Consider the following 55181-nt stretch of genomic DNA (forward strand, 5'->3'; position numbering starts at 1 on the left):
ACGGTGATCCCAATCACCAGAATAGGCGGGAGGACCGCAGTTCCCGCTCGCATAGCCAATATGGCCGGATCAAATTCCCGCGTCCGGTCAATCTCGAACTGGAAACTGGCAAGCGCCACGCCTTTGACCCCTTCGAACAGCCATGGACCGACGATCGCGAGCATAGCGGTCCCGACAGTCATGGCGACGGCAGTCGCGACCTCCCTGGAGCGCAGCACATCGCCCTTTTGCGCGGCATCGGCCTTACGCTTGGGTGTGGGATCGAACCTCTTTTCACCCGAGGTCTCCTCAGCCATCGGTTAGCCAGACCTTCCTAAGCCATCCAAACCGGGTGTGAAGATTGCTGCAGACTGCTCTAGGGCCGCTTGGAGTAGGTCAGTGAATTGCTCGACAAAGATCGGCATCACAACAATCATCGCTGTGATCCCCGCAAGCGTTCCCGCCGGCAAGCCAAGCGCAAACAGGTTCAACGCAGGAGCCGCGCGCGAGATGGTTCCGGTTATCAGTTGTACGCAGAGCAAAACCAGAATGACCGGCAGAGAAATCGCTGCGGCGGTCGCGATGCAATAGCCCGCAAAGGTCACAATACTCTGTGCCTCGACCCCACCAAATGCTGTAATGCCCGCAGGCATAAAGCGATAGCTTTCCATGATCAGGCGGAACCATAAGAGATGTCCGCCAATGATGTAGAATAGAAGCGTAAGGATCAGCCCGAAGAAGCTTCCCAAGGCGCCCGACTGCGCGCCGCTAGCGGGGTCGATTGAGGTCGCAATGGCAAGGCCCATTGTACCGGCTATTTGCTCGGCAGCAATAAGCGGCACGGCAAACGCGATTTGCAATACGAATCCAAGCGCCGCTCCGATGATAACCTCTTGCAACACCGCCAAAATCGCAGCGAAACTGAGCATGTCAGGAAGCTCGGGAACCGGGATCCAAACTCCGACAAAGATCGCGATTACGAAGGCCGCCATTAACCGCGCCATGGCGGGCATCACCATGCCCCCGACCATGGGTGCAGCGATCATTGCCGCACCGCATCGGATCGAGAGGAAGAGCAGCTGCCACAATTGCTCAAGCAGCGTATCGAAACCAAGGTCGAGGAAGGTCATAGGACCAGCGCCCCTATCCCGCCATACCAGCGACCTGAGCGAAAATCTCGCGGGTGAAATCGCCAAGGAGCGCCATCATCGTGCTGCCGAGGATAACGAACACAACCGCAGTGATCGCGAGCTTGGGCACGAAGGTCAGCGTTTGCTCGTTCACTGAGGTTGCAGCCTGGATAATGCCGACAACGAGGCCTGTAGCGAGCGCAGATATCAGCACAGGGCCGACGATCAGCGCGGTCACCCATAAGGTCCGGTCGGCAAGCGCCAAAAGTTGTGCGTCTTCTTGCATGGGGTCGCCCCCTCCTATCCGAAACTCATCGCGAGGCTGCCCATCAAAAGCGACCAGCCGTCGACGAGGACGAAGAGCAAGAGCTTGAAAGGCAGAGAAATAATGGTGGGTGAGAGCATCATCATGCCCAGGCTCATCAGCACGCTCGCCACCACCAGATCAATCACGAGGAAGGGCAGGAAGATCATAAAACCGATTTGAAACGCGGTTTCCAGCTCACTCGTCACAAACGAGGGAAGCAGGATCGAGAAGGGAATGTCTTCCCGATCTTCGAATGTGCTTAAGCCCGCAATATCGGCGAACATCAGAAGATTGGCCTCCCGTGTCTGGCGCAGCATGAACTCATGGAAAGCCTCTCCTGCTGCCGCGATGGCTGCATCGGCTTCCAAAGCACCGCTCGCGTAAGGCGCGATCGCCACCGTGTTCACCGTGTCGATGGTGGGTGCCATGATAAAGAGCGAGAGGAAGAGCGAGAGACCGACGAGCACTTGCGTCGGCGGCGATCCTTGGAGGCCCAGAGCCTGACGCAGGATTGAGAGCACAATCAAAATGCGCAGGAATGAAGTCATCATCAGCACGATCGACGGCAAGATGGTGAGCATGCTCATCAAGAGCAGCAGCTGGATCGAGAAGCTTAGGGGCGTATCTTCACCCGCACCATCAGCGCTCAAGGCACGCTCGAACGCGCTGCCGATTCCGGCGGCATCTGGCTCCGCGACTGGAACGGCCGCGAGTGCAGGATCGACGAGCGCAATCATGGTTAACGCGCATAGGCCCAAGGGCTTTGCAAGGCGCAAAAACACGCTCACAGCTACACCTCAGACTTGGGCGGCAGCGTCAGGGTCTCAGCCCGCTCATCTCCCTGCGCCTCACCCAGCCGCACGATGCCGGCTCGCGAACAGCCCAGCAGGATCTCGCGATTGTGAAAGCGCACCACAGCGAGTTTGAGGCCTGGCGCAAGCAGACTCGTCTCAACCAGCTCAAGCGTCCCAGATCCCCCCTGCAATCCGACAAGCCGGGTCTGCAAATAGCGCGTGAGCTTAAGGCTTCCCCAGATCATCACTCCTAGAAGAGGCAGGAGAAGCGCGAGACGCAAGAGGTAGTCGGCCATCATTCGGAGGCGTCTTTCTCTGGCGCTATAGGCGCTGGCTCTTCGGGTTTCTGCCCTTGGGGGGCATGCTCGGATGGCCCGATCTCCGCTTGGTTGGGGATATCCGGCTTTGGGCCGCCACTGGGGCCAGCAGGAAGCGAATCTTCACCGCCTGCAAGATTGACGATACGAAGCGCGAACCTGCCGTCCTGTGCGATGACCTCACCATGCGCGATCACTTGCCCATTGGCGGTGATGTCGAGCAGTTCGTCGGTCAGCCGGTCGAGCGAAACAACGCTTCCCTCTGCAAGGGTTAGCACGTCTCTCAGCGCCATATTGGTGCGGCCAAGCTCAACCGAAAGCCGAACGGAAACCGCGCCGAGCCTTTGAAGCGCCGGATTCAGTGTCTTTCCAAGCGCACTCATCATGCTGCCCCCCTGAATCGAGCGCGCGCCGCGCCCTGATCGCTGCGTACGGCCGAATGGGAAACGCTGGTAAGGCGCAACGCCATATGGTTATCAAAAGTGCCGAAGACACCGTGCGCAAACACGTCATCACCAATCCGCAATGGCAGTTCGCGCGGGATATTGAGGGCGATCTCGTCACCCGGAGCGAGCCGTTCTAGCTTGCCGATCGGCATCTCAATCTCACTCAGCACGGCTTCCAGTACTAGTGGGAGACCTGCATAGGCATCGCCGCGCTTGCTGCCCGAGATCTCTGGGCACGAGAGCGAACGGTTGGAATTGGTCTTGGGCAGAAGTTCATCGAGCCGTTCATGCGGAAGAGCGAGCAGCATCTCCCATTCCGCAGACCCCCCTTGAGCCAACGACACTTCCATGACCGAAATCTCGGCCTCTGTGCTAAAGGGTTTCAGACGCACTACGCTCTCGCTGCGCACCAGAACATCGCCACGCGCGGGCTCTCCCGTGCCTTGCGCCATAGCAATCACCTGAGCCATGGTGGCCGCGAATTGTTCGACCAGCAATCCAGCCGAACGCGGTAACTCCGAAGGTCCTTTCTCGGGCTTTGCCCCCTCACCTCCGAAGGAACAATCGGTAAGCGCGACTGCGGTCGCATAGTCGAGGCTAAGCAATACCGTTTGGTCGCCGGATCCAATACGCAGCAGAGTGTTGATCGCAATCGGGCCGATCTTCTCAAACACTTCTGCGCCGGTCATGATTTTAGGCTCGCTGATAGTCACATCGAGCTTATCACCTTGCAATATCTGCCCCAGCTCTTGCGCCATATCGCTTGACAAATCACGGAGCCACGCGGTGACCGCCCCCTTGCGCTCATCCGGACGCGGACCGCGCCATGTCAGCTCGGTGCAATGCTGTGCGACAGGGCGCGATCTAGCAAAATCATCTGCAAAGGTGCCTGTCATGTTCATTGGACGAGCAATCCTTTGAAATGGACGTTTTCAACGCCACCAAAGCCCTCATTCTCTTCAAGCACTTCATTGATCGCACCCGTCAACCGTTTGGCGAGCGCTGCCTTACCTTCGACGGAGTAGAGGTCTTGTTCAGGTGTCGCTGAGAGCTGGACCAAAATCGCCGAACGGATCGCTAGCTGATGATTGTGCACCCATTGCAGCACGCGTCCATCACGCTGGGTTGAGGCGGCCAATTCAACCTGAATCAGCCCGGCGGAATCGGCAAGGTTTGAGGTGAAGCTGTCTTCGAAGGTGTAGTAAGCGGTTCGAAACTCGTTCCCGCCTTCGCCGTACACAACGGCGCCATCCTCCGCGTCCCCACCTGGCATCGGATAGGGGTCGGATTCGCCCTTGCGCACCAATTCAGGATGGTTGGGACCGCTCTCACCGCTGTCTCCGATCAGACCAGCAGCAAAAGCGCCATAGGCACCGCCCGCGCCCACACCGAGCGCGACGACGATGCCAATGACCATTTTCATTCCGCCGCCACCTTTCTTAGCGTCGTCTCCTTCTTCGGCTTTTGCGTCAGACATGTGAGTTTGCTTCCCTGCTGTATTGTGGGTGAGAGTCAGGCGAAAAGCTCGCCCTCTCCCCCGGGTCCGTCATCACGACCGATCCTGCCGCCGCGATCCGAACCGAAGTCGTCATCTTGAGCAGTGGTTTGCCCTGCGTATGGTTGAGACGTTCCTTGACCTGCCCCTGTGGAAGACCCGTAGGACCCACCAAAATTCCACCCCTGACCCTGCGACGCAGTGAATGGACCCGATTGAGACCCGCTGTGCGCATTGCCTTGAGCGCTCTGTTGATCGTGGCCTTTCTGCGCGGTGCTGGCCGTGTCACTGCTCGCGACCACGCTACGTTCAGTCAGCGCAGTCTGGATCGCGGGTACAAAGCCCGGATCGCGGGCTGACAGCGTGGCACGCAGGTCGCCACCTGTTGCGTCGAGCCGCATGGTGATCGCGCCGAATTCGTGGTGTCGCATTGTCAATTCAGGACGCTTCGCCTGAGCCGCACTCCGAGTTTCGGTGAGCTGTTCTATTGTACTTTCGAGTTGGGCTGAAAGACGAATGGCTGTGATCGGATCTGTGATCGGCGTTGGAGTGCCGGCTTGGGGTGAAACAGGCATTGCTGGGAATGGGAGCTGGCTCGCGGAAGACTGCACCGTAGCGGCTTCAATTGGTGTTTGCGAAGTGGGCAGTGATGCCGGTGCGACCCCGTTGGCAATGGCAGCGTTGTGTTGGCGCGGGGCGTGGTTTGATTCGACTCCTGGCTGCAACTGACCCAACTGTGTGGATGGTGAGGTGGCTCCGCCCGACGCATGGTTTGCCAAGGCAAACAAGGCCGTTGCAGTCTTTCTCACCGCCTGCTCAACGGCCAAGCGCTTTTCTGAGCGTAATATCGGCTTGGCAGGCGAGGCGTCGCCCTTAGCAAGCAAACCCACCTGAACGGCCGCAGCCCCAGGCTGAGACGCTGCTAACTCGATATGCAAAGGTCGCCCAGTCTGGTCGCGCTCTTTCGTGAGTGCAATCGGATCGGGTGACTTGCGCTGCGAGGCATGGCCAACGCTGTTCAGCTGTGTCTTTGAAGCCTCCGCCTGTTTGGCATCCGCCTGATCTTTCGGCGAGTAATGCATTGGATCGGCTTGACTCTGCTCTTTAACGATCTCGAGTCCGTTAAGCTTTGCGCCTACAGTGAGATTTGGAGCACTTTTGCGGGGCTGCTCCAATGACGGGCTCTCAATCGGTTTTGATCTCACGCGAACCTCCGAACCCGGAGCGCTTTCTGAAGAAGCATTCTTGGCACTTACGGTGACGTCCATTGCCGAAGGTTCAGGAATTGGATTTGGCGCGGGCGAGAGACTGGTCTTGTTCACACCAGATTGAGCCTGTTTTGATGTGGCAACGTACCCCATCTCCGCAGAAGCTGCCGGTTTTGCCGGAGGACGAATAAAACCATCTTGCACACGCTCAGCTCGTTCTTGGCTAAAATCGGACCCGCTTGCACCAAATCGAAGAGTGCTTGCCGGCGAATTCTGCATGGGATCGTCAACGAGGGTCACCTCATCGCCTCGCACGCTACTCGGCAAGCGCGTGCCGGATTGCGGAAACGCGTTGCCGGTAGCGGTCTCCTCCGTTTCAAGCCGAGCCTTATGACCAGATCGAGTCATTCGATGGCCTGCTCCATCTTCCCTGTTGGGTAGCGTCAAAGCTTCGGCTGGCTGCGCACTTACTGCGTGGATATCATTCAGGAACAACGAAAAGTTAGTGCTCCCAACCAGTTCTTTAGGCGCGATGCTCGATGTGGGCGCGATCGGAGCGACGGTGAAGTCGGCAAGGGACTGGATCATGGCTTCGGTCCATGGCTGGGCGCACTGCTAAAGCCGCCACGTTCATTCAAGGTTATGGCTCAGCGATTGCCCCTACGGGGCACTGCTTCACCGGCGTTCCTTTGGTTTTGCAACTTGCGTGCCATGCCTGAAGCGCCAGTCAGTTCAGGAGGCGCCTCGCGACGCTCACGCAGATCATTTAGAGCGCGCTTTTCCTGGCCCAAGCGGGTTTCATGGGCACTCATCCTTGTCTCTGCCGCAGCGAGTGCGCGCACCTGCCATTCCGCCTGATCGCTGGCATCCTTAAGGGCATCTTGCGCATTGTCGCTCATGTCTTGAAGCGAGCGCACAAATGCAAGACTGATCTGCAATGTGTCACTTTGCGCGGCGGGCCCCACTTCGCTTACGCGCTTGGCATATTCGTGTAGCAGGTCGCAGCTTCGCGCATGGATTTGCGCGCTGCGCTCTTCATCGGAGATCGCATTGGCGAGCGACAATCGCGCCTCGCGCCGAGCAATCCGCGCCAACATCAATTGCCGCTTGGCAATTTTGAGACGGCGTTCTTCATTCATGTTTGGCTTCACCCATTGATAGCTGTGCCAACACTCTGTGTTTGCTCGGTAAGCGCCATCAGGCCGGCCAGACTTTCGTCCAAGCCAACCGCCGCTTCGCGCGTTTGGGTGAGAAACGTATCGATGACGTTGCTGTGATGGAGAGCGCGGTCGAGCATTGGATCAGAGCCAGCACGATAGGCGCCCATCATCACCAGATCGCGGTTCTCTTCGCGCGCCGCTATCAATGAACGAAGTTGCCGCGCGGCATCGACGATTTCTGGGCCGACAACCCCGTCCATAACGCGGCTGAGCGATGCGGGAATATCAATGGCAGGGTAGTGTCCACGCTGTGCCAGATCGCGCGACAGCAGGATATGTCCATCGAGGATCGCGCGCGCGCCATCGACCACCGGATCGCTCATATCGTCCCCATCGGCCAGCACCGTATAGACCCCAGTGATCGACCCTCCTGATTGAGCCGAATTACCCGCTCGCTCGACCAGTCTCGTAATTGCCGCAAGAGAAGACGGAGGATAGCCACGAGCGGCGCCCGGCTCTCCCAAGAGCAGCGCCAACTCCCGCGCGGCGTGTGCGACGCGGGTAAGGCTGTCGAGCACCAACAGCACGCTTTTGCCCTTACCCCTGAAATACTCGGCGATGGCGCTCGCATATTGGGCGGCGCGCAGTCGAAGATTGGGCGCGTGATCGGCGGGCACTGCGACCACCACCATGCGACCGCGCCTTACATCAGTCATATGGCGAGCAACGAAATCCGACACTTCGCGCGCCCGCTCACCGATCATGGCCACCACGATAATATCGGCTTGCGCCTGTCCGGCGATGGTATCGAGCAAGACCGACTTGCCCACGCCAGAGCCCGCAATGACCCCCACACGTTGGCCGCGCCCCATAGTCGCTAGCGCATTGATCGCACGCACTCCGCAATCGAAGGGTATCGTGACCGGCGCGCGTTCGAGCGCACCCTCCCGCCTCCCGCCAAGGGGCCAACTAAGCGCAAGGTCGAGCCGTGGGCCCCCGTCGATAGGTGCGCCAAGGCCATCGACCGCCCGGCCCAATAAGGCCTCTCCGACCTGCACTGTCCCCGGCTGGCCCACTGCGCGCACTGGAGATTGGGGGCGTAACAATTGGGTATCACCCAAAAGCATCATCAGCGAATGCCCGCCACGAAAGCCGATCACTTCGGCGAGAACCTCATCCTCGGCTTGGTCGATTGCATCATTGGCAATCGCACCGAGCGAGCCAATCGGAAGCGCAAGGCCCGAGACCTCAATCAACCCACCATCGCAGGCAACAACCTTGCCCGATTGGATCGGACCGCTTTCTACATGAGCAGCGCGATGGCGTGCGAGTTCAATCTGGAGTTCGGCGAGCATCAATTTGTCTAACCACGGATCGCTGCTGCAATCGCGCGACGCCAATCAGACGGGCAATCGCTGACTGAGCCGTCCTCGGTTTCAAACCGTAGCCCCCCGCGCTCGACACTTGGGTCACCAAGCACTCTCCAATCGCCCAATGCCGTTTTATCGAGCAAAGCGAGATCGTCAGGATGAAGGCCAAGCGTTGCGACATTGGCCCCCGTCCCAAGCCGCTCCGCGGCCGCCTCACAGCGCTCTGCGAGTGCTTCACCATCAGGCGTGTAGTCAGCAAGAGTCTGTGAGCAAAGGGAGATTACCGTGTCGGCCAGCTCGCCCGCCAATGTATCCATCGCCGCTTGATCAAGCGCCCGAAAAGTTTGCCTCAGAGCCAGCTCTTGTTGATGCTTGGCCCCTGCTTCCACCAAAGCAGCTTGTCTCCCCGCTTGTTCTCCACGCTGGAACGCTTCGGTGATTGGATCAGGACCATATTCGATTTCAGATTCGGAGGCTGGATCACCTTCGTTTGCCGCTTGTTCACCGTCGTCCAAGGCTTCGCGCAAGATATCGACCAACTCATCGGTCGTTCCTTTGGCCTGGGGCGGAGGCGACTCTGGGTATCCTTCCGAAGATCGCTCGATTGGTAGCCCAGCCTTAAAGCCGCCTTCCAGCTCCACACAGTCAGTCAGCCAGCTGGGACGTGTCGAGCTCCCGCTTCGATCGCCCCCGGACCTTTCAACCAACGCGGTGAGCCAATCAGATGAATTCGCCATCGCCGCCTCCAAGGTCGATCTCACCCTGGTCGGCCAATTGGCGCGCCAGATTCACGATCTTACGCTGCGCGTCTTCGACATCCTTCTTGCTCAGGCGTTGGCGCATTTCGATCTCGTCCTTGATGCCATCGGCGGCGCGCGAGGACATGCACCGGAAGAACACGTCGCGGCTATCTTCCTGAAGGCCCTTAAGAGCATCGATGAGAGCATCGTTGTCGACATCCCGCAGGATGCGGCCCATTGTCTTGGCATCGAGTTCGAGCAGCATGTCGAAAGTGAAGAGCTCTTCTTCGATGCGTTCGGCCAGAGGTGCATTGCGCTGAGCAATGGCAGGGAGAACTGTGCCTTTAAGATCGCCCGCGCCGGCATTGATAAGTGCCGCCGCATCTTTCGCGCCGCCAATGACGAGCGCCGCAGGGCCAAAGCTTGCACCAATTCTCTGTGAGAGGAGTGTATCGATCATATCGATCGCGCGCTGAGACACGGGCCCCATTGTGGCGATCTTCTCGACCACCACCGACTGAATATTGCTTGGTAAGTTGGACAACACCTCGGCTGCCGGCTCAGCATCAAGCATCAACAAAAGAGCGGCGATCACCTGTGGGTGCTCGTCCTCGACCAGTTTAAGCAACACCGAAGGCGCGAGCCAGCGCGCCATTTCCAAACTCCGCGGGCCAGGTTCAGGATCAAGCTTGAGCATCATACTCTCCGCCTTGGTGGGGCCAAGAGAACGCTCCATCATTGCGCGCACCTGCATATTGCGGTCGGGCACCGCCATGCGGTCGCTCTCGCTTTCGGTGACAAAGTCTTCGAGCGCCTCGGTCATCATCTCGCGCTTGATCTCGCCAACCTCGAGCATTGTCGCACCGATCAACTCCAGCTCGCCAGGTTCCATGCGTGACATCAATGCCGCAGCTTCCTCGTCATCAAGCAGCATTAGAAAGATCGCGACCCGCTGGACCCGAGTCAGGATCGGTTTGGGGGGTGAGGCTTCGGCGGTATCTTCCTCGCCATGAACATCGGATTCTTGCTCTGCCATCACGATTCCACGCCCGCTTCTTCAGATAATCCCTCCGGCTCATCGATCATGCGTTGGAGCACTTCCACCGCGCGTTCTGGCTCTGTTAAAGCCAGCTGGCGCGCGGAAGTGATGCGCTTGTTTAAGGTATCTCGAGAGCTTGATCTCGTATTCGACGTAACCTCGACCCCTTCGCCCTCGATTGCTCCGATGTGCCCTTCTTGATCGCCTTCTCTTGAACCGCCGTCATTCCCCTCGCCGTATGCGTCAGCGTGACCGTACTCAGGGGTTTCTATGTCGGATTCGTCTTCAAGCTTGGCTTTTTCGCCATTCTTACCGTTCTTGTTCTTCGCATCTGAAGGGCCTTTGACCGCTTTGATGAGAGGGCGCACCGCAAGCAGCAGGACAAGAAGCACCGCAATAAGCCCCGCGACAATCCTGAGGACCTGCGCGAACCAACCCTGTTCGTAAAAAGCGAGCGGGGGCACTTCCGTGTTGTCAAAGGCGCCCACCACAACTTGGACCTGGTCGCCCCGCGCTTCATCTGCGCCCACAGCAGCGCTCACAAGCGACTGCAACTGCTCGGGAGTCATCGGGGCTGCCGCCTCAATCGCTTCTTGACTTACCGCAATCGCGACGGAGAGTTTGACAAGACCGCCTGGGCGCGACGAAGTTACGGCTACTTCACGGCCAAGCTCATAATTGCGTTGCACAGCGCTTTCCGTGTCGCGCGGGACTTGCTGAGCGAGTTGCGCGTCTTCTCTCGGATTGGGCGGACCTTCGACAAGTTCAGGATCGGGAGGGGGTGTATTAGTTGCCGCACCCGGAATACCGCCTGGTCCCGCCGCTGCCATCCGGCTCGAATTGCGTTCGCTTTCTGAGCGTACCGAGCCTTCCTGATCGTAGGTCTCGCGTGCTGAGGTCACCTCTTCGCGCACAAGTTCTGCTTGAACCTGGCTGGAAAAATTGCCCTCCCCCAAAAGCGGAGTGAGAAGGCTGGCAACCTGCTCTTGCAGCTTGGCTTCAAACTCGCGCTGAAGCAGCAAGCCATCAAGGGTGTCTTCGCGGGGGGCAGAGAGGAGCCGCCCGTTCTGATCCACGACGCGCACCATATCGGGCGTCATGCCGGGGACCGAGCCTGCGACGAGATTGATGATTGCCTCAACTTGGCTCTTGCTTAGAGAACCGCCCCTTCCAAGGCGCAGCATCACGCTAGCTGTGGGCGGGTTGTTCTCCCGCACAAAGACCGAGCGCTCGGGCGTGGCCAGATGGACGCGCACGCTCTCCACCCCGTCGATCTCGCGAATGGTGAGCATCAATTCGCGCTCGCGCGCGAGCCTCACGCGTTCCCCTTCCATCGTGCGGCTTGAACCCAGCGGGATCGAGTCCAGCATCGCATTTGCGCCTTCGGAGCTTGCAATCCCAGCATTGGTCGCCAGCACACCACGCGCGCGATAGAAATCGCTCTCCGCAACGGTGAGAATGCCGGTGGAAGTATCTACAGTGTAGGCGATACCATCGGATTGCAGCGCCTGCACCGCCGCCGCGCGCTCTGCATCATTGAGAGTCGAGCTCAAGATGCGCTGGGGCGGGGTGGCTATCATCAAGTAGACCGCCGCAACCGACGCAACTGCGGCAAGACCAATCAGACCCGGTAGAGCTCGCTTGAAAGCGGGCTGATTGGTGAAGGCATTAAGCCGTGCTTGCCAGCCATCACCAGGACCCGAGCCATACGCAGGACCGCCAATCGGCACCGCGCTGGGTTGGGGGACAGGAACACTCGTCTCAGCCACTTAGTTCAGCTCCCCATCCTCAAGATGTCCTGATAGGCGGACAGCAACTTGTTGCGCACTTGGATCGTGGCCTCGAAGGCGACACCTGCTTCCTGCCGGGCGAGCATCACCTTCGCCACATCGGTCACCTCGCCGCGCTCATAGGCGGCTTGCATATCGCCGGAGCGCTTTTGCACCGCGCTCACCTCTTGCATCGCATTGTGAAGCGTATCGGAAAACCCGGCGACCTGCCCGGTTGCACCCGTTGGTGTGGGCCTGGTTTCCGTTCCAGAACGCACCTCTTGCAAGGCTTGGCTGCGCTTCAGGATCTCCTGCCGCAAAGCCATGACGTCATGAATGCCGCCCGATGTGCCACCAATCTTCACGCCTCAGCTCCCGCCTGCAAAAGCCCGTTTTCGCGCATGGAGGCGAGGCGATAGCGCAAGGTGCGCTCTGATATGCCGAGGCTCGCAGCAGTCCTACCGCGATGCCCCTCATGGGTATCGAGCGCGCGCAAGATTGCCTGCGCTTCGGACTGAAAGGCAACGTCCGAGAGCGATGCGGGCTTAGCGGCATTGATTGTGCTTGAAGCAATGGCCGTGGCCTCCACTCCAGGTGCGCTCGCAACAAGTGGGCGCGGAGCCTGGTCGAAGACGACATGCTCGGCCTCGATCTGTGGTCCCTCGCCAGCCAACAGGATTGCTCGGCGGATGACGTTCTCAAGCTCACGCACATTGCCGGGCCAATCATGCGCTTCGAGGGTCTGGATCGCCGAGCTAGAAATCCAGCTTGGCAAAGCCCTTTGCGCACCGTGGCGCAGCACCATCCCAAAGGCGAGAGGGGCGATGTCGCGCACCCGGTTCCGTAAAGCGGGAAGGATGAGCGGAAAGACGTTGAGCCGGTAATACAGGTCTTCTCGAAACCGCCCTTCGGTGACCTCGCGGGAAAGGGTGCGATTGGTAGCAGCGACGATACGCACATCGACTTTGACCGGCTTGGTTGCGCCCAATGGCAAAACTTCCCCCTCCTGCAGTGTCCGCAAGAGCTTCGCCTGGAGCGTCAGCGGCAATTCGCCGATCTCATCCAAAAGAAGCGTGCCGCCATCAGCTGCTCGGAACAGACCTTCGCGTGCTTCGCCAGCACCTGTGAACGCCCCCTTACGATGACCAAATAAAAGCCCCTCGAGCATGGCTTCAGGCATGGCCGCACAGTTGACCGCCACAAAGGCGCCCTTGCTCCGCGGGCTCATGCGGTGAACGAAACGAGCGAAAACCTCCTTGCCCGTGCCAGTGGGGCCTTCCAGCAGGACGGGAATGTCGCTTCCGGCGATCCGCTCGCTTAAGGTGAGCAGCGCAAGACTTTGGACGTCACGTGCAATCGGCCAGCCACCATGCGAAGCGCTGGCAATCAGAGCAGCGCGTGCATTGGAGAGCGACTGCCCATCATAGTGCAGCGCAATTTTGCCATTGCTAATGCGGTTGAGGCCGGGGCCACGGTGCGCTTCACTTTCAAGCTTGCACAGATCAACCGCGATCCTATCGCCGCATGGCTGAGAACCCGAAGGGCCGGCGAACTTGCCCTCATCGCCCAATAACAACCGATCCTGTAGCCAACGTCGTGCAAGCAAAGGCACGGTCGGCTCGATCAAAGCAGCGTGAGACTTCGGCCCTCTAAAGCACGCATGATCCAATCCCGCGTCAGAAGAAAACCTGTTTGGCTGAGCTTGCATTGATCCACCCGTCTGGTTTGTTACCGTTTGTGTTCTGGTGGAAAGGATTTGCCGCTCGGGCGTACAAAATAGAGCAAATTTAAGCACCCGTAGGAGCCCTAAGGAAACGCCCCTGTTTTGCATCCAGGCCGCGGGAAAGCGTGATTGTGTTCGCTTAAGGTAACGGATTTTCCTTCGCCGTTGCCCGCAACCAATGCGGCAAGGACCGGCAAAATTCCTCATACCTTTTGAAAGAGACAAACGCGGCGGAGTGCCTCCGCGCGCGTATGCACGCAAATGGCAACCGTTCTAAAAGCCGCCACGAGATTGCCCCTTAAACATCTGAGCCGATGTCCGGTCTAAGCCTCAGCAGGTGCGGCAAATGGCTGCTCTGTTCCAACCACTTGCACTTGGAAAACGGGAGTAAGACCCATGTCCGTAATCAACACCAATATCTCGGCTCTCCGCGCATCGAACGCCAGCATGGAAGCCAATGAAATGCTCGGTAAATCGATGGAGCGTCTCTCAACTGGCAGTCGCATCAACAGTGCCTCTGACGATGCAGCAGGCCTGTCGATCGCAACCGGATTTACCAGCGACATTCGCGCTCTTAACCAAGGCGTTCGTAACGCCTCCGACGGAATCGCGCTGGCTCAAACCGCTGAGGGCGCTCTGGAAGAGGTCTCCAACATGCTTCAGCGTGTTCGCGAGCTTGCCGTCCAATCGCAGAACGGCACACTGGATGACACCGACCGCGGCTTTCTCGATACAGAGGTGACCGAGCTCGCGGCACAAATCGATGACATTTTGACCAACACCGAGTTCAACGGCGTCACCGTCTTTGGCACAGGCAGCGGCTCGGATGTGTCTGTGAACATTCAGATCGACGCAGGCCGCTCGATCACGCTGACCAGCACGGCGATTGACAATTCCAACCTCGACGCTGCCGGTCTTGACGTAAGCTCTGCCGCCAATGCGGCGACCGCGATCACCAATGTCGACGCTGGCCTCCAGGCCGTGAACACCACACGGTCATCGCTAGGTGCGGGTCAGAACCGTCTCGAAAGCGCGATCAACAATTTGACCACAACATCCACCAATCTGGCCGATGCAAGGTCGCGGATTCAAGACACCGACTTCAGCCAGGAAACGACCGCGTTGGCCAAGGCCCAGATCCTCGGACAAGCCTCAACCGCCATGCTCGCTCAAGCGAACCAGTCGCAGCAAAACGTCCTGTCGCTCCTGCGATAAGATCGACTTGACCAAAGAGCTCCCCACCGGGGTGGCAAGGAAACCCGGGGCCCTAAAAGGCTCCGGGTTTTTCTGTTTTGTTTTGGGCTTGCTCGATGCTCGCACTCGAGCATCTCCTTAGGGACGCACAGCTGCGCCGCCCGCACGCGATTATGACGCGGCCCGATCCTGCCACTCGACCACTTCAAGCCAATTGCGCAAACGGTTCTCTTCGAGCCGTGCGATCAGGGGGTTGGCGTGGAAGGGGAGGAGGAATTCGGCCAAAGCTCCCGACCATTCCGCCCCGGCATCGAAGATGATCCCAAGTCCCAGAACAGCGGGGACATGGACATAAAACAGGGAGCGCTCTTCGGAGTCGGCCTCTTTCAAGAAATCCTCAACCGCAGTCAGCACTCCATTGCGCTCCCCTCCTGCTTGAAGGGCCACCGCGAACGAACCCATCCCACGCAGACCTCTGCCTGCGAGCACCCCATCTTCCCCAAGCCTAACGCCGTGGTCAAAGCTATGCGGATGGCGCCAGCCAGGCGGCACGCGATCCGGCGCATAATAGAAGTCACGGCGCGCGCACGGCCAGGACACATCATGCATAAAGGCAAGCAAAGGCTTCCCTTCCTCGCGCTGGATCGTGTCGATCGCGGTAAGTTCGTGATAGACGGTATAGTAATTGTGGTCCCCATCGATGAACCATGCATCAACCGCTTTGGAACCTTCACTCAACGCTTCAAGCGAGGGTTTGGCGGTATGGTAGACATTGCCTTCCGCTGCTGCCCATTCTGCAAAGCCATCCGCAGGCTCAGGGTCGATGCAGGTGAGCGTGCCCTCAGCTCTGCGTGCATGCTGCGCCAAAAGCTTTGACATGCCGCCAAACTCGCTGCCGATTTCGGCGATGTGCTTAACCTTGGCGTGTTCGAGACAGGGCAAGATCAGGCTGGAGAACTCAGACATGGAATGAATCAGAAGCTCGCTCATGCCGCGTGCTCCTCTTGTTGGACGGAGCGGGCGGATGGGGTCGGGACAACCGGTACTGGCTCGATCACAGGAGACCTCCGACGAATAAGGGGACGCAGAACAATCTCAATCATTTTAGACGCATCCCCTTTTCCGCCCTGCGGAACCTTGACCAGCACAAATGCTGCCGACCCGGTGCATTCGTGAATGCCAGGTGCGTGCACCTTGAGTCCATCAAACTGCGCGCCCAGCTCATCGGCACGTTCATCATTGGCAAGCCCACCTCTAAGCGTGTCGACGCTGGCGGCAGATATGCTCTTAAGCTCGAACCATTCGAAAACCGAGCCGACACCAAGACCAATATTGAGTGCGTCTTTTGGTACGGGAACTCGCACACTATAGTATCCTTCATGCGTTGGATGCGCTTGGACGACGGTTTGCGCGCTGTCGCTTGCTCCCACAAAAAATGCCGGGATCGCAATCGACGTTTGGCTCGTATCGCTGTACCTGAGTCCCAATCCAAAGCGTTTCTGGACTAGCAAGGATAACCGTGTGTGGATGTCTTCGTTCTCGAGTTCTGCGGGCAGGAACATGCGCGCTGAGCCCTGCATGTAAAAGAGACCGCGCCTCCGCATGCCTTCCTTCGCGTGGGCTGCGTCAAACAATGGTACTTTGCGTTCTGACCCCATATTGACGTCGTGCTCAAAGTTCGTGAGTACTTTGAGTTCAGAGGCGTGGGGAAGAAACATGAACCGGGAAAGCGCACCCAGAGCCCCCTCTCGTAATGCCCTGTTTCTGTGCGGTGACTTCCCCCTGATTTCGATGCCTGCCTCAGCTGCCTTGGCATAGCGAACAGCGCCCGCCTGGACCCGGTTACGCACATCGCTTTGCCCGCCCTTGATCCCTGTCTCTTCGCGGATCGGCTCGCCTTTAGGGGTGAAATCGACGACCGATCCCAGCTCGCATGTCGCCAGCTGCTCGATCACAGCGACATTGCCACACAGTGCTTCGATCAACTCCAGATCATAGTGTCGCTGGTCAATCAGCCCCTTCTTGTCTAGCCCCGTCGCCGTGAGTTCACGCAAGATCAGATAGCGGCCCGCAACATGGCAATTGAAGGCATCTGATAGGAGCTGATCCACATGGGATTGCGCCGAACCATTGTAGCCTAGGTCCACCAGCATCAAAGTGTCGCCCGCTGTTGGATTTACCCGAGACCGAACATGCTCAATCAGGCGCTCCGCCCGTTCTTTTGCCCGCCTGCTGATGATCTTCTGACGCTGACCTTTCTTGAGCTCTGCAGCCAGCTTGTAGCTGCCTTCAAGCATTTGTTCTTGGGTTTTGTCCTCGCCAACAATGTGAGTAATTTCTTCCTCGGTGAACAGCATTTGGCGCGCCAAGGTCGACGGTTTGCGGCCGAGCTCGGTCGAGTAATATTGGGTGTAGGCCTCGCGCGTTGTCAGCGATGCGGCGATCGAGACAAAGCGGCTGATTTCGACCAAGGCAGTGCTGTCTTCCGCACCCAATGCTTCGTGGATGATATGCGGCAAATGCCCGTCGCGCAGCATGAAGAGCCAGTGGACCGTCCCGCCGTGCTCATTCTGAAGCGCCTTGGATTCCTTTCGAAGCCATTGGTCAAAAGCGTAAAAAACCGGGCCGAGCACATTTAGGCCCAGGGCTGATGTTTGCCCCGTTGCTTTAGGTTCCTCGCACGCCAGCACCGCGCGGTGCGGCATCAACGCGCGCACATCCTCGCGAACATCGCCGATCAATTGATGACATGCACGTTCATATCTGAGGCGCTGCGAGGCCGTGTCGGAGAATTGCACCAAGTGCAAGGCGGGCACTCCGAGCGCGCGCGATGCTTCAAGGTCGGCTTTGCGATTATCGCCAATGTGCAAAACCTCCTGTGGCCTCACCTTGCACGTCTTGAGCACCTTTTGCAGCAGTCCTTGCGATTTGGAGATGCCGGCTTCGGAGGAGACAAAGAACCGATCGATCAGTCCCACCACCTCGTCACCCGCCGCCTTTTCAATGAGTTTGCGCAGTTGGCGAACGCTCAAATAGGTGTCTGAGACAATGATGACTTTGAGCCCTGCCGCCTTCGCCTTGCGCATCAGTTCGACAGTTGGGCCAAAAGCAAAGCAGCTAGCCGCCTCGGTGTCCAATTCCGCTTCGATCGCGTTCGCCCGTTCCACTCCGGTCGCATTGGGCAAGGCCTGCTCATAGATCGCCTCGATCGCCACCTCATTGCGTTTTTTCAATGTCGTTTCGGCTTTGCGCGCATTTTGCTCGCTGGACATCCGCTGGCCAACCGATAGCTGCGGAAGAGCGGTGAAAAGGTCACTCGGCGCATGGCAATCACGCCAAAGCAGCGTGTCAAAGCAATCGAGCGAAAGCACCTTGATGCCATCATCTGCTCGCTCAAGTGCGTTTGGCATTTCCTGCGGCAAGATCGCGATATTTGGTGTCGCAGGCTTTGGCTTTTGCATGTCTCACTCTCCAGTGGTGTTGGCCCAATCTCAGGAGATGTGAGGAGTAAATGCTCGTGGTTTACGGGCTGGCAGGATTAACCTCAGCGGAATCGCTTAAGGCAGTTTGCGGAGTCTGAAGCCTTCGACCGCGACGACCTAGTCCGCGCTCCTCCTCAAGAAGAAGCAGGGAAATGCGTCGGTTGCGCGGGTCTGCCGGGTTGTCGGCGACAAGAGGCTCGGTCTCGGCAACCCCTTCGATCCGGGCAAAACGACCGGCAGGAATTCCGCTTCGGATCAGCTGCTGTCGTGTGGCTTCAGCGCGGCCTGCGGACAGGGACCAGTTGTTGGCTGTCACCCCATCGCGCCAGGGAAGCGAGTCAGTGTGGCCGCGCAGGATCAAAGGCTGAGTTTCACCCGCGACAACCTCCCCGATAACGTCGATAATCTTACGCGCCTCAGGCGTGAGGATGGTCGTGCCGAGGGCAAACATTGAGAAGTTGGCATCATCGACAAGGTCAATGCGGATCCCATCCTCGGCGCGCCTAACGCTAACCTGTTTGGCGTATTCGGCCAACGTCTCGCTTTCGAGCAACTCCTTGAAAATCGCATCCTTAATCTCGGCAAGCGCCTTTTCGTCGAATTGCCCTTCGGTCCCGCCTTCTTTGGGCCCACCAGTCTTTCCGCGCGGCACGGTGATACTGCGCGTGCCGGTTTGTCCCATGGCGTTAGGATAATTGTCGACATCAGTGATTGAACTACCGCCCAGCATCCCATTGGAAGAGCCTGCGCTTTCCTGACGGGTCTTGACCAGTGTTGGAGAGAAATAGTCAGCGAGGCCTTTGCGCTGGTTCTCTTCCGTCGCGCCCAGCAACCATAGGAGCAGGAAGAACGCCATCATCGCGGTCACGAAATCAGCATAAGCCACCTTCCAGGCACCGCCATGGTGGCCGCCTCCTTCCACCGTGATCTTCTTGACGATAATCGGGGCGGGTATTTCCCCGGGAGGGGCAGCGTCTTCGGACATCCTACTTGCCCCGCATCATGTCGAGCAAATCGGTGAGCTTGGGCCGGTGCGCCGGCGGCAAGCCAGAGCGCGCCGCTTCAAGCACTAGGGGCTGCGGATAGCCGTGCAGGCTCGCAACGATCACCTGTTTGATTGAGTGATAGATCTGCATGTCGTGGGTGATGACCTGCTGGACGCGGCTCGCCATGGGGCCGGCAAGTCCATAGGCGAGAAAGATCCCAAGGAAGGTTCCCACCAGAGCGCCGCCGATCATTCCGCCCAAAATCTCAGGCGGCTCATTGATCGAGCCCATAGTCTTGATCACACCCAAAACCGCCGCAACAATCCCAAGTGCGGGGAATGCATCAGCAAGGCCTTGAATGGCGTGCTGAGGCTCTTCCAACTCGTGGGCTTGGGTCTTGATCGCATTGTCGATCACATCTTCAATCGCATTGGTGTCGAGCGTCCCCGAAGACACGACCATCAGAGTCAGCGGATCGCAGATCAAATCGGCGATCACCGGGTCATTTTGGAGCTTCGGATACTCTCCAAAGATCGAGGAAGTCGACGGATCGGTTACATGCGACTCCAATGCCACCGCCCCTTCGGAACGCAGCAATTTCATGAGTTTGCTAGTGAGCGCTATCGCGTCAATGTGATCCTGATCGGAATATTGTGGCCCCTTGAAAACCTTACCGAAACCACCGCCCAAAAGCTTTAGCTCGTGCATGGAGTTGCCGATCAAGGTCGCGCCAATCGCCGCGCCGCCGATCATCATCATTTCGAGAGGCAGGGCTTTTAGAATTGGCCCCATGGCACCACCAGCAAGAGTGTATCCGCCAAAAACCATGACGAGCAGAACTACAATTCCAATCCCTGCGAACACTTCGGAGGTTCCTTTTGCTAGATCGCGTTGAGCTAGATTGCGTTGAAAAGGGTCAGATTGCTGACCCGGGTGAATGTGGTTTGACTCGCTTCGAGCGCGGTAAGCGTCTGCTGCAACCGCACGATGACATCGGCAATATTGGTATCGCCGATCTCTGAGCGTTTCTCGGCGACATTGATCGCGCGCTCAGCATTGTCGTCCTCAATCGCTTCGACCCAGGCGAGCCGTGTGCCCACGACCGTCTGATTACGATTGGCCGCGTCCAATGCTTCGTCGATTCCGGCAAGTGCTGTTTGTGCTGCTGCTTGCGGATCGGCCGATCCACCGCGCAGGTCCGCGGCCAACTGGCTGAAGACTGCAAAGCTGCTGGTGGGTGTTCCGTTAACATCAAATTCGAACAGTTGATCGCCGGTGATCCCGCGCTCGATATCGGTGCCCGGAGCAACCGGGACAGTGCCCACTTGACCATTGCCGATGTAAGTGACGGTGCCATCAGGCGCTTTCTCAAACGCAGGCGCACCAGCGGTTCCCGCGAAAAGCGGCGCGCCTGTGATCGAGAGCGCATTCGAACGGGTAAACAGTTCATCGGCCATCTGCTCAAGCTCATCGGCAATTGCCGCACGTCCCGCTTCGCCTTGGGTGTCGCTGGCAGCTTGGACGGCAAGCTCACGGGCACGCTGGATCAGGTCGACGACACCGGTGATCTGGTTTGAAGTCTCGGATAGATCCTGGCGAAGCCGCGCGGCATTCTCTTCCTCGGTGTTCCCCCGCACTTCGAGCCGGGTGAGCGCGCGTAGGCGAGAAGCCGCAATCGGATCTTCTGATCCACGCTGAATGCGCACGCCGGTCGCGATCTGGGTCTGAAATTCTTCCGCATTATCCCGCAAGATAGCAAGCTGGCTGATCGACCGATCGTAGAAAGCGCCGGTGGAGTTGCTCACAAAGTTCATCAGTTCAGTCCCAGAATGGTGTCGAAGATATCGTTGGCGACCTGAATCACCCGGCTGTTGGCTTCAAATGCCTGTTGCAAGCGGATAAGCGCGGCGGCCTCTTGGTCGAGGTCCACACCGGTTTCACGCAGTAAATCGGCTGCCGCGCTTCCAGCAATGATGGATAGCCCTTCACGCGTTGTCTCTAGTCCTGAGATGCGGCTGGAGAGAGAGAGCAGTAGGTCGTCGGTTGCAGCGATAGGACCATCATCTGCACCAATTGCGGCGACCAGTGTTTGGAGATTGGTGGTGTCACGGCTGCCGGGAGGCGAGCCCAGCGGTGCGAGTGCCAATTGGTCCCCATCGGTGAGGGCGAGCGCAATGTCGCTTGCATTGGTGCCTGAGAACAGCGGCTGTCCCGGAGATCCATCCAGCGCAGCACCATTGGCTTGTGCGTCATTGGCGCGGTTGATGGTCGAAAGCGCAATCGCATCGAGCGTATCTGCACGGCCTCTCAGATCATTGAGAGCCGATACTCGCCCTGCCATTGCGCCGCTCACAGGTGTGAAGGTGAGACCGTCGAGGTCGAACGAGGCGGTGCCATCGGCCGCAATGGTGGACGTCAGTGCATTGGCAGATGTGCCATCGACAAGCGCCGGACCAATCTCCCCCGCGGGCGCAGGATTCGAGAGCAAGCGCACGGTCGCCCTGCCGCGATCGTCAAACTCGGCACTGAGGCTGAATTCAGATGAGATATCGCGCAATGCGGCATCGCGCGCGTCGAACAGATTGGCTTGCGCCGCAGAGCCGGGCTCGACCTTCACCAGCTCCAGATTGATCCGCGCAAGCTCCGTTGCTGCACCATTGAGCTCTTCAACGCCAACACTGACACCCGATTGGGTCAACTCTTGTGCGCTGGCGAGACCAGTTTGGGCCGATTGAAATGACACCGCCAATTGGCGGGCGGTTTCCACTGCACCGGTACGCAGCGCAGGATCGGTGGGGTCACTTTCCAGAAGCGTAAGCGACGCTTCAAAATCGACCAGGCCTCTGAACAGACCAGATCGTTCAAGCGCCAGTTCAGCATCTCTCAACGCTGCAATATCCTGATCAGCGCGCGCAACATCGGCGGCGCTGTCGCGGGCACGGGTCTGCAAAAGCGCACTTCCCGGCCGCACAATGCCACCAACACGTACCCCGCTAAGGGCGTCGCTCGAGGTGAAGTCGATCACCGCAGAGCCGACAAACTCCTCCACTTGCAAGCTTCGCCGAACGTAATCCGGGTTCGCCGCATTGGCGATATTCTGCGCGGTCAGCTCAATGCTGGCGCGCGCTGCTCTGGCCCCACTTTGGCCAATCGAGATAAGATCTATGGGCATTATTCGCCGATCTTAGGTGAGACGAATTGAGCAAGCTGTTCCTCGATACTCCGGGCAAACCCTAAGGCCCCTGATTGCGATGCAATCTCGGCAAAGTGCTCATCGCGCATGGTCTTGTATTGCTTCATCCCGCCGCCGGTGAGTGGCGCGTCCTCGGTGAAAGGGGTCTCGCGCGCGGATTCGAGCATCTTGCGGATCATGATCGCTTCAAAGCCCTGCGCCGCCTTGCGCAATTCTTGTTGCTCGGATGTTAGCGGATCGGGCTTCGTGCCTACGACGGGTCCCAACCGTCCGATCACAAGACCACCATTTCGGCTTGCAGCGCGCCCGCTTGCTTCAAGCTTTCCAGGATCACCACAAGGTCAGAGGCCTGAACGCCGAGTAGGTTAAGCGCATCGACGATCTCATTGAGGTTCGCCGCTCCCGGGAATAGCGCCACACGGCTTTCCGCCTCTTCAATGGTGATATCGGTCGCTTCCTCCACCGCAGTCTCACCATTGGCAAAGGGTCCAGGTTGCACCACTCGCGGGCTCTCTTCGATCCTTATGACGAGCTTGCCGTGGCTGATCGCAGCCGGAGCCAAGCGCACCGCTTCATTGATGACCACCGTGCCGGTCCGAGAGTTGATGATCACCTTGGCGGCGACCGGTGCAGGCGTGACTGGAAGCATCTCAATCGAAGCAAGCGCGGCGGAGCGTGCATCATTGCCCATGGGCAGAGCCAATTCGATACTCACCCCGTCGGCGACCGATGCCATGCCGGGATAGACCGTGTTTACCGCGTCGCGCACGCGCGCAGCGGTCAGGAAGTCGGCCTGATGCAGGTTGAAGCGCAAGGTGCTTTGCTGATCAAAGCCGGTAGCAACATCTTTCTCAACCGTCGCTCCATCGGCGATCCGGCCAACGGTGGCGACGTTCACGGAAACTTGAGAGCCATCGCGCCCACTCACGCCCAATCCGCCCACTGCGACATTGCCCTGCGCCATCGCATAAATTTGCCCGTCGGCACCATAAAGCGGCGCGAGCACAAGCGCGCCCCCACGAAGGGAGCGCGCCTGGCCCAGGGTAGACACAGTGATGTCGATGCGTTGGCCCGGTTTGGCGAAAGCCGGGAGTTCGGCGGTGATAATAACCGCCGCCGCATTACGCAGATTTGGGCTTACACCCGGAGGCAATTGCAGCCCCAAGCGGCCCGAAACCCCGCGCATTGCTTCGCGCACATACTCAAGGTTATCGTCGCCCGTGCCCTGAAGCCCGACGACGACGCCGTAGCCGGTCAATTGGTTAGCGCGCAGCCCTTCAAACTGTCCCAGATCACGAATCCGGTCGGCGCGCGCATCGGACGGCATGAGCGCCAACATCGCGGCCAGAAAGGTGACACAAATTCGGGTGATGAGCATCGTATCAAACCTCAGTTAGAACGGAGAAATCGTGCTGAAAAAGCGCTGTAGCCAGCCGGGGCGGCTTGCCTGTTGGACCGCGCCTTTGCCGGTGTAGATGATCCGCGCGTTGGCGACGCGCGAGGAGGGCAGAGTGTTGTCGGAATCAATATCGACCAGCCGAATGCGCCCGGCGAATTGCACCCATTCATCTCCCTGACTCAAAGCCATTTGCTTCTCGCCCACCACCTCAGCAGTGCCATTGGGATAGATTGCTGCGATCGTTACCGAGACTATGCCGTTCATCTGGCTTTGCTGCGCAGCATTGCCGCTGCCCGCAAAAGAGCTCTGGCCATTGCTGGCGATGGAATTGGGATTGAGGAAGGCGAGCGGTCCGGCGGTAGGCGGGATCAGGCTGATGCTGCCTTCACGGTCGGTCGCGCTGGTCGTGCTCTTGGAAGTGCTGGTGCTTTCAATCAATGTGATCGTCAGCATGTCGCCCAGCGTACGCGCGCGGGTTCCCACAACCAGCGGTGCATATCCTTGGCTCGCCTGATAGATCGCGCCATTCGTCCCCAATGGCGCGCCTGCAACCGGGTGAGCAACCATCGGCGGAGGAGGCGGAGCGTAGAAACCCGCCTCACGCTTGAAGCCGCCCGAGAGGCAGGCGGACAAACAGAAGGCGCAAAAGCCGAGGAAAAGAAAACGAATGACCTGCATGGTAAATGCCTCACAAAGTTTGGCTGGCGTTTTGCAGCATCTCATCGACCGCGCTGACCATGCGGCTGTTGATCTCATAGGCGCGCTGCGCTTCGATCATTTCGACAAGCTCTTCGACCACATTGACGTTGGACCCTTCGAGCATCCCCTGACGGATGTTGCCCCGTCCAAAGGTGCCGGCGGTGCCTACATCTGCTGGACCGCTGGCTGCAGTTTCGATCAGGAAATTGTCGCCAATCGCTTGAAGACCCGCAGGGTTGATGAAGCTTGCGACCTGAAGCTGACCAAGTTGAACCGGTGCCGCCTGCCCATCTTGCTGCGCGCTGACAGTGCCGTCTTGGGAGATAAGAATACTCGTCGCGCCCGCAGGCACTTGGATTGGTGGAGACAATTGAAAGCCTTGGCCCGTCACCAGATTGCCCTGTGCGGACAAAGTGAAGTTGCCCGCGCGGGTGTAGGCGAGCTGGCCATTGGGCGGCAGCTCCACCTGGAAGAATCCTGGCCCGTCCATGGCGACATCAAGCGTGTTTCCAGTCTGATTGAGCGTGCCCTGACTCTCAATCCGGCTGGTGCCCATAACTTGTACGCCGGTGCCAAGGTTAAGGCCCACCGCAAAGGCGGTTTGATTGGTCGATTGCTGACCCGCCACCCGGTTTTCCTGATAGGCGAGCGTCGCAAAATCGACCCGATCGCGCTTAAAGCCAGCAGTGCCGATATTGGCGAGGTTATTGGCGATAACCCGCATGCGCGCGTCTTGCGCTTCGAGCCCGGTGCGGGCGACGTGGAGAGCAGATGAAGGCATTTCAGTTGTTCCTTATGGTGCTCGATGATCAACGCATCGTCAGGAGGGTGGAGCTGGACTCGTCGAGTTCGCCCGCGGTCTGGATCACCCGTGCGCGCATCTCGAAAGAGCGCTGGGCGTCGATCATGTCGACAAGCGTTGCAGCGGTGTTGACGTTGGATTGCTCAAGCGCGCCGGGGGTCACCGATGCAGTGGGATCATTCGGAAGGACGCCGCCGTTCGGGACCTTAAGGAAGCTGTCGATGCCTTTGACCAACTGACTCCCTTCGGCAGAGACCAACTTGACCTTGTCAAACGCGGCGGGAGGCACATTCGGCGCAGCGGGATCAGTGCCCAGCACCGACCCATCCTCCGCAATCTTGATCGCAAAACCAGTTGGCACGGTGATCGGCGAACCGGTTTCGCCCAGAACGGGAAGCCCCTCGCCGTTTTCGAGCACGCCGGACGCTGCCACCCGAAAATCGCCGCGGCGCGAGTATATCTCTCCGCCATCAGGTGCCTGAAACGCGATCAGTGCTTCGCCTTTGACCGCAATGTCTAGTGGCTGGCCGGTCGGCTTGGCCTGAGCCACGGTCATATCCGTGCTGCGCACAAAACCGCGCGCCATAGCCCGTGCCTCCAAACCCTTTGCCTCAGTGGACGGGTCCTTGACCGTTGCAGGTGTCACTGAGAATACCTCCTGACGAAAGCCCGGCGTATTGGCATTGGCGAGATTGTTCGCCGTCATACGCTGGCGGTTCATCGCGGCATCCATTCCGGTCAAAGCGGTGTAGATCAGACGGTCCATGCGCTATCTCCCAATGTCCTCAATTAGGTCTGAAGGTTGAGAACGATCTGCGAGATGGCGGTGGCAGTATCGAGCGCCCGCGCATTTGCCTGAAAATTCCGCTGAGCCGTCAGGAGCGACACCATTTCTTCCGCCAGATCAACGTTGGAACGCTCCAACGTGCCGTTGCGGATCTGGCCAAAATTTCCTTCACCCGGATTGCCATATTGAGGAGCCCCGGAATTCGAAGTTGCCTCCCACTTGGTCTGACCGATCGCCCGAAGACCACCGGTCGCCGGGAAAGATGCAAGCGAGATCTGGGCAACTGGCTCGCTTGTGCCATCAGCATATGTGGCACCCACCACCCCTTGCGGATTGATGACGACATTGGAGAGGCCCGAACCTGCGGCGTTGATAATGGGTATGTTAATCGAAGCGGGCACGGCCGAGGTGGGCGAACCGGTCGCATCGACGGGGAAACCCTGAAGCCGGTCGCCACTTGAATCGAGCAGATCACCGTTCCCAGCAACCTCCAGCGCGCCATTGCGGGAAAAGGTGAGGGCACCGGTCACCGGGTGAACAGCGCTAAAGAAACCATCCCCGCTGATCGCCAGATCCAAACCACGACCGGTTTGGGTCAGCGCTCCCAATGCAAAATCCTGTGTGATGCTTTGGACCGATGCACCAATGCCAGGCGTCTGGCGCGGATCAGTGCTGCCGCCTGTCGCGACAATGTCTGCAAAAGCTGCATTGCTCTTTTTGAAGCCAGTGGTTTCAGCGTTGGCGATATTGTTCGAAATCACAGCCAGATCGGTCTGCGCGTTCTTCATGCCGCTAAGCGAGGTAAAGAAGGACATGGGGTTGTTCCTTTTCGGGGCAAATGTTTGATGAGCGCGGGGTCAGACAATGGTCTGCGTTCCACCCGGTGGATTCGGAGCCGCATTGTTTTCTGCCTGAGCTGCCGCTGTGGCAGCCGCGGCCGCTTCTGTTGCGGCCTGCGCGGCGGCGTTTTGAGCAACGATCAAGGCATCAAGTTTGGCCGCGATGTCTTCGAGCTGCGCATTGCTTTCGATGTTCGATTCAAGCGACGAGAATTGCGCCAATTGAGCGAGCATTTGATCATTGCTTTGCGGCTCAAGCGGGTCCTGATTGGCCAATTGCGCTGTCATCAGGCGGAGGAAATCAGCAGAACCCAACGAGGCGGCAGCGCTCTGTTGAATAATTGTGCCCGGCGCGTTCAACCGGTCGAGCGTTTCATTCACGCCGGGTGATTGGGCGGTGTTGAGCGTGTTCATTTTCAGTTGCTCCTCAATGTATCGATCATGAGCTGTTTGGCGGTCTGGAGGGCCTGGACCATATTCTGATACTGTCGAGCGCTCTCCATGATCTCGAGCATCTCAGCCGTTTCATCGACCGCCGAGTCCCAGACCATCCCGTCCTCATTGGCTTGCGAGTGAGAGGGGTCGTAGCGCTCAACGGGTGCCGCATTGGTGCGCTCCAGCCGGGTCGATGTGACCGTCGCAAGGCCCGAGGCGCGGTCGAGCTCGGTCGCAAACACAGCGCGGATTGGGCGGTAGGCCTCCTGCGCGCTGCTGGCGACCGCATCGGCATTGGCGATGTTGGAGGTCGCCGCATTGATGCGCACCAGCTGCGCTGACATCGCGCCTTCGGCAAGGCTGAAGAGGGTGGGAGGGCGGCTATCGGACATGGCTTACTCTCCTTTCAGCGCGCGAGTGATCGTGTTGACCTTGCCCTGAACGAATTCGAGCGTTGCCGAGTAGGCAAGTGCGTTTTCAGCAAAGGCGATTTGTTCGCGGCCCAATTCGACTGTGTTGCCATCAAGCGATGGCATGACGGCGCGGCGGTAGGTCAGCTCTGGCTCGCCAAAAGCGGACGGGTTTCCGCTCCGCTTGGCAAGCTTGGTCTCAAGACCCGCTGCAAAATCGATATCGCGCGCTTTGTAGCCAGGGGTCGCAGCATTCGCGATGTTGGAGGCGATCACCCGCATACGCTGAGAGCGCAATTCTAGCGCGGCACCATGTATTCCAAAGATCGTTTCACTCATCGTGATGGGCCTTGTGACGGGTTCCAAATCGGGGCCCGACTTCAACGCCCGGACCGGTTCGTCATGGAGGTTGCACCAAGCGTGCCAATGACCAGTTTTCAGGAGTTTCGACGCAGTCGAGCCTTCGAAACGGCAAGCCATTGCAGTCAGTCGGCAAGGCGCTGCCCGGCTTGCCGCCAGCCCTTAATCTTACCCGTGCCTGGCCGTCCTTGGCCTTGCCACCAATTCGAATCAACGAGCCAGTCGGCCCGCTCAGCCGCCCAATCGAGCCAAAACGGGAGACCAACTCAGGTGTTGAATGGTACGACAAACCTGCTGGACCCCTTGGCGCTGGCCATAGTGCTACTGGGAACCGCCATGGCAACTATGGCTCGCGAAGGGTGGCAGGACATTGGGGTTGCCGTTTCAGCCACTTTCAAGCTGGGGCAAAAAGGGTTTGAAGAAAACGCCACCAAAGCTGCCCTTGCCCGCAATGTGGGGGCCTTCAATCGGCTCGGCCATTTGAGCGCAGAGCCAATCGATCCGCCAGATCAGTCGACCCAGAAACTGCTCAACACATACATCCGCAGCGGCTCAATCGATGCCATGATGAGATTAGCGCGCACGCAGCGCATGGAGCGAGAAATTGCGAGCGTTACCGCGACCCGCGCCTACGAAACCGCGGGCGAACTTGCCCCAGTATTCGGTTTAGTCGGCACGTTGGTCGCGATCACGCAGCTCATGCCTGATATGAACCAAAGCTCCACCGACATTGTGATGGCATCGATGGCAGGCGCTGTCCTTTCAACACTCTACGGGGTTTTGAGCGCAAACCTCCTATTCTACCCCCTCGCCCGCGCGATTGAACGACGTGGCGATCACGAAGAGGCCGCGCGCAGCCATCTGCTCGAATGGTTTGAAAGCGAGCTTTCCGATGGCCGTGGCAACCTTGCGCACAACCCCCGAAAGATTCCTGAAGTAAGAGGTGCAGCATGATGTCGCGGGAAAACCATGGCTGGCAATTGGTGCTGGCCGACCTGTCCTTGATACTGTTTCTGGTGACCCTCACCGCTCTAGTGAACACCAGTAGCGAAAGCACGGCATCGGTTACGCGCGCACCCTATGTCGCCCCGGCACAAGCGCTATTCCGGCCCACCTTGCGCGGGCCCAGCCTTCCCGAATGGCTCGCAGAACAACCGCGCGATCCACGTTCCACGCTGACCATCATCGCTCAACATCGCGGCGAAGATCAGGATGTCATGTGGCAGGACGCGCAATTGATGGCTGCGAGCGTCGCGCACTCGGATGTTGCCGTGAGGGTGGTCATCACAAAGGGAAAGGAAAGCGATCTGTATGCCAGTCTCGCCTATGACGAACCCGACAGCCAATAGCGACAAATGCACGATAGGAAGCGGGGCAGAACCTGACTTCGGTCCTGCCCCGCATCTTTCGCCTGAGGATGGGTAATGAGGATGGGTAAGTTGTGACGCGGTGATGCCCTAACCGATCTGCACCCGATCCCGGCCAGCCTCCTTTGCCTGATATAAGGCAGCATCCGCCCGGCCGAGAGCGCCGCGCGCATCCTCCGTTCCCTGAACGGAACTCACGCCGCCGGAGAAGGTGATCTTGCCAAACGATTTGCCAGTGTCGCGGTTGACCATTTGCCTTGAAGATAAATCAATACGGATCTCATCCAGCCGATCAGCGGCATCCTGCGCGGTGAGACCGGGAAATAGGACGACAAATTCCTCACCGCCATGGCGCGCTGCGAACAGATGTTTCCCGGCATGACGTTTGAGCGTGTTGGCGATCGCGACCAAAACCCTGTCACCGGCGTCATGCCCGTGAGTATCGTTGATCGATTTGAAATGATCGACATCGCAAAAGCCCAATGACAGCCGCTCACCGTTCTTTTCCGCGCGTTCAGCGGCCTCTTGCAATTTGCGCTCAAATGCCCGGCGGTTTGGCAGGTGGGTCAGGTGATCGACATCGGCCTGCGCCCGCGCCTCAGAGAGGCTTTCCTTAAGATCAGCGGTTTCCGCTTGGCTCTTCTTCATCGCCTCTTCGACCTGGACTATGCGTTCAAGCATGACGCGAGAGAGGTCCACAAGCCGATCAATCTCGGCTCCGGGACCGACCGAAGAAGCGCTTTTCGCCAACTCCGAGATTTGCGCATCGATTGCACCGCGATGCTCGCTCGTTTCCGTACGCGCTGTCTTTGTGGTTTCCGCAAATTTCGAAAGCGAGGATTCCACCCGGTCAATCAGCGTCTCAAGCGCGCTAGCCCGCTCATCTTCGCGCGAGCGTATCTTTCCCATCTCATCGAGCCAGCTCTGCGAGATTGGCTCTTGCGCAATCTCACGTGTGGCGAAGATTCGGGCAAGACCGGCATCCGATCCGGAAAGGGCAGCGACAATCGTTGCGAGGTTCGAGCCGGTCAGCGCGACATCGTGTTTCATCACGAATTCACTGACGCGCTGCATAAGCTCGGTCCTACCCTCCCGAGTTCGTTGCCTTGAACGCTCAGTCCCGCTGGATTGCGGGCGATCCATCGCCTCCTGCATTTCTTTCCTTTGTGGCGATGCGGCGCTCATCGGGCGAGTCCTTTCCTGATCTCGAATTGAATTGCCACGGATGTAGGGCGCGCGATTTAAAGTCGGCCTGAGGCACGCACCGCGAGTTCCCCTTAGTGGGGTCGCTAAGTGTCTTTCGCTTGGTGAGCTCCATCTGTTTGGCACAGAGTTTGCAGACTTTTTTACCGGGGCGAGCTTCGTCCTGATCGCCATTGAGAAGGAAACGCTATGACACCGACAATCGCTGCCCAGCGTCTCGAAGTGCGGCTGATGATGACCGCCATTGTTGTTGCCAGCCTGCCAGTTTTTGCCACCCTTGCCTCTGCGCAAGAGGGCGATGCACGCAGCTACACCAACCCGACCGAAATCGATCATGCAGTGGAACAATTCACCGGCGCCGCAATCGGAGAGATCGGCGGCGCACGTCTTCCCGCCGACCGACGACTGCGCCTTTCGAACTGCCAGGAGCCACTCGGCGTTAAGTGGCATGGCCGTGCGCAAACCATTGTTCGGGTTGACTGTACCGGCCCCAACCGCTGGCATGTTTTTATGGCCATAACCCCGGCCAAACCGGCACCTGAGATCGTCAAAGTGGTCACACGCGGCGATCCCATCACTGTAATTGTACGGGGGCGCGGGTTTAGCGTTCAGCAAAGTGCAGAAGCGATGGAAAGTGGCGCAGTTGGAGATTGGATCGCCTTACGGTCCGCAAGCCGCAGGGATACCATTCGCGCAAGGATAGAGCGCCCAGGACTTGCGGTGATTCCGGTTGACTAAGAGATATCTGCGAGATTTTTCCCTCGTACCCTTAACAAGTCCGCCACACGACCGTCCTTAGGCAAGTAGAACCACCGGGAGAAGCGTAATGCCCTCTTTCGAAATGAACAGATTGCAGTCGATCACAGGCGTCAGTCCAGTGCCCAACGCCGATCGCGCCAAGGGTAAGGCAGCAGCTGATGGAAACGCGCCACTCTCTGACCCGCCGGCAGCGGGCTCGGCCAAAAGCGCAGGGGTTGCAGTGGAAATCACCGCGCCTGTCAAAAACGGTCCGCCAATCGACGCCGATCGCGTGGCAGAGATACGCAATGCCCTTCGCGACGGCACCTACCCGCTTGTGCCGGCAAAAATCGCCGATGCTATGATCGCCGCGCAATTGAAGTTTGAGATAGAGTGATGGGTGACCACACAACCTGCGGTAACAAGCAGGCCGAACACGATCTGCACGGCAATCTGCGGCAGATGATTGCCGTCCTGCAGGCCGAGCGGCAAGCCCTTGCCACATTGGAAGCCAAAAGCCTGTCAGCTGTGACCCGCGAGAAAGAAAGCCTGTGTGATGTGCTCGCCGATATCGATCGCTTCGCAATAGACGATGATGCGCGCGCCCTGTCTGAGACCGCGAAGTCCCTGAACGAGGTCAATCGTCGGGTGCGGAACCTGTTGGCAGCCAACGTCGCCGGGCGGCTCGATGCGCTGAGTGCGGAACGCCCCGGTCGCCACGCCTACACTGCAGAATCCACTACTCCTTAAACCTGCACAAGCCTTCCACTGAGGCACCTTCTGGCACGAAGCTTGCTTAACCTTTCTGGCCGTTAACCAAACCCGAAAGACTCAAGCGAGATCCCGTGCCACACCCCGCTAACCCTCCTTCCGCGATACGGCCCGTGTTCGAGACGGTCCAAAGAGACTTTGGGCAGCACAGCATTGACGAAACGGGCGTTCGGACTGGAGCGTCTCGGCAAATCCCGCAAGCCGCCTCGTCCGCTAATGGACGTGTCACGGTCGAGAGCGCCATCGCCAGTGCAGCTCAGCAAACGGGGATCGATTTCGATTTCCTGATCGCTCAGGCTCAGGTCGAGAGCGCGATGGACCCTGCGGCCCGTGCGCGCACATCTTCTGCGACCGGGCTTTACCAATTCATCGAGACCACTTGGCTCGAAACCATGCAGCGCCATGGCGAGCGCTTTGGTCTGGCCAATGTCTCAGCCCATATCCGCACTTCGCAGAGCGGCACTCCCACTGTCGATGATCCCAAGACGCGGACCGCAATCCTCAACCTGCGCAATGACCCACAAGTCGCAGCGTTGATGGCTGCGGGTCTTGCCGAGGATAACCGCGCCCATCTCGCGCCGATCCTTGGCCGCCAGCCCGATCATGGCGAGCTTTACCTCGCGCACTTCCTCGGCGCGGGAGGAGCTGGACGTTTTCTATCGGCCATGGAGAATAATCCAAGCCAGAACGCTGCAACCATGTTTCGCCGCCCGGCAGCCGCCAATCGCGCGGTTTTTTATGAACCCGGTGGTAGCCCGCGATCCCTACAAGGGGTAATGGAATTCCTCGGCGGCAAGCTTGAGCGCGCACGCGCCAAAGCGCCGGTCACTATTCCTGACAGTTCCGCCATAGCTGCGCTCAGTCCAACCAATGTCAGTCTGGGGCGGGGACTTTCAAACTCTAAAGCTCCACCGCCCTATCTGATCGCCGACGAACAGGTTTTTGCTCCGCAATCACCACCAGTCATCACTGGCCAGAACCGACCCACTATCACAGGCGCCCCGGCATTAAACCTCGCTCAACCAGGGACGCAGGTCTCCATGTCAAACATGCTCCGTGCAACTTTCGACGAGGCAACCGGCGAGCAATCGAGCAAGGCCACTCGCGAGCAGATTGCGCGTGCCTATGAACAATTGAAAGCGCTTGGATTTTGATCTTGGAACCCTTCGCCAAAGGCTCGTGGATCGAGCGCTTGCGTACAGTCCCTGCGGCTATGGCGCTTCCCGTCGGCATTTTCGGCCTGTTTGTGCTGCTCGTGCTGCCGATACCCCCTTTGATGCTCGACATCTTTTTCGTGCTCAACATCGCGATTGCGGTGGCGGTGCTTATGGTCGCGCTAAATGCGCGTGCGCCGCTTGATTTTTCCTCCTTCCCCAGTGTTCTGCTGTTCGCAACACTCTTGAGGCTAGCGCTCAATGTCGCTTCCACGCGCATCGTGTTGGTCAACGGACACGAAGGCGGCGCGGCAGCAGGGGAGATCATCCAAAGCTTTGGCCAATTCCTTGTCGAAGGAAACTTCGCGGTCGGCCTGTTTGTTTTCTGCATCCTTCTGATCATCAATATGATCGTCATCACCAAGGGCGCAGGCCGCGTGTCTGAGGTCTCGGCGCGCTTCGTGCTTGATGCCTTGCCCGGCAAACAGATGGCAATCGATGCCGATATCGCAGCAGGGTTGATCACAGCCGACGAAGCCCGCGAACGCCGCCGCGAAGTCACAATCGAAGCCGATTTTTACGGTTCAATGGATGGGGCCTCCAAGTTCGTGAAGGGTGATGCGATTGCCGCACTCCTGATCCTTGGAGTCAATATCATTGCGGGCTTTGCTCTCGGCATGATCAGTCACGGTCTAAGCGCAGGCGAAGCCGGTGAGCTCTACATCACTCTGGCTGTGGGCGATGCTCTGGTCGCGCAAGTGCCCGCCCTGCTGCTCTCCATCGCGGCTGCCGCAATAGTCACCCGCGTAGCCGATAAGCGCGACCTCTCTGGGCAGATCGGAGGGCAGTTCTCAGACCCTCGCGGTTGGTTGCCTGTCGCGGGAATTCTCGCGGCAATCGGCACAGTCCCCGCCATGCCACAGATGATCTTCCTTCCCGCCGCCGCCATTGCCGGAGGCATCTGGTGGGAGCTTTACAAGAAAGCCAACGCACCGGTTGCCGAAGAGGAGCCGCAGGAGGAGCCATCGCCCGACAAGATCGACATTACAGAAGTCTCGGACCAGACATTGGTCACAATCGAGCTTGGCTATGGCCTGATTCATTTGGTTGATGAAACGAAAGACGCGCCGCTCCTCACCCGTATCACGGGCATCCGCAAACAACTCTCTCGAGAGCTTGGTTTTGTCCTGCCGCAGTTCCGCATTCGAGACACGCTGGAGGCGGGAGCCAATGATTATGCTGTAAAGCTGGGCGGACTGGTCATCGCCGGCGGTGCAGTCAAGCCCGGAAAACTGCTCGCGATCGACACGGGCGAAGTGCGCGCCAAGCCGCCCTATATCGGACTCGGTTTCACTGGCGAATACACACGCGATCCCAGCTTTGATTGCCCCGCGCTTTGGATCGATCCTTCCGCCCGCGACTTCGCGACAGCGGAGGGGTTCATGTGCGTCGATGCGAGTACTGTTGTCGCGACCCACGCCAATCAGGAATTGCTTGCCCAATGCTATCAATTGCTTGGCCCATCCGAAGTCAACGCCGTTATCGAAGATCTCAAGGCGCGCGCGCCTGCCCTGATCGATGCCGTGCACCCGGACCCGCTTTCTTTGGCAGCGCTCACCCGGATCTTACGCGCGCTGCTGGCTGACGGGATTGGCCTCAACCACCCACAACCTCTGTTCACCAGCCTCGCTCTAGGGCTTCAGACAACGCAGGACTTCGACGCGGTGATCGACACGGTGCGCGCGGACCTTGGGGCGCGGTTAGTGGCACGCGCCGCCCTGCCGCAAGAGCGGCTCAAGGTCGTCACACTCGAAGCCAATCTCGAAAGCGCGATCCTGGGCGGGATGATCGATCCCTCCACAGGACAGCCACTGATTGAACCCGATTGCGCGGGGATGATCGTCGAAAAGGTCAATAGCGCAATCAAGGAGGCGGGCGGGCCTATCGCCATGGTCGTCCAGCCACCCGCACGCCGGGCTGTCGCGGGCCTCCTCAAACAGCGCGCCGCTCGCGCATTGGTGCTTTCAATCAACGAGCTCCCTCCCGCCCAGCCAGTCGAGGTGATAGCGGTGATCGGCCAGGACCAACCGCCTGCTACGGGACTTCCCGCACCTGCCGCTGAAAGCGATGCTCAGTCTGTCGTGGCAGAAGCGGTCTCAGCATGAAGCACGATGTCTCAGGATTTGGCGCTCAAGCTTATGGTTCGGTGAGTTACACCACCATGAGCCGCGAGGAGGTGGAAGACCGCGTGCGCCGTTTCCTGCCCCTCGTCCACCGCTCGGCTTGGCATATTTATGGCTCGGGCCGCGAGGGGATGGAGGTTGAGGACCTTGTGCAATCCGGCATCCTCGCTCTCACCGAATGCGCGCGCCGTCATGACGGACCCACCGAAGACGGCTTTGCCGCCTATGCCAAGATCCGCGTGCGCGGCGCGATGTTCGACCTTATCCGCAAGCAAATGCACGACACTCGCACGGCGAGGAAGAAGCGAGCACGGGTGGTTCAGGTGGTTGAGGAATACAAAACGCTCACCGGCGAGGAACCCAGCCGCGACCAGATTGCCAAGGCTTTGGGCATCAGCGATGCGGAACTGTTGGAGATTGAGGCAAGCGCCGTCACGCTCACCTCGATCAGCGATGCTTACGATGAGAGCAATGCCGCCTTTGCCAGCGATGATCCCGACCCCTTCGACATCCTCTCAGGCCAAGAAGACCGCGAACGCCTAATCGCTGCGATGAGCAAGCTGCCAGATCGCTTAATGCTGGTTTTGCAATTGTTCTTTGTCGAGGAACTAAACCTTACTGAGATCGCCGAGGTGCTAGAGGTTTCCGTGCCAAGGGTGCATCAGCTGCGGGCGAAAGCACTGAAGGATCTGAGGGGGATTTTGGAGGGGTAGGTTTGGGTGCGCGACCGTTAAAGCGAACCCCGTCATCCCAGCGAAAGCTGGGATCTCAGGCTGCGAGCGCCGCGCTCTCCCGCTCTAGACCCCAGCTTTCGCTGGGGTGACGCTTGGGGTTGGCTTTGCAACGACCGAAAGACCTCACTGTTCATTGGATTGTCCCCTTCGCGAAGCCGCCCAGCGAAAGATTGTTGGCGAAACGGTTTTCAGCGTCGGAACGTCTGAGCCGGTTACCATCGAGCATTTTGTCATAGTAATGCGGCAACCACCCGAGCCTTTCCTCGATGCCGGTCGTAACGGGCTCATCGGTCAATTCCACGGTGACGCGCTTCAGTTCCACGCCTTCCCCAAAGCTCGCGGCCAGGTCATCGGGATCAACGCGTTGCACACTTGTTGGATCATCAAGGTCACCGAACGTGACCATCATCGGATAGGCAGAGCGTTCTTCCAACCAAGCCACCGGCGGCCACATTCGCGGCAACTGCCGCTCGCCTTTAACCTCCAGAACATCATCAAGCTGATCGACAAACTCTTTTTCAGGGGCAGCGGGCTTGAGATAAACATAGACATAGCTTGCCCAGTCCACATTGTTCTCTGACCGAAGCAGCGCAAACAGCGTCTGATCCCCGGGCAGGTCAACCGCCACCGCTTCACCGCGAACCCGTCGCGACACACCTACATTTCCCGGAGAAGACCCCGGCCGCATCACCGTCTGCTGCACCTCAATCACGCTCGACCCGGTCTTGTGGCCCTCAGGTGTCTCGACTTCGACAGTCAGGCGATAACGATAATCGGGCGCCGCATCCTCAGCACCGCACCCGCCTATCAGCAAAGCGCCTGCCAAAACCGCCGCCATCTTTAGCCAAGACTGATGCAACGTTTTCCTACTCCGCTTGGAACCGAGATGCTCGCATTTAGGAGCAAGGTCTTAAATCCATGCAAACCATCGCCCACACTTACGCCTTTGCAATTCGTCCAAGCACCCAGCCCCACGCCGCCTACCTTTCCTACAGCGCCCTTTGAAAGCTAAACCGGGAGCATGACACACCCCTGTTCTTTGCGCCAATTGTCCCCTCAAACGGCCAATTTTGGCGGTGAAATGCTTTTCTGCTTCTGGACAATGTCTCAAGTGTGTCAGAAATTACGATAAACCGCGCCTTTTCAGATGTTTGGAAGAAATCCCATTCCTACTCATCCTCGCCCACCCCCAACCCCTCCCGCAAGCGGGAGGGGAGCGGGCTTGTGCAGAGACGAATGAATTCCGTCATCCCGGCGGAAGCCGGGATCTCAGGCTCCAGGCGCTGCGCTTTGCCGCTCTAGACCCCAGCTTCCACTGGGGTGACGGTGAAAGGTGGGTTAGGAGCCCCTGATGCTAGCACGTCTCACCAACAACTTTGCCTTGCTCACCGTTCTCGGCGTAGCGCTAGCTTGGTTTTACCCGCCCAGCATGACGTGGATGACCGACGGCTCGATCCGCATCGCGGGACAGCCGCTTTTGTCGGTGGCGCTGGGGCTAATCATGCTGGCGATGGGACTGACTCTGAGCTTTGAGGACTATCGGCGTCTCACGGAATTACCCAAGGCATTGATCGCCGGGGTGGCCTTGCAATTTGCGGTGATGCCGCTGGCGGGCTTTGGGATTGCCTGGGGTTTGGGCCTCGAAGAGGGGCTTGCAGTGGGCCTTATCCTCGTCGCCTGTTGTCCCGGAGGCACCGCGTCGAATATCGTTGCATACCTTGCGTGCGGCAATGTCGCATTGTCGGTGGCGATGACCATGGTTTCCACCTTTGCCGCGATTGCTTTGACGCCGGTTTTGACCGGAGAATTGGCGGGCACCTATGTTGAGATCGACCGTTGGAATTTGCTGCGCAATATGGTCGCGATTGTGCTCGTACCAGTGCTCTTGGGGAGCCTCCTCAACCGGTTGTTCCCGAGCTTTGCGGAGAGGGTAAGCACGTTTCTGCCTCTAGTCGCAGTGGTCCTGGTGATCCTGATTGTCGGAGGCATTGTTGGCGGGGCCAAGGCGCAGATCGCAGAGCACGCAGGCGTGCTTTTGCTCGCAACTTTGATGCTTCATGCAATTGGTTTTGCGCTAGGATACTGCCTTGCACGGATGCTGGGTCTTGGCGTTCAAGAAGCGCGGACCATCTCGATTGAGGTGGGGATGCAGAACTCAGGGCTGGGTTCAGGCCTTGCCAAAACCCCTGCGTTCCAAGCGCAATTTGCAAGCGCCACTCAGGCCGCACTCGCCCCCGTGCCCGCCGCGATTTCAGCCGTGTGGCATGTGCTCATCGGGAGTATCTTGGCCAGTTGGTGGCGGCGCAAGGGTTAATACGCGCAACAACTCAGAGCGTCCGCCCAGGTGGGTGCAACGCGCCCACCATGGGGTGGGCGGGCGCGGGCTCGCCGCCTTCAGCGGCAAGCCGGAGTCGATACTAACTAGGAACAGTAGTCGCTCCGCTAAGCATCGTAATCTCGCCAACCGGTTACAGCCCACTTTTCGATTGCTGCTGCAAGTGAGGGGTACTTTGGTGAGTCAATACTAACTTTTTCAAGCACCTGGGCCCTGAAGATTTGCAGGAATCTGGGATTGTTCGTCAATGACACGCTCCCACCAAGGCATTGCTTTGCCCATTTCCAACTTGCGTAACCTTCTATCTCCTCATCATCGTACTGCCGAGCCACGATACCAAGCGCATTTCGTGCGACGGCCAATTGAAACCTATCATGCCCTTTCATTTGACCCTTGATGCTATTGAGCCACTCGGCAACGGCGGTAACAATCTCCGAAATATTGGCCTCTCCATCATCGAGTAGTTTGCCCGGGTCGAGGTGCAAATCCCATTTTTGCTCCGCCTCCGGCGCATCCTCCTCCAGCAGCATCAGCAGGTCCAACTCCTGCTCGCTCGTCCGCCGCGAGATCACCACGCGCTCTAACATCCGGTCTTCGCCAGAGCGCCAGATGCGCGCCATGTTGAGACAGCCCAGCGCCCACCACACGGTGCGGTGGATGAGCCAATAGCGGAAGCGTTTGCGGTCCACTTTGACACCGGCCTCGGCCTCGTAGGCTGCGAAGTAATCCTCCAAAGACCCAAGCCCCAATGCGGGCCGGTCGTAGCGGTGGAAGCGCCACACGGCCATGCAGCCGAAGGCCAAGTCCTCGTGGGGATCACCGAAATGGGCAAGCTCCCAATCGAGCACACCGGTGAGCTTTCCGGGCTCAGCCAGCAGATTGCCCATGCGATAATCACCATGGATCAGGACCGGATCACAGGCTTGAGGGCAATTGTCCTCCATCCATTTGAGCCCCAGCGCAATGATCGGGCGGTCTCCGCCAGCCTCTTCAAACTGCGCTTTGAGGTCAGCAATGGCTTGGCGGTAATCCATCACCGGCACCGCATCTGGCACATCACCGGGTTTCAGCGAATGGATACGCGCCAGATCGCGCGCGGCGTCTTTGAGAAGGGCATCCCCGCCCGCAAACTCCAGAATTTCCTTCGGATTGGGCGTTCCGGGAAGCTCCTGCATGATGAAGCCGGAACCAATCCCATCATCAGGCTCCAACTCGGCCATCACGCGCGGCGCAGTAACGCCAGCAACACCCGCGGCGCAGATGACAGCGGACTCTACATCATGCCCGAAAGGGCGTCCTTCCATGAACTCAAGACTGGGCGCACGGCGAAGCACGAAGCCACTTTCGCCGCTGAAGAAGTGCCAGCTTTCCATCGTGGCCCCACCCGTAAGTCGGTTGAGGCCATATGGCACATCAAGACCAGCGCGGGCGCAAACCCGCGTAAGGCCTTCCAGCAATTGAGCTTTGGAAGCGTCTCCCATCAACGCTCACATAGCGCACCCAGCTCAGACTAGTCGAGCTTCTTGCGCATCCGCTTGGCACGATCTTTGGGGCGCGGATGGGTAGAGGTCCAAGCGGCAAGGCCACCGCCTCCACCGCCGCTCATCGCTTCAAGCTTTTCAAGCGCGGTCACACAGGCCTGCGCGTCATAGCCATTGTCCTGCATGAAATCGAAGGCGTAATCGTCGGCTTGCCGCTCATGTTTCTGGCTGTGCTGCGCAGTAATCACATCGCCAAAAAATTTGCCAAGCTCTGAGGATGCGATGCGTTTCACATCGCCGCTCGCCGTGCCCGCCACACTCATTGCTGCATCGCGCTGAAGCGCGCCTTGCATCCGCTTTTTGGTGTGCTCGCGCTGAACGTGGCCGATTTCATGCCCGATAACATAGCGCACTTCGTCATCGGTGAACTGGTCCATCAGGCCAGCAAAGACGCGGATCGTACCATTGGCCATGGCAAAGGCATTCACGTCCTGGACCAGATAGGCTTTGATATCGAGGTCGAGCCCGTCGTAGCTTTCAAGTCCCTGTGAAAGTGCAGCTAAACGCTGACCATAGGGGTCATCGGGGCCTGCCACTGGGTTTTTGGAATCCATGTCATCGCTCATCTGATCAAAGAAGACTTTCATCTCTGCATCAGAATAGCTGGCGGCTTCTGCAACCTTCTTGGCCGAACCCAGAATATCACCAAAGCTCTGCGCGCTAACAGGCCCTGCAAGGCTCACTCCGCCAAGCAATGCAGTCATTGCGGCAAAATCACGGCGCGAAATTGTTTTGTTTGAGCGGTTCATAGCGTCTCTCCCCTGAGCAAGCATATCTCTCAAGAATCAGAAGAGACGGGGGTTAGGTCGCGCTAATCCCCGTCTCCGTGAAATCACTTATATCCCAAATTGAGTTGTTTTTTAAGTGGCAACCCCAAATTTAGGCGACGACATTGTCTTTCTTGACAGTAATCACTTGCGGATAGGTAAATTCCTTCATTCCATCCAAGCCGTACTCCGCACCAAAGCCCGATTGCTTGTGCCCACCAAATGGTGCGAAGGGCGACAAGTGCATGAATTCATTCACCCAAACAGTGCCAGTTTCGAGCTTTTCAGCAATCTCTACGCCCTTATCTGTGTCTGCCGTCCAGACCGCGCCAGCAAGGCCGTATTCTGAATTGTTAGCGCGCTCGATCACCTCATCTTCTGTGGAGAACTTCATCAGAGGCATGACCGGACCAAACTGTTCCTCCGCAACGATACGCGCGTCTTCAGGCGGATTGTCGAGAATGGTGATTGGCACATAATAGCCGGTGCCTGATGGATCTTTGTCCCCGCCAGTGAGGAATTTGTAGCCATTGTCTTTGGCATCCTCGATCAGTTCGAGCACGCGCTCATACTGCTTCTTGTTCTGGATCGGACCGACACCAGTGCCTTGCTCCGAACCATCGCCCACTTTCACATTTGCAGCATACTCCGCGATCGCTGCGGAAAGATCATCATAAATGTCTTCGTGGATGTAGACGCGCTTTGCGGCAATGCAAACCTGGCCTGCATTCTGGAAGCTTGACCAGAACAGTTGCTCCGCCACCTTCTTGGGATCAGCATCGGGAAGCACGATGGAAGCATCATTGCCACCCAGCTCAAGCGTGATGCGCTTCAAATCACTCGATGCGCCTTCCATGATCTTCTTGCCGGTTGCAGTCGAACCCGTGAAGGTGATCTTGTCGATATCCGGGTGGCTGGTAATCATCGGACCCAGCGCATCTTCACCAGTGATTATGTTAACAGTACCAGCGGGCACCTTGTCCGCGATCAGCTCTGCGACGCGCAGTGTGGTGAGTGGAGTAAACGGCGAGGGCTTCAAGACAATGGTGCAGCCGCTCATCAACGCGGGTACGATCTTTTGGATCGCCATCATCAACGGGAAATTCCACGGCACAATGCCACCAACAACGCCAACGGGCACGCGGCGAGTGCGCGAAAGACGTGCGTCTGAATCTTCGCTGATCACGTCTTCGAGCTTGAGCGTCGATTGCGCCGCTGAGATCCCTGCAGCGCCGTAGATTTCTCCCTTCGCTTGCGCATGGGGCTTGCCCTGTTCCGAGGTGAGCAAACGGAAGAGTTCTTCGGCATTTTCCTTGATCGCACCGGAAATCGCCATGCACGCAGCCTGACGCTCTTCATGCGAGGTGTTTTTCCAGGTCTTGAAAGCAGCGCGCGCCGCAGCGACAGCACGGTCGAGGTCATCAGCTCCGCAAGCAGGGACCTGTCCGATCACTTCTTCATTGGCCGGATTGACAACATCCATCCATCCGCCGGTTTCGACCATCTCACCATTGATGAGGTTCTTATACTGGGTGACCATATCTCTCTCCGTCATATGACTCGGGGTAATCCTTGCCAGCCAAGGTGGAGCATCGCCCGCAAAAATCAATTGCCAATTGCAACGGACGGTCACGTGGGCGGTTTCTGCTCTCGCAATATGCATGGTTTGCGCTTTGGCGAGGGCAGGCTATCTGGAGGGCAAACTTGAGGAGACAATTTGATGACCGACGCCGCCCACGATCTTGTGATTTATGGCAGTCCCGTTTCGCCCTTTGCGCGCAAAGCCATGGCTGTCTGCATCGAAAAGGGTGTCGAGTTCGATTTTGAAGCGGTCAACATCATGCCGATGCCCGATTGGTTCAAAGAGATATCGCCCATGCGCCGCATCCCGGTACTGCGCGACCGTTCAGTCGCCGAGGAAGGCGAAGCGGGCACGATCGCGGACAGCTCTGCGATATGTGCTTACATTGAGCGTAAGCATCCAGAGCCCTCGCTCTATGGAGCAACAACCTATGGCCATGGCCGCGCTCTGATGATCGAAGAGTTCGCCGATACGACTTTGGCAATGGCTGGTGGCCTTGGCATTTTTCGGCCGATTTTCTTCTCGCTCATTCAGGGCAAGGAGCCGGATATCGCCAAAGCGCGCGAGACGTGGGCCAATGAATTCCCGCCGATCCTCTCCTATTTGAATGGACAGCTTGAGGGCCGTGAGTTCTTCGTCGATGAGACGCTCACTATTGCGGATATCGCCGTTACGGCTTGCCTGATGCAAGTGGCTTTTGTGGCCGAAATGCCGCTTGGAGACCATCCGGCGCTTGCCGCGCATTACGAGCGTATGGCCGCACGCCCCTCCATAGCTGGCCCCTTCGCGCAAGCAGAGCGCTTTATCCGCAAGCCCTTGCCCGAGCGCGTGCAACTGACCTAAGGCCCATAAGAGTATTCCGGCACAAACACGCAAAAGGGACTCACCCAAACAACATGGCCAAAAACTGGTGCATCGGGATTATCGGAGGCTCGGGTCTCTACGACATTGAAGGGATCGAGGAGGAGCAGTGGCTCGCTATCGAAACCCCTTGGGGTGACCCTTCTGACGAGATTCTCTTCGGCCGCATTGGCAATGTGGAAGTGCGCTTTCTCCCGCGCCACGGACGGGGACATCCCACTACACCCGGTGAACTCAATGCACGCGCCAATATCGACGCGTTAAAGCGTGCCGGCTGCACTGATATCCTTAGTATCAGCGCAGTGGGTTCGTTGCGCGAAGAGATTGAACCCGGGCGCTTTGCGATTGCCGAGCAATTCATCGACAACACCAAGGGGCGACCTTCCACTTTCTTCACCAGCGGATGCGTGGCGCATGTTTCCATGGCCGATCCGGTATGCGCACGCCTGTCCGAGATGGCGACCAAGGCGGTGTCAGCAGCCAAGGGCAAGGTCGCAGTGGGCGCGACTTACCTCGCAATGGAAGGCCCACAATTCTCTAGCCGCGCGGAGAGCCACATGTACCGGGCATGGGGTGCAGACATGATCGGCATGACCGCCATGCCAGAGGCGAAACTCGCCCGAGAAGCGGAACTGCCCTATGCTCTTATCGGGATGGTGACGGATTATGACTGCTGGCGCGAAGGCGAAGACGTGGTCGAAGTGGCTGCTGTGCTGGAGCAGATGCAAAAGAACGGTGAACTTGCCAAAAAGGCGGTGCTGAATTTCATCAAGAGCCTGCCCAAGACCCGCAAAGCCTCTCCCATCGATAAATGCCTTGATACGGCGATGATCACAGCACCATCTGAGCGCGATCCGGAATTGCTGGCTAAGCTTGATGCGGTCGCGGGCCGCGCGTTGAAATTGAAATAGAGGGAGTTCCGGGCATGGCATCTCGGCGTGAATTGTTGAAATGCGGCGCGTTGGGTGCAACCGGAGCTGCTTTTCCAGTGTCCGGTGCCCTGGCGGCGGCCAGCCCTCAGCTTCAAGATTCCAAGATCACCGTACCGCCTCCGATCACCAACGACGAGCGATCCGCTCGCATAAATGCTGCGCAAAGGATGATGCAGGACCAAGGCATCGCCGGCATTGTCGTCGAAGCGGGCACTTCGATGCTCTATTTCTCCGGCCTTGGATGGGGACGCGGCAGTCGCCTCACTGCGCTTGTAATCCCCGCAGACGGTGATGCCGTAGTCATCACCCCCGCCTTTGAGGCGAGCAAGCTGGCAGAACTGATGGTGATGCCAATGGAAGTGCGCACGTGGGACGAGCATGAAAGCCCTACCGCGCTGATCGCAAGCGTTTTTGTGGAGCAGTCGGGCGATGGTTCAATCGGTCTGGAACGCACTACGCGACACTTTGTGACCGAGGGGCTGAAGAAGGACGGCGGCGGACGCGAGATTGTATCGGCCAGTCCCATCGTCTCAGCACTTCGACAGATCAAATCTCGCCAAGAGATCGCCCTGATGCAGGCAGCCTCCGATATCACGATGGCCGCTTACCGCGAGGTTTACCCGCAAATCCAACCGGGCATGGCCGGCAGTGAAATCGGTGCGATGATGAGCGAGGCCACCCATTCGCTTGGTGGGCGCCCAATATTCTCCTCCGCCCAAGTGGGAGAGGCCAGCGCCTATCCCCATGGCTCCAAGAAAGTCTATGAAGTGGCCGAGGGCGAAGTGATCCTGATGGATTGCGGCTGCGATGTGCACGGCTACAAATCGGATATCTCCAGAACCTGGGTACACGGCGAAGCCAATGCCGAGCACCGCCGCGTCTGGGACACGGTCCGCAAAGGGCAAGATATCGTTATGGAGATGGCCCAGATCGGCGGATCATTCGGGGCAATCGATGATGCTGTGCGCGCCTATTACGAAAGCGAGGGTTTTGGCCCCGACTACAGAACTCCGGGCCTCTCGCACCGCACCGGTCACGGCATCGGCATGGATATCCACGAAGACCAATTTGTGGTGCGAGGAAATGAAATCCCGATTGCCACGGGCATGTGCTTCTCAAACGAACCGGGGATTTACCTGCCGGGTAAATTTGGCGTGCGCAGCGAGGATTGTGTTTACATGACCGAGACAGGGCCAAGGCTGTTCACACAACGCTCCACCTCAATCGACAATCCGATGAACCTTGCAGCCTAACGGTCTTTCCAGCGGCCTTTCACAGGCTCAAATTTGTCAACCCGGATCGACTGCCACACGCCACCAGTGACGTAAGGGTCGTCATTTACGGTCGCACGCGCGGATGCTTCGTCGTCTGCCTCGATAATCAAAAGCGAGCCCACAAATTCGCCCCTCGCATTGGTGAGCGGTCCGGCGGCGAGGTAATTCTCGCTGTGTTCTTTCATATGCTCGCGCTGTTCTTTCAGATGCATTTCGCGCAGAGTTTCACTGTCTTCACCATCGCGGCAATAAAAGCAGAATAGGGCCATGGGGTCTCTCCGAGTGCGCGCGCATGTGTCAACGGCTTCGTCTCAGAGCCAGTATCACAAGTGGCGATGCCTTCAAGCGCTACGAAGTTTCAACGCTACACAAGGTGGCTTGATTGCTGGCCCAACTGGGTTCAGTTGGCAAATGACACGCAACTCAAAGGGGTGAGGATTTGAACGCCCGTGACAACATCTGACTTACAGAACTCTGTCATCCAAGCGCTCAACCGGAGCGAGCTCCGACGCGCCTTTCGCGAAGAGGAAGAGGCCTGCATTCGCGAGCGATTGAAGCAGGCCGCCCCCGCCCGAAAGGTGACTGCTCAGGCGGCAGAACTATCAGAAAAACTGATTGAGGGCGCCCGCTCGCATAAAGCCTCGGGAATTGATGCATTCTTGCAGCAATACGGCCTCGATACCGAGGAAGGCATCGCGCTGATGTGCCTTGCCGAGGCGCTTTTGCGCGTGCCCGATAATGCCACCGCGGATGCGCTGATCCGTGACAAGATCGGTGAGATCGACTGGAGTGAGCATCTAGGCGAAAGCTCCTCCACCTTTGTGAATGCCGCAACATTTTCTCTAATGCTCACTGGCGAGGTATTGGAGAAGCCAGAAGCCCACCAAAAAGGCATGGGCCGGGCGCTCAAACGCACCATGAACCGCTTGGGCGAGCCGGTTATCCGCACTGCGACTTTGCAGGCGATGCGCATTTTGGGCGGACAATTTGTGTTTGGCCGCGACATGGAAGAGGCGCTGAAACGCGCGGCCCCTGAACGGGCAAAAGGCCTCACACACAGCTTCGATATGCTCGGCGAAGCGGCGATGACCTTCGCCGATGCCGAACGCTACCGCGCATCGTACGAAGGGGCGATCGAACGGTTGGCCCAAGAGGCATCCGGCAGCATTGGCACATCGCCCGGCATCTCCGTGAAGCTCTCGGCGCTTCACCCGAAATACTCCTATCTGTACGCCAATCAGGCCCGATCCGAGATAGTGCCCATGGTCCGCAATCTCGCGGCAAAGGCGCGCGATGCCAACATCCACTTCACCATTGACGCCGAAGAAGCCGAGCGGCTGGAACTCAGCCTCGATATTATCGAAGAACTGATGGCTGACGACGCACTGTTCCGGCGTGATGATGGCGCTGCTTGGGAAGGCTTCGGACTTGCTATCCAGGCCTATCAGAAGCGGGGCGTTCCGCTGTGTGACTGGATAGCGAAGCTTGCCCGGCGGCATGGTCGCAAGCTGTTCGTGCGCCTAGTCAAAGGGGCCTATTGGGACGCCGAGGTAAAACTTGCGCAGGTGGGAGGGTATGCCGACTACCCGGTCTTCACTCGCAAGGTCGCAACCGACGTTTCATACCTCGCCTGCGCCGCGCGATTGTTTGAGCATGAAGATGTCATCCGCCCGGCCTTTGCAACACATAACGCCAATTCTGTCGCAGTTGTGAAGGAGTTGTCCCAGGGCCGCCCGTTTGAGTTTCAGCGTCTCCACGGCATGGGCGAAGAGCTTTACGAAGCACTCGCCCGGATCGAAGGCAATTCCCAAACTCCGGTGCGTATCTATGCGCCGGTTGGCGGTCATACCGAACTGCTCGCTTATCTGGTCCGGCGGCTGCTTGAAAACGGGGCCAACACCAGCTTCGTCAATCGCATGGGCGATGCAGAGTTTGCGGCGCAAGATCTGGTGCGTGATCCTTTGGCTGAGATCGAATTGCGTTCGCCCAAACGCAATCCCGCTATCCCTTTGCCCGAGGACATTCTGGGCGCACGCTTGAACAGCGCCGGTGTGGATCTGTCCGATCCTCTAGTGCTTGCTCCGTTGGAGAAAAAGCTTGCCGAGCTCTCCGAACTCAAATGGCATGCAGAGCCCACGTTCCCGGCCGATGAAGCGGGAGAAATCGCGCCGATCACAATGCCGCATGACCTTAGCATCGAAGTCGGCACAAGACGCGACAGCACCCCAGAAGAGGTCGATGCCGCTTTCGTGCGCGCGATCAGTATCCAGCCGGGTTGGGATGCCTTGGGTGGCGACAAACGCGCCTTGCTGCTTGAAGAAGCCGCCGACCTGTTTGAGGCTCACACGGCGGAATTTCTCTCGCTTTGCCAACGCGAGGCGGGCAAGACCCTTCTCGACGGAGTAGCCGAACTGCGCGAGGCGGTCGATTTCCTGCGCTACTACGCTGGCGAAGCGCGGCGGCAATTTGAAGATCCCATCCAACTTCCCGGCCCCACCGGTGAAGACAACATGCTGAGGCTGCACGGGCGCGGAGTCTTCGCGACAATCAGTCCTTGGAATTTCCCGCTGGCAATCTTCACAGGCATGGCCTCGGCAGCGCTTGCTGCAGGCAACGCTGTGATCGCCAAACCGGCTGAGCAAACCCCGCTTATCGCAGCGCTCGCCGTAAAACTCTGCCATGAGGCGGGTATTCCGTCAGAGGCTCTGCAGCTCCTGCCGGGTGCCGGAGATGTCGGCCAAATGATCACTAACGATCCGCGCCTTAGCGGTGTTGCCTTCACCGGTTCGACCGAGACCGCTCAGGCCATCAATCGGACGCTGGCAGGACGCGACGGCCCGATCGCTACCCTGATCGCCGAAACAGGCGGACAGAATGCGATGATCGTCGATTCATCCGCGCTGCCAGAGCAGGTAGTGCGCGATGTGCTTGCCTCTTCGTTCCAAAGTGCGGGGCAGCGCTGCTCGGCATTGCGCGTGCTGTATTTGCAAGACGATATTGCCGATGGGATGGTCGAAATGATCCGGGGCGGGTTTGAGGCCTTGCACATCGGCGATCCGGCAGATCTAGCAACCGATGTGGGGCCGGTTATTGATCCGGATGCCCAGGCCGCGCTCGAACGCCATATCGCCCGGCGAGAAGCCTCCGGCCTGAAAGTATGGCGGCGCAAGCTGGGGGACTTCGCCAGCAAAGGATGCTTTGTTGCGCCCACGATCATGGAGATCGGCTCAATCCTTGATCTGAAACGCGAGAATTTTGGCCCAGTGCTCCATATCGTTCGCTTCAAGGCGCAAGAATTGGCCCGGGTGATCGAGGACATCAATGCAACTGGCTACGGCCTGACGCTTGGCCTACACAGCCGGATCGAGGCGACCCATCGCTTCGTCCAGTCACGCGCCCGCGTCGGCAATTTCTACATCAATCGCAATCAGATTGGCGCGATAGTCGAAAGCCAGCCTTTTGGCGGCGAAGGTCTATCCGGCACAGGGCCAAAGGCCGGCGGACCGCATTATCTCGCCCGTTTTGCGACCGAGAGGGTGACCTGCGTTGACACAACAGCAGCCGGGGGAAATGCGAGCCTTCTCGCCAGCTTCTAAGCGCTGCCCGTGTAATCAAGGATTGTGCGATAGGAAAAGAGGCATGCCCCCTCTTTACGCCAACAATATCCCGACCGACCAGCCACATCCTCGCCCTGCGTGGTCTGCTATGGAGTGGCAAGGCCAGTGCCACGTTGGAGTTTCTCAGAGTATGCGCCGCCGCCCAAAGAAGTGGCTGAATTATGTGACTGGGCTAGACCCCAAGCTCGGTCCCTCGCTGATAAGATGATACAGTGTCAGGCTGCTTTCCAACCCCAGGTCAAGTGGTTGGGCGGCACGTTCATCAGGACATATTTCTTATCAATCCGGTCAAAGGCCTGCTCGGTCAATCGTCGCGCTTTCAAGCGGTATTGATAGGTGAGAAAAGCCCCACCGGGTTTCAACACGCGGTAGGTCGCATCGATCATGTCTTCCGCTACATCCTCAGGCAAAGTTGAGATCGGCAGGCCAGAAATCACAATATCGGCAAATTCGTGCCCAGCCTCTTTGACAATCCGCTCAACATCCGTGGCTGAACCTAAGACGGCTTTGAAGCGCGGATCGGCAATCGTATTGGCCAGATGCTCGACATAATGCGCATTGGTATCGATCGCGAGCAGCTGCGCGTCAGCGGGCAGGTGCTTAAGCAAGTGATGGGTAAAAGTGCCAACACCGGGGCCATATTCGACCACGAGCTTGCAATTTTCCCAATCGACCTTCTTCATCATATTGTCGATTGTTGATTTGGACGATGGGAAAACCGCCCCCACCATCCCCGGCTCCTTGATCGCGCCTTGGAGGAACACACCGAATGGCCCCAAAAGTTTGGTACTGAGCTTTACGCCGCCGCGCTTGATGCCCCTTGCGGTTGATTTTGCACTGATATTGCCAGTCATGGCCTATGTGTTTCCCCTAATCCGCGTGAAGAATTCGCGATGCACCCTGACAATCCACGCAATATCATGGACGCGAAGAAGCCGCCAGTGAAGGCCTGATTGCCTATGCAGTGCCCGATATGCGGTGGGCAGACTCATCCGGATAAGTCGAAGGGCCCACCTTGCCCCCGTCACCGCCATCCGGAATCAATGGCCGATGGCAATTCTATCAGACAAATGGATTCGCAAGGCCGCACAGACCCAGGGCATGATTGAGCCCTTCGTCGAGGCGCAGCGACGCGATGGGGTGATCTCCTACGGCCTTTCTTCCTTCGGATATGACGCGCGGGTCGCGCCGGAGTTCAAGATCTTCACCAATGTCGATAGTGCGGTGGTGGACCCAAAGGATTTCGCCTCTAACTCCTTTGTTGATCGCGATATCGATGTCTGCGTTATCCCGCCCAATTCCTTCGCGCTTGCCCGCACGGTCGAATACTTCCGCATTCCGGAGGATGTTCTGGTGATCTGCCTGGGCAAGAGCACCTATGCGCGCTGCGGGATCATTGTGAATGTGACGCCGTTGGAGCCCGGTTGGGAGGGGCATGTGACTCTCGAGTTTTCGAACACTACGCCCCTTCCCGCCAAAATCTACGCCAATGAAGGAGCCTGCCAATTCCTGTTCCTCAAAGGCAATGAGCGGCCCGAAGTGACTTATGCCGACAGAGCCGGGAAATATATGGGTCAACAGGGTGTGACGCTCCCGCGTCTCTAAGCAAGCGCCAACAACAGTGAAGGGGGGCCAAATGTCGATTGCAAATTACCCCTTTTGGCGCGTTGTCCCTTCCGATAACGGTCGCGAAGGTGCTTACACTCTTCCCGTGATGCCCCCCGCCACCGTCGGCCCCGAAGGCGCACCGCACATTATGGGCGGAGTAGCGCTGGCTGCGGCGGTGGACGCTATGGAGCTTGCCAGTGGTCAGCCCATCCTGTGGGCGCACGTCCAATTCCTCAGCCCAACGCAGCACGCCGAGGAACTCACTATCCACTGCGAGCAATGTGGTGGTGGGCAATCGGTGGGGCAATGGATGGCGGAGGCCAACGTCAATGGCAGGCCTACGCACCGTGTCAGCGCAGCCTTGGGCGCACGCGAGCCGAGTGAGAAACTGACTTTTGTGCAAATGCCTGATCTGCCCGGCCCGGACGATTGCGAGCCTACTGACGAAACACGGTGGAGCGCGGATGGCTCACTGATTGACCAGTTTGAAATGCGCCTGGCCAAGCAAGATTCCGACATCGGTTTCAACGCAGTATGGGTGCGCAATGCCGCTGGCTTTGCTAATGACAGCGGATGGCTTGCGATCATTTCTGATTTCTTTCTCGGCGCGCATCCCAAGAGTGCCAACGGTTTCAGCCTAGATGCCACCTTCCGCTTAATCCAATCCGCTCCACCAGGATGGGTGCTCTCGGTCACGCAAATGGGCGCGATCAGCCGCGGTGTGATCCACGGGCAGACTCAGCACTTTAGTGAAAACGGACAGCTTCTCGCGCTCTCCAGCCAGACTGGGGTCTTGCCGCGTATCACCCGGAGTTAGGCGGCAAGCGAATGCCCAAGTTCGGCCACCCCAACCAAAGACTCGCAAATCGCAGCCAATTGCGTACGAAGGAAGGCATTCCGTCCCGGTTTTGCGCTGGGGAGCAAGTCTAGGAGAACAACTGCATGAGCGACACAGAGTTTGACATCATTGTCTATGGCGCAACCGGCTATACCGGGCGTCTGGTCGCCGAATATCTCGTCAACCACTACGGGCCCCGCGACGATGCCCCTAAATGGGCCATGGCTGGTCGCAGTCAGGACAAGCTTGAAGCCGTGCGTGATGAGATCGGTGCGCCTGCTGATACGCCTCTCGTGGTTGCCAATGCAGACGATCAGGCGGATCTGGAGGCAATGTGCGCGCGCACCAAAGTCGTTCTTACAACCGTCGGCCCTTACCAGATGTATGGCGACAATCTGGTTGCAGCCTGCGTCAGCACAGGAACCGATTATGCCGACCTGTGTGGAGAGCCCGCGTGGATGGCCGAGAAAATTGCCGAACATAATGACGCAGCCAAAGCTTCTGGCGCACGGATTTGCTTCTCGAGCGGGTTTGATTCCATTCCCTTCGATCTGGGCGTGTTGATGACTCAGAAAGCAGCAAAGGAACGCTTCGGCGCGCCTTCGCCAAAGATCAGGGGACGCGTACGGGCAATGGCCGGAACGTTCTCAGGCGGCACCGCCGCTAGCCTTGGTGCAACTATGAAAGCGGCGGCGAAAAAGCCCGGCATCATCAACGTGCTGCGCAATCCTTTCGCATTGGCCGAAGGGTTCGAAGGGCCAGGTCAGCCAACAGGCATGGTGCCGATGTATGAGGCCGACCTCGACAAATGGGCCGCGCCTTTTGTGATGGCGCCGATCAACACCAAGAATGTCCACCGCACCAACTTCTTGCTGGGTCACCCCTATGGTGAGGACTTCCAATACGACGAGATGATGCTCACCAGCCCAGGCGAAGCGGGCAAGAAGATGGCCGAAGCTGCGGTTGAGATGATGAAGAACCCCTTCGGCGCAAAACCTCCAAAGCCCGGCGAAGGTCCGAGCAAGGACGAGCGCGAGAACGGATTCTACGATGTGCTGTTCGTTGCCGATGGTCCGGGTGGGGAAAACCTGCACTTCGGCGTCAAAGGCAAATATGATCCCGGCTATGGTTCAACCAGCCGGATGCTGACCGAAACTGGCATTGCATTGCTGCACAACAATACAGGGGGCGGGGTTGGCACGCCAGGGGCGTTTCTTGGTGAAGCGTTGGTTGACCGGCTACAGAGTCACGCGGAGATTCAATTCGCAGTCGAAAACTGATTGCACGCAACACAATAAAAGGGGGCCCGCTAATCTGTCAGCGAGCCCCCTTTTTATTTGTCTGTTGAGCTGGAGTTCAAAAGCTAAGCCGGGCACTTGCTCGAATGTTGCGACCGGCCAATGGAACAAAGTCCTTGGTGAAGCTCGAATGGCGACGACCAGTGGTGTCGAACAGATTCTCACCTGCCAATTGCAACGAGAGGTTCTGATTGTTCTGGAGCGGACGCCAGGTGAGGTAGAGATTGACGAAGGTGAAGCTGTCTGTCGGTGTCTCAAATTCGACCACCGATTCCTGCCCACCGGCATGCTGGATTTCGCCGCGGATATTGAACGCATCGATGTCTGCTTCGAGCGCTCCGAGAAGGCTAAGCGGTGGGATGCGAGGCACCGGTCCACTCAGATCGCCCGACAGTTTCGCCTCCACATATGATGCACGAAGATCTGCGGTGAGTGTATAGCTATCGGCTTCCACCAGAGGGATGTTTGCGTCGGCCTCAAACCCGAAGAATTCGGCACCGGATTGAAGGAACTCAAAGACTGGCAAGTCATCTTCTTCCTCACCGGTAGGGTTCAAGAAGATGTAGTCGCTAAAGGTCTGGAAATAGGCGGCAAAATTCACAGTTGCGTCGCCTTGAGCAAGGCGAATAAAGGCCTCCACACCCCATGCCTCCTCAGTGCCGAGATTGGGGTCACCGATCTCAAAGCTTTGCGTTGCAATGTGCGGACCATTTGCGAACAATTCTTCGCCTGCAGGTGCGCGTTCTGAACGCGAAACGGTCAGGCCAACCCGACCGCGTTCCTCTTCGAGCTCACCCACCAAGGAGACAGCGCCAGAGAAAAGGTTGAAATTCCGATCAACGCCAACTGTCTCGGATTCAACATCAACATTTTCGTAGCGACCGGCAGTTTCAAGTTGAGCAAAGCCAAGGTCAAATTCCTGAACGGTGAACACAGCGAACTGTGTCGTGTCATTTGGCGCCACGAAAGCCTCCTCGCCCACCGCTTCAAAATCACGCGAAGTGAATTGCGCACCGATCACGCCGCCTCCTGTCTGGATGAGTTCCGCTCGCGCTTCGAATGTTTCGGTATCGAAGACTGTGCCAATTTCGGTACCTTCGAATTCAGTGTGGGTGTAGTCGGAATAACCGGCGCGGATTTTCAAGCGATCGGCAAATCCGCCGCCGAGCGCTATGTCGCCTTTGAAATCAAAGCGCCATTGTTCAAGGCCGATGGAGACGGTTTCTGCCTCCTCCTCGCCCTCTTCCTCTTCGCCTTCTTCACCCTCTTCGCCATGATGGCCGCCTTCGGGATTGCCAACGATGCCATAGAATGTGTCGTAATATCCGACCGAAGCGCCAAAGGTTGAATCACCCAGGATCACTCCGATTCCGCCGTTGACCGTGTAAGTTTCCGTCGCGCTGTTGGGGAGGAAGTCTTCCTGAGCCGCTGCTTCGCGAAGCTCGGCTGCTTCCTCAAGCTCGCCTTCCGCTTCTTCTTCAGCTGCATCGGCCAGAAGATCGGCTCGCAATTCTTCTGTCAGCTGAAAGCCGGGAATCTCAAGATCATTGGTCTCACGGTATGAGCCATCGACATGGAACACGAACATTTCGCCCAAGCCAACATCGAGTGAAGCACCGCCGCTGCGCAGATCGCTGGCTGTATCAAAGGCAGTTATCGCATCGACGCGGACGCCATTTTCCGGAACCTCTGTTGGGATCCGGCGGTCGATCACATTGACCACGCCGCCCAGCGCTTGGCTTCCGAAGAGCAGCGCCGTCGGACCGCGCAGGACTTCAATGCGTTCAACTGTCAGGGGGTCAATCGTAGTCGCGTGGTCGGCCGAAGTGCTTGCGACATCTGCAGTGCCGAGACCATCGATAAGAATCCTCACACGCTCACCATCCTGTCCGCGCAAGATCGGACGCGAAGCACCAGGCGCAAAGCTGGTCGCAGAAACGCCCGGCAGCTTGTCGAGAACCTCACCAATCTGGCCATCGAGATTTTGCAGGATTTCTTCGACTTCAAGCGCATCCTGCCCTGCAATAAAGTCGAGCTCTTCCAGACCTTCTGCCGAAACAACGATCGAATTGCTAATTGTCAGAATACTCGAATTAACAGGCAGGTCAGGCGTGCTTTCATTATCGGCTTCGCTTTGAGCGAGTGCTGGCGTCGCAGCCACCGCAAAGGAAAGCGCAGTTGCGACCGCGAGTTGTGAAGTGATGGTTTTCATGAGAAGTTTTAAAATTCCTAGGTGATGTTACACTATATCATTCCTGGAAATCACTTAACGCATTGAAGGCAATCGTCCAGCGCAAACTGCGCCCAGCGCGGAA

Annotated in this window: 56 protein-coding genes (1 of these 56 only partly in view); 17 read left to right on the forward strand and 39 right to left on the reverse strand. The window is 58.2% G+C overall.

Annotation, left to right across the window (positions count from 1 at the left end; translation table 11 throughout):
* The 16 genes in view from Q0778_RS07895 to Q0778_RS07970 are tightly spaced (at most 59 nt apart) and all read right to left on the reverse strand, a layout consistent with a single transcriptional unit that may run on beyond the window.
* Positions 1 to 296, reverse strand: partial view of an EscU/YscU/HrcU family type III secretion system export apparatus switch protein gene (locus Q0778_RS07895; RefSeq protein ID WP_298335282.1) — the start only. Its footprint begins 841 nt before the window's first position; 296 of the gene's 1137 nt are visible here — the first part of the coding sequence; it begins with the start codon at positions 294 to 296; its stop codon lies beyond the left edge, outside the window.
* A 3-nt stretch (positions 297 to 299) separates the two neighbouring features.
* On the reverse strand, positions 300 to 1109 hold the full coding sequence (locus Q0778_RS07900) for a flagellar biosynthetic protein FliR (RefSeq protein WP_298335284.1): 810 nt from the start codon (positions 1107 to 1109) through the stop codon (positions 300 to 302).
* Between the two features lie 13 nt (positions 1110 to 1122).
* Positions 1123 to 1395, reverse strand: a complete 273-nt coding sequence (locus Q0778_RS07905; protein ID WP_298335286.1) for a flagellar biosynthetic protein FliQ — start codon at positions 1393 to 1395, stop codon at positions 1123 to 1125.
* 14 nt (positions 1396 to 1409) lie between these two features.
* Complete coding sequence (fliP, locus tag Q0778_RS07910) at positions 1410 to 2153, reverse strand: flagellar type III secretion system pore protein FliP (protein ID WP_298335288.1); 744 nt, start codon at positions 2151 to 2153, stop codon at positions 1410 to 1412.
* Between the two features lie 53 nt (positions 2154 to 2206).
* Positions 2207 to 2509 carry a flagellar biosynthetic protein FliO gene (locus Q0778_RS07915; protein ID WP_298307580.1) on the reverse strand — a complete coding sequence of 101 codons (303 nt, stop codon included), beginning with the start codon at positions 2507 to 2509 and terminating at the stop codon, positions 2207 to 2209.
* Positions 2506 to 2913 carry a FliM/FliN family flagellar motor switch protein gene (locus tag Q0778_RS07920; protein WP_366519530.1) on the reverse strand — a complete coding sequence of 136 codons (408 nt, stop codon included), beginning with the start codon at positions 2911 to 2913 and terminating at the stop codon, positions 2506 to 2508. Before Q0778_RS07920 ends, Q0778_RS07915 begins: the two co-directional genes overlap by 4 nt.
* Positions 2910 to 3869: a flagellar motor switch protein FliM gene (locus Q0778_RS07925; RefSeq protein WP_298335290.1), complete on the reverse strand. Its 960-nt coding sequence runs from the start codon at positions 3867 to 3869 to the stop codon at positions 2910 to 2912. Before Q0778_RS07925 ends, Q0778_RS07920 begins: the two co-directional genes overlap by 4 nt.
* A 2-nt stretch (positions 3870 to 3871) precedes the next feature.
* A complete protein-coding gene (locus tag Q0778_RS07930; protein ID WP_298307574.1) occupies positions 3872 to 4450 on the reverse strand; it encodes a flagellar basal body-associated FliL family protein in 579 nt (192 codons plus the stop codon).
* Positions 4451 to 4485: 35 nt separating this feature from the next.
* Positions 4486 to 6264, reverse strand: a complete 1779-nt coding sequence (locus tag Q0778_RS07935) for a hypothetical protein (RefSeq protein ID WP_298335292.1) — start codon at positions 6262 to 6264, stop codon at positions 4486 to 4488.
* Positions 6265 to 6323: 59 nt separating this feature from the next.
* Positions 6324 to 6815: a hypothetical protein gene (locus tag Q0778_RS07940; RefSeq protein WP_298335294.1), complete on the reverse strand. Its 492-nt coding sequence runs from the start codon at positions 6813 to 6815 to the stop codon at positions 6324 to 6326.
* Between the two features lie 8 nt (positions 6816 to 6823).
* Positions 6824 to 8191, reverse strand: coding sequence for a FliI/YscN family ATPase (locus tag Q0778_RS07945; RefSeq protein WP_298335296.1), 1368 nt, complete (start codon positions 8189 to 8191; stop codon positions 6824 to 6826).
* Between the two features lie 8 nt (positions 8192 to 8199).
* Positions 8200 to 8943, reverse strand: coding sequence for a FliH/SctL family protein (locus tag Q0778_RS07950; protein WP_298335298.1), 744 nt, complete (start codon positions 8941 to 8943; stop codon positions 8200 to 8202).
* Positions 8927 to 9982 (reverse strand): FliG C-terminal domain-containing protein, encoded by a 1056-nt coding sequence (locus tag Q0778_RS07955; RefSeq protein WP_298335300.1) that lies wholly within the window; start codon positions 9980 to 9982, stop codon positions 8927 to 8929. The genes Q0778_RS07950 and Q0778_RS07955 overlap by 17 nt, the downstream gene beginning before the upstream one ends.
* The gene (gene fliF / locus Q0778_RS07960) at positions 9982 to 11754 is read right to left on the reverse strand and encodes a flagellar basal-body MS-ring/collar protein FliF (RefSeq protein WP_298335302.1); all 1773 of its coding nucleotides are present in this window, start codon (positions 11752 to 11754) and stop codon (positions 9982 to 9984) included. The genes Q0778_RS07955 and fliF overlap by 1 nt, the downstream gene beginning before the upstream one ends.
* Positions 11755 to 11759: 5 nt before the next feature.
* Positions 11760 to 12080 (reverse strand): flagellar hook-basal body complex protein FliE, encoded by a 321-nt coding sequence (gene fliE, locus Q0778_RS07965; protein ID WP_298336130.1) that lies wholly within the window; start codon positions 12078 to 12080, stop codon positions 11760 to 11762.
* Positions 12081 to 12115: 35 nt separating this feature from the next.
* Positions 12116 to 13381 carry a sigma 54-interacting transcriptional regulator gene (locus tag Q0778_RS07970; protein ID WP_298335304.1) on the reverse strand — a complete coding sequence of 422 codons (1266 nt, stop codon included), beginning with the start codon at positions 13379 to 13381 and terminating at the stop codon, positions 12116 to 12118.
* A gap of 492 nt (positions 13382 to 13873) precedes the next feature.
* On the opposite strand from Q0778_RS07970, the gene Q0778_RS07975 reads away from it, so the two are divergent.
* The gene (locus Q0778_RS07975; protein ID WP_298307545.1) at positions 13874 to 14692 is read left to right on the forward strand and encodes a flagellin; all 819 of its coding nucleotides are present in this window, start codon (positions 13874 to 13876) and stop codon (positions 14690 to 14692) included.
* A gap of 150 nt (positions 14693 to 14842) precedes the next feature.
* Here Q0778_RS07975 and Q0778_RS07980 read toward each other — a convergent pair whose 3' ends face one another.
* The 15 genes from Q0778_RS07980 to flgB form a co-directional block, all read right to left on the reverse strand.
* Positions 14843 to 15661 carry a class I SAM-dependent methyltransferase gene (locus Q0778_RS07980; RefSeq protein WP_298307542.1) on the reverse strand — a complete coding sequence of 273 codons (819 nt, stop codon included), beginning with the start codon at positions 15659 to 15661 and terminating at the stop codon, positions 14843 to 14845.
* Positions 15658 to 18132, reverse strand: coding sequence for an HAD family hydrolase (locus Q0778_RS07985; protein WP_298335307.1), 2475 nt, complete (start codon positions 18130 to 18132; stop codon positions 15658 to 15660). The genes Q0778_RS07980 and Q0778_RS07985 overlap by 4 nt, the downstream gene beginning before the upstream one ends.
* A gap of 61 nt (positions 18133 to 18193) precedes the next feature.
* Entirely contained in the window at positions 18194 to 19138 is a 945-nt protein-coding gene (locus Q0778_RS07990; RefSeq protein ID WP_298335309.1) for a flagellar motor protein MotB, read from the reverse strand.
* 1 nt (position 19139) lies between these two features.
* On the reverse strand, positions 19140 to 20003 hold the full coding sequence (gene motA / locus Q0778_RS07995) for a flagellar motor stator protein MotA (protein ID WP_298335311.1): 864 nt from the start codon (positions 20001 to 20003) through the stop codon (positions 19140 to 19142).
* Positions 20004 to 20035: 32 nt separating this feature from the next.
* Positions 20036 to 20953, reverse strand: coding sequence for a flagellar biosynthesis protein FlgL (locus Q0778_RS08000; RefSeq protein ID WP_298335313.1), 918 nt, complete (start codon positions 20951 to 20953; stop codon positions 20036 to 20038).
* Entirely contained in the window at positions 20953 to 22311 is a 1359-nt protein-coding gene (locus tag Q0778_RS08005) for a flagellar basal body rod C-terminal domain-containing protein (RefSeq protein ID WP_298335315.1), read from the reverse strand. Before Q0778_RS08005 ends, Q0778_RS08000 begins: the two co-directional genes overlap by 1 nt.
* Positions 22311 to 22610, reverse strand: coding sequence for a rod-binding protein (locus tag Q0778_RS08010; protein ID WP_298335317.1), 300 nt, complete (start codon positions 22608 to 22610; stop codon positions 22311 to 22313). Before Q0778_RS08010 ends, Q0778_RS08005 begins: the two co-directional genes overlap by 1 nt.
* Positions 22607 to 23710 (reverse strand): flagellar basal body P-ring protein FlgI, encoded by a 1104-nt coding sequence (locus tag Q0778_RS08015; RefSeq protein WP_298335319.1) that lies wholly within the window; start codon positions 23708 to 23710, stop codon positions 22607 to 22609. The genes Q0778_RS08010 and Q0778_RS08015 overlap by 4 nt, the downstream gene beginning before the upstream one ends.
* Positions 23711 to 23725: 15 nt before the next feature.
* A complete protein-coding gene (locus Q0778_RS08020; protein ID WP_298307517.1) occupies positions 23726 to 24409 on the reverse strand; it encodes a flagellar basal body L-ring protein FlgH in 684 nt (227 codons plus the stop codon).
* Between the two features lie 10 nt (positions 24410 to 24419).
* The gene (gene flgG / locus Q0778_RS08025) at positions 24420 to 25211 is read right to left on the reverse strand and encodes a flagellar basal-body rod protein FlgG (RefSeq protein ID WP_298307514.1); all 792 of its coding nucleotides are present in this window, start codon (positions 25209 to 25211) and stop codon (positions 24420 to 24422) included.
* A 28-nt stretch (positions 25212 to 25239) separates the two neighbouring features.
* The gene (gene flgF / locus Q0778_RS08030; protein ID WP_298307511.1) at positions 25240 to 25998 is read right to left on the reverse strand and encodes a flagellar basal body rod protein FlgF; all 759 of its coding nucleotides are present in this window, start codon (positions 25996 to 25998) and stop codon (positions 25240 to 25242) included.
* Positions 25999 to 26021: 23 nt separating this feature from the next.
* Positions 26022 to 26834, reverse strand: coding sequence for a flagellar hook basal-body protein (locus tag Q0778_RS08035; protein WP_298307508.1), 813 nt, complete (start codon positions 26832 to 26834; stop codon positions 26022 to 26024).
* A 42-nt stretch (positions 26835 to 26876) separates the two neighbouring features.
* Positions 26877 to 27272: a flagellar hook capping FlgD N-terminal domain-containing protein gene (locus Q0778_RS08040; RefSeq protein ID WP_298335321.1), complete on the reverse strand. Its 396-nt coding sequence runs from the start codon at positions 27270 to 27272 to the stop codon at positions 26877 to 26879.
* Between the two features lie 2 nt (positions 27273 to 27274).
* Positions 27275 to 27685, reverse strand: a complete 411-nt coding sequence (gene flgC, locus Q0778_RS08045; protein ID WP_298335323.1) for a flagellar basal body rod protein FlgC — start codon at positions 27683 to 27685, stop codon at positions 27275 to 27277.
* A gap of 3 nt (positions 27686 to 27688) precedes the next feature.
* Positions 27689 to 28042 carry a flagellar basal body rod protein FlgB gene (gene flgB, locus Q0778_RS08050; protein ID WP_298335325.1) on the reverse strand — a complete coding sequence of 118 codons (354 nt, stop codon included), beginning with the start codon at positions 28040 to 28042 and terminating at the stop codon, positions 27689 to 27691.
* Positions 28043 to 28399: 357 nt separating this feature from the next.
* Between flgB and Q0778_RS08055 the strand changes: the two genes are divergently transcribed.
* A complete protein-coding gene (locus Q0778_RS08055) occupies positions 28400 to 29017 on the forward strand; it encodes a MotA/TolQ/ExbB proton channel family protein (protein WP_298335327.1) in 618 nt (205 codons plus the stop codon).
* Entirely contained in the window at positions 29014 to 29412 is a 399-nt protein-coding gene (locus tag Q0778_RS08060) for a hypothetical protein (protein WP_298307492.1), read from the forward strand. Before Q0778_RS08055 ends, Q0778_RS08060 begins: the two co-directional genes overlap by 4 nt.
* Before the next feature lie 108 nt (positions 29413 to 29520).
* Here Q0778_RS08060 and Q0778_RS08065 read toward each other — a convergent pair whose 3' ends face one another.
* Positions 29521 to 30615, reverse strand: a complete 1095-nt coding sequence (locus Q0778_RS08065; protein ID WP_298335329.1) for a GGDEF domain-containing protein — start codon at positions 30613 to 30615, stop codon at positions 29521 to 29523.
* 207 nt (positions 30616 to 30822) lie between these two features.
* Between Q0778_RS08065 and Q0778_RS08070 the strand changes: the two genes are divergently transcribed.
* From Q0778_RS08070 to Q0778_RS08095, 6 genes are all read left to right on the forward strand, one after another.
* Positions 30823 to 31371 carry a flagella basal body P-ring formation protein FlgA gene (locus tag Q0778_RS08070; protein WP_298307486.1) on the forward strand — a complete coding sequence of 183 codons (549 nt, stop codon included), beginning with the start codon at positions 30823 to 30825 and terminating at the stop codon, positions 31369 to 31371.
* Positions 31372 to 31459: 88 nt separating this feature from the next.
* Positions 31460 to 31768, forward strand: a complete 309-nt coding sequence (gene flgM, locus Q0778_RS08075; protein WP_298307483.1) for a flagellar biosynthesis anti-sigma factor FlgM — start codon at positions 31460 to 31462, stop codon at positions 31766 to 31768.
* The gene (locus Q0778_RS08080) at positions 31768 to 32121 is read left to right on the forward strand and encodes a flagellar protein FlgN (RefSeq protein ID WP_298335331.1); all 354 of its coding nucleotides are present in this window, start codon (positions 31768 to 31770) and stop codon (positions 32119 to 32121) included. The genes flgM and Q0778_RS08080 overlap by 1 nt, the downstream gene beginning before the upstream one ends.
* A gap of 134 nt (positions 32122 to 32255) precedes the next feature.
* Complete coding sequence (locus Q0778_RS08085) at positions 32256 to 33296, forward strand: transglycosylase SLT domain-containing protein (RefSeq protein ID WP_298335332.1); 1041 nt, start codon at positions 32256 to 32258, stop codon at positions 33294 to 33296.
* Between the two features lie 59 nt (positions 33297 to 33355).
* A complete protein-coding gene (locus Q0778_RS08090) occupies positions 33356 to 35461 on the forward strand; it encodes a flagellar biosynthesis protein FlhA (protein ID WP_298336132.1) in 2106 nt (701 codons plus the stop codon).
* On the forward strand, positions 35458 to 36192 hold the full coding sequence (locus Q0778_RS08095) for a sigma-70 family RNA polymerase sigma factor (RefSeq protein ID WP_298335334.1): 735 nt from the start codon (positions 35458 to 35460) through the stop codon (positions 36190 to 36192). Before Q0778_RS08090 ends, Q0778_RS08095 begins: the two co-directional genes overlap by 4 nt.
* A gap of 151 nt (positions 36193 to 36343) precedes the next feature.
* On the opposite strand, the gene Q0778_RS08100 is transcribed toward Q0778_RS08095, so the two are convergent.
* Positions 36344 to 37051 (reverse strand): hypothetical protein, encoded by a 708-nt coding sequence (locus Q0778_RS08100; RefSeq protein ID WP_298307471.1) that lies wholly within the window; start codon positions 37049 to 37051, stop codon positions 36344 to 36346.
* A 513-nt stretch (positions 37052 to 37564) separates the two neighbouring features.
* Between Q0778_RS08100 and Q0778_RS08105 the strand changes: the two genes are divergently transcribed.
* A complete protein-coding gene (locus Q0778_RS08105; protein ID WP_298335336.1) occupies positions 37565 to 38527 on the forward strand; it encodes a bile acid:sodium symporter family protein in 963 nt (320 codons plus the stop codon).
* A gap of 128 nt (positions 38528 to 38655) precedes the next feature.
* Here Q0778_RS08105 and Q0778_RS08110 read toward each other — a convergent pair whose 3' ends face one another.
* The 3 genes from Q0778_RS08110 to Q0778_RS08120 all read right to left on the reverse strand — a co-directional run bounded on the left by Q0778_RS08110 (position 38656) and on the right by Q0778_RS08120 (position 42396).
* Complete coding sequence (locus tag Q0778_RS08110) at positions 38656 to 40029, reverse strand: phosphotransferase (RefSeq protein ID WP_298335338.1); 1374 nt, start codon at positions 40027 to 40029, stop codon at positions 38656 to 38658.
* Positions 40030 to 40058: 29 nt separating this feature from the next.
* On the reverse strand, positions 40059 to 40838 hold the full coding sequence (locus Q0778_RS08115) for a M48 family metallopeptidase (protein ID WP_298307461.1): 780 nt from the start codon (positions 40836 to 40838) through the stop codon (positions 40059 to 40061).
* Between the two features lie 130 nt (positions 40839 to 40968).
* Positions 40969 to 42396, reverse strand: a complete 1428-nt coding sequence (locus Q0778_RS08120; RefSeq protein ID WP_298308228.1) for an aldehyde dehydrogenase family protein — start codon at positions 42394 to 42396, stop codon at positions 40969 to 40971.
* 180 nt (positions 42397 to 42576) lie between these two features.
* Here Q0778_RS08120 and Q0778_RS08125 point away from each other — a divergent pair, with 180 nt between their 5' ends.
* The 3 genes from Q0778_RS08125 to Q0778_RS08135 are packed head-to-tail and all read left to right on the forward strand — an operon-like array spanning position 42577 to position 45484.
* Positions 42577 to 43281: a glutathione S-transferase family protein gene (locus Q0778_RS08125; protein ID WP_298335340.1), complete on the forward strand. Its 705-nt coding sequence runs from the start codon at positions 42577 to 42579 to the stop codon at positions 43279 to 43281.
* Between the two features lie 53 nt (positions 43282 to 43334).
* Positions 43335 to 44210 carry an S-methyl-5'-thioadenosine phosphorylase gene (gene mtnP, locus Q0778_RS08130; RefSeq protein WP_298335342.1) on the forward strand — a complete coding sequence of 292 codons (876 nt, stop codon included), beginning with the start codon at positions 43335 to 43337 and terminating at the stop codon, positions 44208 to 44210.
* Positions 44211 to 44224: 14 nt separating this feature from the next.
* Positions 44225 to 45484 carry a Xaa-Pro peptidase family protein gene (locus Q0778_RS08135; RefSeq protein WP_298335343.1) on the forward strand — a complete coding sequence of 420 codons (1260 nt, stop codon included), beginning with the start codon at positions 44225 to 44227 and terminating at the stop codon, positions 45482 to 45484.
* Here Q0778_RS08135 and Q0778_RS08140 read toward each other — a convergent pair.
* Positions 45481 to 45774, reverse strand: a complete 294-nt coding sequence (locus Q0778_RS08140) for a YciI family protein (protein ID WP_298307448.1) — start codon at positions 45772 to 45774, stop codon at positions 45481 to 45483. The two genes, Q0778_RS08135 and Q0778_RS08140, sit on opposite strands and share 4 nt — an antisense overlap.
* A 180-nt stretch (positions 45775 to 45954) precedes the next feature.
* Between Q0778_RS08140 and putA the strand changes: the two genes are divergently transcribed.
* Entirely contained in the window at positions 45955 to 49101 is a 3147-nt protein-coding gene (gene putA, locus Q0778_RS08145) for a bifunctional proline dehydrogenase/L-glutamate gamma-semialdehyde dehydrogenase PutA (protein ID WP_298335345.1), read from the forward strand.
* 236 nt (positions 49102 to 49337) lie between these two features.
* Here the strand turns inward: putA and Q0778_RS08150 are convergent, their stop codons facing one another.
* Positions 49338 to 49976 (reverse strand): methyltransferase domain-containing protein, encoded by a 639-nt coding sequence (locus Q0778_RS08150; protein WP_298335347.1) that lies wholly within the window; start codon positions 49974 to 49976, stop codon positions 49338 to 49340.
* 196 nt (positions 49977 to 50172) lie between these two features.
* On the opposite strand from Q0778_RS08150, the gene dcd reads away from it, so the two are divergent.
* From dcd to Q0778_RS08165, 3 genes are all read left to right on the forward strand, one after another.
* Positions 50173 to 50727 (forward strand): dCTP deaminase, encoded by a 555-nt coding sequence (dcd, locus tag Q0778_RS08155; protein WP_298307435.1) that lies wholly within the window; start codon positions 50173 to 50175, stop codon positions 50725 to 50727.
* Positions 50728 to 50758: 31 nt separating this feature from the next.
* Complete coding sequence (locus Q0778_RS08160; RefSeq protein ID WP_298335349.1) at positions 50759 to 51547, forward strand: thioesterase family protein; 789 nt, start codon at positions 50759 to 50761, stop codon at positions 51545 to 51547.
* Between the two features lie 125 nt (positions 51548 to 51672).
* Entirely contained in the window at positions 51673 to 52848 is a 1176-nt protein-coding gene (locus Q0778_RS08165; protein WP_298335351.1) for a saccharopine dehydrogenase NADP-binding domain-containing protein, read from the forward strand.
* A 76-nt stretch (positions 52849 to 52924) separates the two neighbouring features.
* Here Q0778_RS08165 and Q0778_RS08170 read toward each other — a convergent pair whose 3' ends face one another.
* Positions 52925 to 55078, reverse strand: a complete 2154-nt coding sequence (locus tag Q0778_RS08170; protein WP_298335353.1) for a TonB-dependent receptor — start codon at positions 55076 to 55078, stop codon at positions 52925 to 52927.
* Between the last annotated feature and the right edge of the window lie 103 nt (positions 55079 to 55181).

Origin of the sequence: uncultured Erythrobacter sp., from assembly GCF_947502395.1 — a bacterium.
Taxonomy (GTDB): Bacteria; Pseudomonadota; Alphaproteobacteria; order Sphingomonadales; family Sphingomonadaceae; genus Erythrobacter.

What these genes read in the sequence shown, in the direction of transcription:
- Q0778_RS07900 (WP_298335284.1), bottom strand. Translation starts at nt 1,109, where the DNA reads ATGACCTTCCTCGACCTTGGTTTCGATACGCTGCTTGAGCAATTGTGG.
- Q0778_RS07905 (WP_298335286.1), bottom strand. Translation starts at nt 1,395, where the DNA reads ATGCAAGAAGACGCACAACTTTTGGCGCTTGCCGACCGGACCTTATGG.
- fliP (WP_298335288.1), bottom strand. Translation starts at nt 2,153, where the DNA reads ATGATTGCGCTCGTCGATCCTGCACTCGCGGCCGTTCCAGTCGCGGAG.
- Q0778_RS07915 (WP_298307580.1), bottom strand. Translation starts at nt 2,509, where the DNA reads ATGATGGCCGACTACCTCTTGCGTCTCGCGCTTCTCCTGCCTCTTCTA.
- Q0778_RS07920 (WP_366519530.1), bottom strand. Translation starts at nt 2,913, where the DNA reads ATGATGAGTGCGCTTGGAAAGACACTGAATCCGGCGCTTCAAAGGCTC.
- Q0778_RS07925 (WP_298335290.1), bottom strand. Translation starts at nt 3,869, where the DNA reads ATGACAGGCACCTTTGCAGATGATTTTGCTAGATCGCGCCCTGTCGCA.
- Q0778_RS07930 (WP_298307574.1), bottom strand. Translation starts at nt 4,450, where the DNA reads ATGTCTGACGCAAAAGCCGAAGAAGGAGACGACGCTAAGAAAGGTGGC.
- Q0778_RS07935 (WP_298335292.1), bottom strand. Translation starts at nt 6,264, where the DNA reads ATGATCCAGTCCCTTGCCGACTTCACCGTCGCTCCGATCGCGCCCACA.
- Q0778_RS07940 (WP_298335294.1), bottom strand. Translation starts at nt 6,815, where the DNA reads ATGAATGAAGAACGCCGTCTCAAAATTGCCAAGCGGCAATTGATGTTG.
- Q0778_RS07945 (WP_298335296.1), bottom strand. Translation starts at nt 8,191, where the DNA reads ATGCTCGCCGAACTCCAGATTGAACTCGCACGCCATCGCGCTGCTCAT.
- Q0778_RS07950 (WP_298335298.1), bottom strand. Translation starts at nt 8,943, where the DNA reads ATGGCGAATTCATCTGATTGGCTCACCGCGTTGGTTGAAAGGTCCGGG.
- Q0778_RS07955 (WP_298335300.1), bottom strand. Translation starts at nt 9,982, where the DNA reads ATGGCAGAGCAAGAATCCGATGTTCATGGCGAGGAAGATACCGCCGAA.
- fliE (WP_298336130.1), bottom strand. Translation starts at nt 12,080, where the DNA reads ATGGCTTTGCGGCAGGAGATCCTGAAGCGCAGCCAAGCCTTGCAAGAG.
- Q0778_RS07975 (WP_298307545.1), top strand. Translation starts at nt 13,874, where the DNA reads ATGTCCGTAATCAACACCAATATCTCGGCTCTCCGCGCATCGAACGCC.
- Q0778_RS07980 (WP_298307542.1), bottom strand. Translation starts at nt 15,661, where the DNA reads ATGAGCGAGCTTCTGATTCATTCCATGTCTGAGTTCTCCAGCCTGATC.
- Q0778_RS07985 (WP_298335307.1), bottom strand. Translation starts at nt 18,132, where the DNA reads ATGCAAAAGCCAAAGCCTGCGACACCAAATATCGCGATCTTGCCGCAG.
- Q0778_RS07990 (WP_298335309.1), bottom strand. Translation starts at nt 19,138, where the DNA reads ATGTCCGAAGACGCTGCCCCTCCCGGGGAAATACCCGCCCCGATTATC.
- Q0778_RS08000 (WP_298335313.1), bottom strand. Translation starts at nt 20,953, where the DNA reads ATGAACTTTGTGAGCAACTCCACCGGCGCTTTCTACGATCGGTCGATC.
- Q0778_RS08005 (WP_298335315.1), bottom strand. Translation starts at nt 22,311, where the DNA reads ATGCCCATAGATCTTATCTCGATTGGCCAAAGTGGGGCCAGAGCAGCG.
- Q0778_RS08015 (WP_298335319.1), bottom strand. Translation starts at nt 23,710, where the DNA reads ATGCTCATCACCCGAATTTGTGTCACCTTTCTGGCCGCGATGTTGGCG.
- Q0778_RS08020 (WP_298307517.1), bottom strand. Translation starts at nt 24,409, where the DNA reads ATGCAGGTCATTCGTTTTCTTTTCCTCGGCTTTTGCGCCTTCTGTTTG.
- flgG (WP_298307514.1), bottom strand. Translation starts at nt 25,211, where the DNA reads ATGCCTTCATCTGCTCTCCACGTCGCCCGCACCGGGCTCGAAGCGCAA.
- flgF (WP_298307511.1), bottom strand. Translation starts at nt 25,998, where the DNA reads ATGGACCGTCTGATCTACACCGCTTTGACCGGAATGGATGCCGCGATG.
- Q0778_RS08035 (WP_298307508.1), bottom strand. Translation starts at nt 26,834, where the DNA reads ATGTCCTTCTTTACCTCGCTTAGCGGCATGAAGAACGCGCAGACCGAT.
- Q0778_RS08040 (WP_298335321.1), bottom strand. Translation starts at nt 27,272, where the DNA reads ATGAACACGCTCAACACCGCCCAATCACCCGGCGTGAATGAAACGCTC.
- flgC (WP_298335323.1), bottom strand. Translation starts at nt 27,685, where the DNA reads ATGTCCGATAGCCGCCCTCCCACCCTCTTCAGCCTTGCCGAAGGCGCG.
- flgB (WP_298335325.1), bottom strand. Translation starts at nt 28,042, where the DNA reads ATGAGTGAAACGATCTTTGGAATACATGGTGCCGCGCTAGAATTGCGC.
- Q0778_RS08055 (WP_298335327.1), top strand. Translation starts at nt 28,400, where the DNA reads ATGGCAACTATGGCTCGCGAAGGGTGGCAGGACATTGGGGTTGCCGTT.
- Q0778_RS08060 (WP_298307492.1), top strand. Translation starts at nt 29,014, where the DNA reads ATGATGTCGCGGGAAAACCATGGCTGGCAATTGGTGCTGGCCGACCTG.
- Q0778_RS08065 (WP_298335329.1), bottom strand. Translation starts at nt 30,615, where the DNA reads ATGAGCGCCGCATCGCCACAAAGGAAAGAAATGCAGGAGGCGATGGAT.
- Q0778_RS08070 (WP_298307486.1), top strand. Translation starts at nt 30,823, where the DNA reads ATGACACCGACAATCGCTGCCCAGCGTCTCGAAGTGCGGCTGATGATG.
- flgM (WP_298307483.1), top strand. Translation starts at nt 31,460, where the DNA reads ATGCCCTCTTTCGAAATGAACAGATTGCAGTCGATCACAGGCGTCAGT.
- Q0778_RS08080 (WP_298335331.1), top strand. Translation starts at nt 31,768, where the DNA reads ATGGGTGACCACACAACCTGCGGTAACAAGCAGGCCGAACACGATCTG.
- Q0778_RS08090 (WP_298336132.1), top strand. Translation starts at nt 33,356, where the DNA reads ATGGCGCTTCCCGTCGGCATTTTCGGCCTGTTTGTGCTGCTCGTGCTG.
- Q0778_RS08095 (WP_298335334.1), top strand. Translation starts at nt 35,458, where the DNA reads ATGAAGCACGATGTCTCAGGATTTGGCGCTCAAGCTTATGGTTCGGTG.
- Q0778_RS08100 (WP_298307471.1), bottom strand. Translation starts at nt 37,051, where the DNA reads ATGGCGGCGGTTTTGGCAGGCGCTTTGCTGATAGGCGGGTGCGGTGCT.
- Q0778_RS08105 (WP_298335336.1), top strand. Translation starts at nt 37,565, where the DNA reads ATGCTAGCACGTCTCACCAACAACTTTGCCTTGCTCACCGTTCTCGGC.
- Q0778_RS08110 (WP_298335338.1), bottom strand. Translation starts at nt 40,029, where the DNA reads ATGGGAGACGCTTCCAAAGCTCAATTGCTGGAAGGCCTTACGCGGGTT.
- Q0778_RS08115 (WP_298307461.1), bottom strand. Translation starts at nt 40,838, where the DNA reads ATGAACCGCTCAAACAAAACAATTTCGCGCCGTGATTTTGCCGCAATG.
- Q0778_RS08120 (WP_298308228.1), bottom strand. Translation starts at nt 42,396, where the DNA reads ATGGTCACCCAGTATAAGAACCTCATCAATGGTGAGATGGTCGAAACC.
- Q0778_RS08125 (WP_298335340.1), top strand. Translation starts at nt 42,577, where the DNA reads ATGACCGACGCCGCCCACGATCTTGTGATTTATGGCAGTCCCGTTTCG.
- mtnP (WP_298335342.1), top strand. Translation starts at nt 43,335, where the DNA reads ATGGCCAAAAACTGGTGCATCGGGATTATCGGAGGCTCGGGTCTCTAC.
- Q0778_RS08135 (WP_298335343.1), top strand. Translation starts at nt 44,225, where the DNA reads ATGGCATCTCGGCGTGAATTGTTGAAATGCGGCGCGTTGGGTGCAACC.
- Q0778_RS08140 (WP_298307448.1), bottom strand. Translation starts at nt 45,774, where the DNA reads ATGGCCCTATTCTGCTTTTATTGCCGCGATGGTGAAGACAGTGAAACT.
- Q0778_RS08150 (WP_298335347.1), bottom strand. Translation starts at nt 49,976, where the DNA reads ATGACTGGCAATATCAGTGCAAAATCAACCGCAAGGGGCATCAAGCGC.
- dcd (WP_298307435.1), top strand. Translation starts at nt 50,173, where the DNA reads ATGGCAATTCTATCAGACAAATGGATTCGCAAGGCCGCACAGACCCAG.
- Q0778_RS08160 (WP_298335349.1), top strand. Translation starts at nt 50,759, where the DNA reads ATGTCGATTGCAAATTACCCCTTTTGGCGCGTTGTCCCTTCCGATAAC.
- Q0778_RS08165 (WP_298335351.1), top strand. Translation starts at nt 51,673, where the DNA reads ATGAGCGACACAGAGTTTGACATCATTGTCTATGGCGCAACCGGCTAT.
- Q0778_RS08170 (WP_298335353.1), bottom strand. Translation starts at nt 55,078, where the DNA reads ATGAAAACCATCACTTCACAACTCGCGGTCGCAACTGCGCTTTCCTTT.